The organism is Microcoleus sp. POL10_C6 (genome assembly GCF_036701585.1).
In the GTDB taxonomy this organism is placed as follows: Bacteria; Cyanobacteriota; Cyanobacteriia; order Cyanobacteriales; family Microcoleaceae; genus Microcoleus.
Map to the genome: position 1 here is coordinate 57,672 of NZ_JAUBRB010000006.1, position 57,671 is coordinate 115,342.

At 46.5% G+C, this 57,671-nt stretch carries 43 protein-coding genes (1 of these 43 only partly in view); 19 read left to right on the forward strand and 24 right to left on the reverse strand.

What is annotated here, in order from left to right:
- Both QUA34_RS05235 and QUA34_RS05240 read right to left on the reverse strand, forming a co-directional pair.
- A protein-coding gene (locus QUA34_RS05235) for a tryptophan-rich sensory protein (protein ID WP_333384588.1) crosses the window boundary here: on the reverse strand, positions 1-241 show its beginning. The gene continues 266 nt to the left of window position 1, outside the view; 241 of the gene's 507 nt are visible here — the first part of the coding sequence; it begins with the start codon at positions 239-241; its stop codon lies beyond the left edge, outside the window.
- 79 nt (positions 242-320) lie between these two features.
- Entirely contained in the window at positions 321-1,166 is an 846-nt protein-coding gene (locus tag QUA34_RS05240) for a M48 family metallopeptidase (protein ID WP_333325050.1), read from the reverse strand.
- A 406-nt stretch (positions 1,167-1,572) separates the two neighbouring features.
- Here QUA34_RS05240 and QUA34_RS05245 point away from each other — a divergent pair, with 406 nt between their 5' ends.
- Together QUA34_RS05245 and QUA34_RS05250 are read left to right on the forward strand one after the other, a co-directional pair.
- A complete protein-coding gene (locus QUA34_RS05245; RefSeq protein WP_333384723.1) occupies positions 1,573-2,937 on the forward strand; it encodes an ATP-binding protein in 1,365 nt (454 codons plus the stop codon).
- A 182-nt stretch (positions 2,938-3,119) separates the two neighbouring features.
- On the forward strand, positions 3,120-3,698 hold the full coding sequence (locus QUA34_RS05250) for a hypothetical protein (protein ID WP_333384592.1): 579 nt from the start codon (positions 3,120-3,122) through the stop codon (positions 3,696-3,698).
- A gap of 342 nt (positions 3,699-4,040) precedes the next feature.
- On the opposite strand, the gene QUA34_RS05255 is transcribed toward QUA34_RS05250, so the two are convergent.
- Both QUA34_RS05255 and QUA34_RS05260 read right to left on the reverse strand, forming a co-directional pair.
- Entirely contained in the window at positions 4,041-5,237 is a 1,197-nt protein-coding gene (locus QUA34_RS05255) for a GNAT family N-acetyltransferase (RefSeq protein ID WP_333325054.1), read from the reverse strand.
- Between the two features lie 173 nt (positions 5,238-5,410).
- Positions 5,411-6,142: a RibD family protein gene (locus QUA34_RS05260; protein ID WP_333325056.1), complete on the reverse strand. Its 732-nt coding sequence runs from the start codon at positions 6,140-6,142 to the stop codon at positions 5,411-5,413.
- Between the two features lie 287 nt (positions 6,143-6,429).
- Here QUA34_RS05260 and QUA34_RS05265 point away from each other — a divergent pair, with 287 nt between their 5' ends.
- The 6 genes from QUA34_RS05265 (at position 6,430) to QUA34_RS05290 (ending at position 15,009) form a co-directional block, all read left to right on the forward strand.
- Positions 6,430-6,810: a photosystem I reaction center subunit IV gene (locus tag QUA34_RS05265; protein WP_333384596.1), complete on the forward strand. Its 381-nt coding sequence runs from the start codon at positions 6,430-6,432 to the stop codon at positions 6,808-6,810.
- Between the two features lie 2 nt (positions 6,811-6,812).
- Positions 6,813-7,745: a DNA-formamidopyrimidine glycosylase gene (locus QUA34_RS05270; RefSeq protein WP_333325060.1), complete on the forward strand. Its 933-nt coding sequence runs from the start codon at positions 6,813-6,815 to the stop codon at positions 7,743-7,745.
- Between the two features lie 187 nt (positions 7,746-7,932).
- Positions 7,933-8,148, forward strand: coding sequence for an NAD(P)H-quinone oxidoreductase subunit O (locus QUA34_RS05275; RefSeq protein WP_015178120.1), 216 nt, complete (start codon positions 7,933-7,935; stop codon positions 8,146-8,148).
- Between the two features lie 123 nt (positions 8,149-8,271).
- Entirely contained in the window at positions 8,272-9,225 is a 954-nt protein-coding gene (gene mdh, locus QUA34_RS05280) for a malate dehydrogenase (protein WP_333384599.1), read from the forward strand.
- Positions 9,226-9,249: 24 nt separating this feature from the next.
- On the forward strand, positions 9,250-9,420 hold the full coding sequence (locus QUA34_RS05285; protein WP_333325064.1) for a hypothetical protein: 171 nt from the start codon (positions 9,250-9,252) through the stop codon (positions 9,418-9,420).
- 1,029 nt (positions 9,421-10,449) lie between these two features.
- Positions 10,450-15,009: a PAS domain S-box protein gene (locus QUA34_RS05290; RefSeq protein WP_333384602.1), complete on the forward strand. Its 4,560-nt coding sequence runs from the start codon at positions 10,450-10,452 to the stop codon at positions 15,007-15,009.
- Positions 15,010-15,524: 515 nt separating this feature from the next.
- Here QUA34_RS05290 and QUA34_RS05295 read toward each other — a convergent pair.
- Complete coding sequence (locus QUA34_RS05295) at positions 15,525-19,655, reverse strand: EAL domain-containing protein (protein WP_333384606.1); 4,131 nt, start codon at positions 19,653-19,655, stop codon at positions 15,525-15,527.
- Between the two features lie 463 nt (positions 19,656-20,118).
- On the opposite strand from QUA34_RS05295, the gene acnB reads away from it, so the two are divergent.
- The 4 genes from acnB to QUA34_RS05315 all read left to right on the forward strand — a co-directional run bounded on the left by acnB (position 20,119) and on the right by QUA34_RS05315 (position 24,380).
- Positions 20,119-22,734 (forward strand): bifunctional aconitate hydratase 2/2-methylisocitrate dehydratase, encoded by a 2,616-nt coding sequence (gene acnB, locus QUA34_RS05300; RefSeq protein ID WP_333325073.1) that lies wholly within the window; start codon positions 20,119-20,121, stop codon positions 22,732-22,734.
- Positions 22,735-22,990: 256 nt separating this feature from the next.
- Positions 22,991-23,449, forward strand: a complete 459-nt coding sequence (locus QUA34_RS05305; RefSeq protein ID WP_333325076.1) for a hypothetical protein — start codon at positions 22,991-22,993, stop codon at positions 23,447-23,449.
- Positions 23,450-23,458: 9 nt separating this feature from the next.
- The gene (locus tag QUA34_RS05310) at positions 23,459-23,914 is read left to right on the forward strand and encodes a nucleic acid-binding protein (protein WP_333325079.1); all 456 of its coding nucleotides are present in this window, start codon (positions 23,459-23,461) and stop codon (positions 23,912-23,914) included.
- 85 nt (positions 23,915-23,999) lie between these two features.
- Entirely contained in the window at positions 24,000-24,380 is a 381-nt protein-coding gene (locus QUA34_RS05315) for a cupin domain-containing protein (protein ID WP_445242800.1), read from the forward strand.
- Between the two features lie 197 nt (positions 24,381-24,577).
- Here the strand turns inward: QUA34_RS05315 and QUA34_RS05320 are convergent, their stop codons facing one another.
- The 8 genes from QUA34_RS05320 to QUA34_RS05355 all read right to left on the reverse strand — a co-directional run bounded on the left by QUA34_RS05320 (position 24,578) and on the right by QUA34_RS05355 (position 37,123).
- A complete protein-coding gene (locus QUA34_RS05320) occupies positions 24,578-25,237 on the reverse strand; it encodes a pentapeptide repeat-containing protein (RefSeq protein WP_333384609.1) in 660 nt (219 codons plus the stop codon).
- Between the two features lie 161 nt (positions 25,238-25,398).
- Entirely contained in the window at positions 25,399-27,048 is a 1,650-nt protein-coding gene (locus tag QUA34_RS05325) for an ABC transporter substrate-binding protein (RefSeq protein WP_333384726.1), read from the reverse strand.
- Positions 27,049-27,212: 164 nt separating this feature from the next.
- On the reverse strand, positions 27,213-32,051 hold the full coding sequence (locus QUA34_RS05330; RefSeq protein ID WP_333384612.1) for a PAS domain S-box protein: 4,839 nt from the start codon (positions 32,049-32,051) through the stop codon (positions 27,213-27,215).
- Between the two features lie 98 nt (positions 32,052-32,149).
- A complete protein-coding gene (locus QUA34_RS05335) occupies positions 32,150-32,284 on the reverse strand; it encodes a helix-turn-helix transcriptional regulator (RefSeq protein ID WP_333384729.1) in 135 nt (44 codons plus the stop codon).
- Positions 32,285-32,556: 272 nt separating this feature from the next.
- Entirely contained in the window at positions 32,557-34,032 is a 1,476-nt protein-coding gene (locus tag QUA34_RS05340) for an adenylate/guanylate cyclase domain-containing protein (protein WP_333384613.1), read from the reverse strand.
- 70 nt (positions 34,033-34,102) lie between these two features.
- Positions 34,103-34,447 carry a slr1659 superfamily regulator gene (locus tag QUA34_RS05345; RefSeq protein WP_333384732.1) on the reverse strand — a complete coding sequence of 115 codons (345 nt, stop codon included), beginning with the start codon at positions 34,445-34,447 and terminating at the stop codon, positions 34,103-34,105.
- A gap of 46 nt (positions 34,448-34,493) precedes the next feature.
- Positions 34,494-35,072, reverse strand: a complete 579-nt coding sequence (locus QUA34_RS05350; RefSeq protein ID WP_333384616.1) for a DUF6272 family protein — start codon at positions 35,070-35,072, stop codon at positions 34,494-34,496.
- Between the two features lie 77 nt (positions 35,073-35,149).
- Entirely contained in the window at positions 35,150-37,123 is a 1,974-nt protein-coding gene (locus tag QUA34_RS05355; RefSeq protein ID WP_333384619.1) for a PP2C family protein-serine/threonine phosphatase, read from the reverse strand.
- A 535-nt stretch (positions 37,124-37,658) separates the two neighbouring features.
- Between QUA34_RS05355 and QUA34_RS05360 the strand changes: the two genes are divergently transcribed.
- Positions 37,659-38,243: a hypothetical protein gene (locus tag QUA34_RS05360; protein WP_333384624.1), complete on the forward strand. Its 585-nt coding sequence runs from the start codon at positions 37,659-37,661 to the stop codon at positions 38,241-38,243.
- A gap of 523 nt (positions 38,244-38,766) precedes the next feature.
- Here the strand turns inward: QUA34_RS05360 and mnmA are convergent.
- A complete protein-coding gene (gene mnmA / locus QUA34_RS05365) occupies positions 38,767-39,849 on the reverse strand; it encodes a tRNA 2-thiouridine(34) synthase MnmA (protein WP_333384627.1) in 1,083 nt (360 codons plus the stop codon).
- Positions 39,850-39,963: 114 nt separating this feature from the next.
- Between mnmA and QUA34_RS05370 the strand changes: the two genes are divergently transcribed.
- Positions 39,964-41,616 carry an NAD(P)H-hydrate dehydratase gene (locus tag QUA34_RS05370; RefSeq protein ID WP_333384630.1) on the forward strand — a complete coding sequence of 551 codons (1,653 nt, stop codon included), beginning with the start codon at positions 39,964-39,966 and terminating at the stop codon, positions 41,614-41,616.
- A 268-nt stretch (positions 41,617-41,884) separates the two neighbouring features.
- A complete protein-coding gene (locus QUA34_RS05375) occupies positions 41,885-42,415 on the forward strand; it encodes a peptidoglycan-binding protein (protein WP_333384633.1) in 531 nt (176 codons plus the stop codon).
- Positions 42,416-43,062: 647 nt separating this feature from the next.
- Here QUA34_RS05375 and QUA34_RS05380 read toward each other — a convergent pair.
- The 4 genes from QUA34_RS05380 to QUA34_RS05395 form a co-directional block, all read right to left on the reverse strand.
- The gene (locus tag QUA34_RS05380) at positions 43,063-43,536 is read right to left on the reverse strand and encodes a TerB family tellurite resistance protein (RefSeq protein WP_333384636.1); all 474 of its coding nucleotides are present in this window, start codon (positions 43,534-43,536) and stop codon (positions 43,063-43,065) included.
- A gap of 107 nt (positions 43,537-43,643) precedes the next feature.
- Positions 43,644-45,545, reverse strand: a complete 1,902-nt coding sequence (locus tag QUA34_RS05385) for a M61 family metallopeptidase (RefSeq protein ID WP_333384639.1) — start codon at positions 45,543-45,545, stop codon at positions 43,644-43,646.
- The gene (locus QUA34_RS05390) at positions 45,542-46,222 is read right to left on the reverse strand and encodes a Crp/Fnr family transcriptional regulator (protein WP_333165702.1); all 681 of its coding nucleotides are present in this window, start codon (positions 46,220-46,222) and stop codon (positions 45,542-45,544) included. The genes QUA34_RS05385 and QUA34_RS05390 overlap by 4 nt, the downstream gene beginning before the upstream one ends.
- Before the next feature lie 160 nt (positions 46,223-46,382).
- Positions 46,383-47,243 (reverse strand): inositol monophosphatase family protein, encoded by an 861-nt coding sequence (locus tag QUA34_RS05395; protein WP_333384642.1) that lies wholly within the window; start codon positions 47,241-47,243, stop codon positions 46,383-46,385.
- Between the two features lie 216 nt (positions 47,244-47,459).
- Between QUA34_RS05395 and QUA34_RS05400 the strand changes: the two genes are divergently transcribed.
- Positions 47,460-47,837 (forward strand): glycosyltransferase, encoded by a 378-nt coding sequence (locus tag QUA34_RS05400; protein ID WP_333325109.1) that lies wholly within the window; start codon positions 47,460-47,462, stop codon positions 47,835-47,837.
- 254 nt (positions 47,838-48,091) lie between these two features.
- Here QUA34_RS05400 and QUA34_RS05405 read toward each other — a convergent pair whose 3' ends face one another.
- The 5 genes from QUA34_RS05405 to QUA34_RS05425 form a co-directional block, all read right to left on the reverse strand.
- Positions 48,092-50,020 (reverse strand): alpha-amylase family glycosyl hydrolase, encoded by a 1,929-nt coding sequence (locus QUA34_RS05405; RefSeq protein ID WP_333083074.1) that lies wholly within the window; start codon positions 50,018-50,020, stop codon positions 48,092-48,094.
- A 287-nt stretch (positions 50,021-50,307) separates the two neighbouring features.
- Positions 50,308-50,769: an Rpn family recombination-promoting nuclease/putative transposase gene (locus tag QUA34_RS05410; protein ID WP_333325111.1), complete on the reverse strand. Its 462-nt coding sequence runs from the start codon at positions 50,767-50,769 to the stop codon at positions 50,308-50,310.
- A gap of 267 nt (positions 50,770-51,036) precedes the next feature.
- Entirely contained in the window at positions 51,037-51,900 is an 864-nt protein-coding gene (locus tag QUA34_RS05415; protein WP_333083075.1) for an Npun_R2479 family HD domain-containing metalloprotein, read from the reverse strand.
- Between the two features lie 240 nt (positions 51,901-52,140).
- Complete coding sequence (locus QUA34_RS05420; RefSeq protein WP_445242801.1) at positions 52,141-52,239, reverse strand: Mo-dependent nitrogenase C-terminal domain-containing protein; 99 nt, start codon at positions 52,237-52,239, stop codon at positions 52,141-52,143.
- A complete protein-coding gene (locus QUA34_RS05425) occupies positions 52,206-52,448 on the reverse strand; it encodes a hypothetical protein (protein ID WP_333384645.1) in 243 nt (80 codons plus the stop codon). The genes QUA34_RS05420 and QUA34_RS05425 overlap by 34 nt, the downstream gene beginning before the upstream one ends.
- 324 nt (positions 52,449-52,772) lie before the next feature.
- Between QUA34_RS05425 and QUA34_RS05430 the strand changes: the two genes are divergently transcribed.
- Positions 52,773-53,588: a cobyrinic acid a,c-diamide synthase gene (locus QUA34_RS05430; protein ID WP_333210173.1), complete on the forward strand. Its 816-nt coding sequence runs from the start codon at positions 52,773-52,775 to the stop codon at positions 53,586-53,588.
- A 156-nt stretch (positions 53,589-53,744) separates the two neighbouring features.
- Here QUA34_RS05430 and QUA34_RS05435 read toward each other — a convergent pair whose 3' ends face one another.
- Positions 53,745-54,788, reverse strand: a complete 1,044-nt coding sequence (locus tag QUA34_RS05435; RefSeq protein ID WP_333083079.1) for an AI-2E family transporter — start codon at positions 54,786-54,788, stop codon at positions 53,745-53,747.
- Between the two features lie 416 nt (positions 54,789-55,204).
- Between QUA34_RS05435 and gshA the strand changes: the two genes are divergently transcribed.
- Positions 55,205-56,356, forward strand: a complete 1,152-nt coding sequence (gshA, locus tag QUA34_RS05440) for a glutamate--cysteine ligase (protein ID WP_333210167.1) — start codon at positions 55,205-55,207, stop codon at positions 56,354-56,356.
- 372 nt (positions 56,357-56,728) lie between these two features.
- Positions 56,729-57,190 (forward strand): tRNA (cytidine(34)-2'-O)-methyltransferase, encoded by a 462-nt coding sequence (locus tag QUA34_RS05445; protein WP_333293458.1) that lies wholly within the window; start codon positions 56,729-56,731, stop codon positions 57,188-57,190.
- Positions 57,191-57,671: the final 481 nt, after the last annotated feature.

Sequence of the window (57,671 nt, forward strand, 5' to 3'; positions counted from 1 at the left end):
TCCCTGGCTCCTGTTCCCACACGACAGCAGCGCTGCCGGCCCCGCAAGCAAAAATCGCCGTCCAAATTAACGGAATAGCAGGCTCAAAAAACATCCAATCCGGTCTTTGAAGTTTGACGGCCCAATTAATATCGCGCAGTTTAAAAAACAGAGTACCGAAGGCGACTAAGAAAGTCACGCCGCCGATAATCATCCAAGATTCAATCATGGTTTTCAACTTTCCAATTGCTCGATCGCTCATTAAGTTGATCGTCCCAACTTACAGCCGAACTTCCATCCGCCTTTAGCAATAACTTTTGTAAAGCCCGATGCAATTATTGCTAACCGCCCGACACATTTTTAGCAAACTCATCGCGTCCAGACACCAAATTAGCTGGAACGCCGTTAGGGTAATTTTGTGCGATTAAAGCTTGCAACTTTTGCACTCGGTTTTCAGGGTTGGGGTGAGAACTCAAAAACTCCGGCGGCGCTTCGCCCTTCCTAGCAGCACCGAGAATTTGCATCACCTCAACAATACCTCTAGGATCGTAACCAGCTTCGGTCATAAACCGAAAACCGAGCTGATCGCTCTCAAGTTCATCCGATCTACCGTACCGCAAACCGACAACTTGATTGACAGCTTGAGCAATTAATGCTGCCTGCTGACCACCCCCGCGATCGTCGCTAGTAGCCACCCCAACCGCCGTTACCAAAGACCTGCCGAACTGCTGTTTTGCCAAGTGTTCTGCACCGTGGCGCGCCACAACGTGACCGGCTTCGTGCCCCAGTATAGCGGCCAACTGAGCCTCCGAATTTAGCCGCCGCAGCAGCCCCGCAGTAATGAAAACTTGTCCCCCCGGTAAAGCAAAAGCATTGACAGTTTGGGGGTCTCGCAGCAGGTGGAATTGAAACGGATAACCCGCTTGTTTCGCCGCCGAACCGTTGACTATTCGTTCGCCGACTCGATCGACATACTGCTGAATACTCTCGCTGGGATAAAGCCCCCCGTGCTGAGCAGCCATTTTATCTCGCGCCTGCAATCCCAAAACTATCTCTTGGCGGGGAGAAAGCTGCACCCGCTGTCTCTCTCCTGTTACCGGATTTTGTACGTCGTTTGTAAAATAGGTAATTGCCCCAAAAAATGCCATTAATAGCCCGATCGCGGCTCGAAATAAAAATTTATTCACAGGCTTTATACCTAAAAAGTTTCGCGATTAGAATACTATGGTGACAGATCTCTCGACATCTGTCTGAAGTATCAAGAAGGGAAAGTTGTTTGAGTTTTTTTGGATGATTGGCGAACAAGGCTTTTTTTAAACGAACCGCGAAGGCGCGTTAGCGAAGCGGCGCGTTAGCGCTAGGACACGAAGGAAGAGAAGAAGAGAAGAAGAAGGTTATAGTTATTAAATTGGTTAAACTGAGATGTTGCACCATTATCAGCAACAGGCTTTTCGGCCTGTTCCACAAAGAATAGATTTTCTTGTGGAACAGGCCGAAAAGCCTGTTCCGAAAAGGCTAATTGAGAATGGTGGAACCTATGAGTTAAATCAGTTGAATCCTTTACAAAATCAGTTGCCGAACTTCCTTCGCAATATGTTTCAAGCTACCCGCCGCCGCCTCGCTATTTGGTACACTGCCGTTACTGCTGTATTGTTACTTGTATTCGCCACAGGTTTCTATTTTTACGTCCGCACTACTTTGATCGATCGCATTGATGACACCCTCCATCACGTTGTCGAAGTAATAGAGCGAACTCTCGTTATCGAACCGCTAACTTTCCCTAGTACCACAGATAAAAATAAATTGCAAGTTAATATTCAAGCGAGTTTTCGAGATAGCACTGATGCAGTAGAAGACGACCACATTGATTTAGAATGGTTCAGTCCTACGGGCGAATTGCTGTGGTCTACTTTATCGGAACCGCTGAATATTCCCATTCACGCTAACCGTACTGGCGAAACAGTTTGGATAATTAATAATAAGTTACAGTCCGATCAAAACTATTCCCTCAGACAAGTAACGCAGCGAGTACAAAGTGGCCGCCAAGTTCTGGGATATTTGCGAGTCAGCCATCCTTGGTTTGAAGTGACAAAACCCATCCGCCAATTAATTCTTGATTTGATTTTGGGCGCGAGTTTAACTCTAATTTGCGTTGCAGCTATTGGCTGGCTGCTGTCGGGATTGGCTATGAAACCTGTGCGGGAGTCTTACGGGCGTCTCAAACAGTTTACTGCTGATGCTTCTCACGAACTCAGAAATCCGATCGCCACTATTCAAACTAACGTCCAAGTAGCTTTGGCGGAACCGGATATCGAACCGCAGCAGCATCAACAGCTACAAGTTATCGAACGCCTTACCCGCCGTTTGGGGCGCTTGGTTGACGATTTGCTGTTTTTAGCCAGACAAGATAGCGGTATCGTGCAGCAGCAGTGGATTGAAGTTCCCCTCGATGCTTTGCTGATGGAGGTAATTGAAGAACAACAGGCGATCGCCACTACCCAAAATCTCTCTCTTTCTTTGGAAATTGTCGATCTGCCCAACGCTGACGACAACTTTACACTGTTGGGAGACTGGGATCAACTAGCCCGACTTTTTACCAATATCGTCAGCAACGCCGTGCAGTACACGCCCTCTGGAGGTCAAATTCAAGTAGAGTTGGATGTGGCAGCTAAAAACAAAAGAAATTCGCCGATGTTAAATCCAGCGCTGCAAATAAAAGTAACAGACACCGGCATCGGAATTTCCACAGAAGCCCTGCCACATTTATTCGATCGATTCTACCGCGCAGATCCCGCCCGCACCCACCGCAGCGCCGCCGGTTCCGGTTTAGGATTAGCCATCGCCAAAGCAATTGTCGAAAATCACCGCGGCCAAATCCGCATAGACAGCCAAGTCGATCGAGGTACCGCCGTTACCGTCACCCTCCCCGCCCACCAATCAGAACAATTCCGCCTTTAAAACTTCCCGTCTTCCTCTCTTCCTCTGCGCCCTCTGGGCCCTCTGCGGTTTAAAAAAAATCTACCCCTCAAACCCTTATTCTTCCTACCTCGCGCCCAAACCCAGCTATTAAAATTCATTTACGCCATAGATTAACATAAACGTTGTTGGAAAACCTCGATCGAACTTGTGAGGAGTTATTTATGTTTCGCCACAATCTACCGTTTAAAAAAATCAGCTTGCTAGTAGCCACCTGCGGAGGTTTACTCGTTAGTCTCGCAACACTTTCCCAAGCCGGCGGCCCCCCGCCCCAACAAGGAAAACCCGTTTCCCAACCCGCAGAGACTCCCTCAGAGACTCCCGCAGCCACTGAAGAACCCGTCAGTGAACCAACTCCGGCTGCGAGTCCGAGCCCCAGCGGGATGCCATCTACACCCACAGACGCGCCTCCCCGCTTCCCACTGCCCAGTGCGCGAGTTACGCCTGCCGAAGGCGGGATAGTAATTAAACTGGTGAATACCACCAATGCTGTCATCAATTATCAAATCGTAGGCGTTACCCAGCCGCGCACTCTCGGCGAACAATCGGAAATTTTGCTTCAAACCCTCCCAGTACCAATAACCCTCACTTACCAGCGCCCAGACGGCGGATTGGTGCTGGTTCGCCCCCAAGCAACCGCGATGCCGGGAATGTTGCAAGTCAGTTTCGGCGCGACAACTGAGGTTGCCGCTGATACAAAATCTCTGGAAATTCAGGAAGATGGGAGGGTATTTTTGAATTAGGTTAATTGGTTAATTGGTTGACGGTTGACTGTTGACGGTTGACGGTTGACTGTTACCATTCGTGTCAACTTAAGACTAAAATCCCTAATAAATATCGTTTATCGTTGAGTTTCGATGCCCCCTAATCCCCTTATTAAGGGGGGGATAAGAGTATTCTTACTTCCCCTCTAACTCCCATTAATAAAGCGGGAAGAGCATTCAAAATCCCCTTTCTTAAGGGGGATTTAGGAGCGTCGAAACTTCGATACAAACGAGATATTATACACAGGGTTTTAGTATTATGTTGACACCGATGGGCTGTTACTAATTCCCAATTTCCAATTCCAAATTCCCAGTTAACCGTCAATCGCCGAGTAACAAAGGAGGTAACTTAGTAAAAGGTAAATCCTCGTTGACGGCATCAATTTCTTCTTGTTCTCTTTCGTTGATTTGACCGATATAAGACTTAAGAATTTGCGCCAGACGGTTGTTATAAAATCGGTGCAAACTATAATTGGGCGTAGCTGGAAAGCCGCGCCGTTTTTTGTGCCGCCCGCCCGCACCGGGATCGAAGCTTTGGATGCCCCGATCGATCGCCCATTCGATCGGCGTATAGTAACAAGCATCGAAGTGCAAGCAGTCTATTTCCTGCAAACTGCCCCAATAACGCCCGTACAGCCGATCGCCCTTATACAAACAAAAAGACATACCCACCGGCTGTCTCTCATCTTCCTTGTCGTAGGCGGCTACAAATAAAACTCGATCGCGATAATTGTGGTGCAACTGTTCAAAAAATCGCTTAGTCAAATACTTGCTTCCCCACCAACCAAATTTGTCGCAAGTATTCTCATAAAAAGTATACATTTGAGCAAACATGGCTTGGGGAATTTCATCACCTGTCAGCGTTTTTATCAACAAACCAGCTTGATCGACTGCTTTGCGTTCGCGTTTGATATTGCGGCGCTGGTTGGCATTAAATGCGCCTAAATAATTGTCAAAATTTTGATAGCCTTGATTTTGCCAAATATAGCTGTGGTGCAGCCAACTGCTGAAACCGTGGCGTTCCATTCTTTCGCGCCATTCTGGATCGACATAAAGGAAATTGCAACCGGAGATATTGTGGCGATCGCAAAAATGGTCGATCGCGCTTACCATTACTCCAGTTAACTCGTCTTCATCTTCTCCCTCGGCAATCAAAAACCGATAGCCTTCAGCCGGAGTAAACGGCGTCATTCCCATCAATTTGGGATAATATTGAACACCCAAACGTTGAGCTAAATCCGCCCACTGATTATCGAATACAAATTCGCCGTAACTGTGACTTTTGACATAAAGTGGCGCGCAAGCAATCAACTGTTTGTCTCGCCAGACTGTTAAGTGATGCGGTAGCCAACCGGTTTTACCTGTCGCACTGCCCGATACTTCGAGATTGTTAAGCCAATCCCATTCCAGAAATGGAGTTTTTAGTGGCATCGCCAAGGTATCCCACGACACTTGCGGGATTTCGCCTATTTTGCTAATCCAGGCTACAGAATATTCAGGTTTTGGCTGTTTCAGCATAGGGAGATTTGTGCGTAGAGCGATCGAACTTCATTTAAGTTAATACAATCTCCCCTGCTTGTGTAATTACTCGCCACAGGCAAGATGCCTGTGCCACACAAGTGTTGTGGGGTGGGTTTCTAGCCCGCCACAGGCAAGATGCCTGTGCCACACAAGTGTTGTGGGGTGGGCTTCTAGCCCGCCCCGAATCTATAATGCAAAAACACCTCTTGTCCCACCTGTTTAACCGCCAAAAGCTCCAATTTCGGGGCTAAATCCGCCAAAAAACCCTCTCCCTCCACAGGTGTCGGTGCATCCGCCCCGCCCAAAATTAACGGGCACACCGTCAGCCAAAGTTCGTCTACCAAGCCTGCAGCTAGCACAGAGGCTACCAGTTTTCCCCCGCCCAGAATCGCCAAGCGTTTGATACCGAAGCTTGCTAGCTGTTGAAACCCATCAATCCAATCAATCTCTCCACCTGCGGTTTTTGCATAGATGATTCGATCGAACATCGAAGGAAGAAGGAAGAAGGAAGAAGGAAGAGGGAAGAGGGAAGAAGGAAGAGGAGACGGCAATGCCGTTTCCCTACTGTCTTGCCCTGTCAGCAGCCAGCGAGGCACCGGTTGCTGGAAAAACCGCAAGTTTGGTTCAAATTGAGACGATCGCGAACATACAATTTGCACCGGTTGTGGGGGCTTCCCTTGCAGTTCCCTCTGTTTGACCAATTCCGGCGAAATCACTCTCATCGTCGTCCCATAAGCCTGTAAAGTGCCGTTGCCGAACAAAACCGCGTCACTTGCTGCTACTTGCTGTTCGAGGTGGGCTTTGTCGTTGGCAGAACCGAATCTCGCGGGCGATCGCACTGCATCTGCAATTTTACCGTCGGCACTAATCGCGAGTATTACTGTGGCGTGAGGTTCAGTCATGACTTATCAGAATTTCCCAGAACATTTAACTGTAGCAATTCACAACTATTTGTAAAGTTTGTTTTCAACTCGCTCCCACGGGTTTTATTTGACGGATAATGTGGGTTTATTTATTTTGCAACCCCAGCGATCGCCCTAGCAAAGTATTTACTTTTCTTTACAAACAGCAGATCAAAAAACGGCGCGACAGGTAAAAATTTCGTTGCAGACTTCAAATGCGTCGCGCGATCGACTAGAGTAAAAAAAATGGCTTTATCCGTTTATTCATCGCAAAGGAAACAAAGCTCATGGTTCAACGCGGTTCTACAGTTCGGATTCTCCGCAAAGAATCCTTCTGGTATCAAGAAGTGGGCACCGTTGCTACGGTAGACCAAAGCGGCATTAAATACCCAGTTATCGTTCGCTTTGACAAAGTAAATTATGCCGGCGTCAACACCAACAACTTCGCCCAAAGCGAATTAGTGGAAGTAGCAGCACCCAAAGCAAAAGCGAAAACAGGGACTCCAGTAGCTTCCGGCGGCAAACAAACCACGCTGGACGAGAAAACGCGGAAAACCGGCAGCGGTGGCGCCCCCCAGCAGCCGAAAACTTCAACCGACAGCAAACCCGGTGCCGAAGTGGCCGGCAGCGTCGAAGGTTCGCCAAATCAAGGAACAGAACAACGCTAATTGTGCCAGAACTGCCAGAAGTTGAAACTATTTGCCGGGGTTTGAATCAAGCAACCCTCGATCGAGAAATGTTGGGCGGCGACGTGTTGTTAAACAGCACGATCGCCCGCTCAATCTCTGCGACCGATTTTTTGACGAAACTCAAAGGAAAGTCGATCGCCCGCTGGTACAGACGCGGCAAATACCTCCTGGCAGAACTATCTCAATTCCCAGAAGGAGAAAGGGAAAAAGGGAAAGGGGGAGAATTTAGGGCTCAAACTCCAAGTTCTTCCACTCTTCCTTCTTCCTTCCTCGTTCCTTCAAAAGCCGGCTGGTTGGGCGTGCACCTGCGGATGACAGGACAACTGCTGTGGGTGAACCGATCCGAACCCCTGCAAAAACACGCGCGAGTACGGCTATTTTTTGAAGGAAACCAAGAATTGCGGTTTGTAGACCAGCGCACCTTCGGGCAAATGTGGTACGTGCCGGCAGAAACCGAGGTTTCGAGCACTGTCGTCGGTCTGAAACTCTTAGGCCCCGAACCATTTTCAGACGAGTTTACAACAGAATATTTGGCCCGCAAGCTGCACCGGCGGGCGCGACCCATTAAAACAGCTTTGCTAGACCAGTCACTGATAGCTGGTTTGGGCAATATTTACGCAGACGAAACTTTGTTTTTGTCGGGAGTGATGCCCACAACTCTGTGCGCGGATTTGACCGCAGAGCAAATTGGGCGCATCCATACAGCTATTATTCAAGTTTTACAGAAGGCGATCGCATCCGGTGGCACCACTTTTAGCAATTTTCTCAACGTCCAAGGTGTCAACGGCAACTACGGCGGCGTCGCTTGGGTGTACAATCGCGCCGGTCAACCCTGCCGCACTTGCTCCACAACCATCGAACGTATAAAATTAGCAGGGCGATCGACTCATTTTTGCCCCATTTGTCAGACATAGGAAGCAGTCAATGGATTTTAGGCTTTAGATTTTAGATTTTAGATGTACCCCACGAATCGCACTCCTTTATTCCTTAGTCAGCTTGGAGTGACTTCGTTTGTTTAGTAGCGATTTCAATCGCAGAGTGACTTTCCAGCCAAATCTAGATTAAAATTTGTATAGTTTTTTAAACTAAACAAAGCAAGTTATGGCAATCAAGAAAGGCAGCATAGTTCGCGCTGTACGCGAAAAATTGGAAAACAGTCTAGAAGCCAAAGCCAGCGACCAGCGCTTTTCCTCGTATATATTTGAAACAAAGGGCGAAGTGATGGATGTTCGTGGCGACTATGCCTTCGTCAAATTTGGCAAAGTTCCCACCCCCAATATTTGGCTGCGGGTAGACCAACTCGAAGATTTTAAGTAACTCACGAAAACTAAACATCACTGTTCTTGATGTAGCGAAGGGTGCACACCGCGCACCTTTCCCCAATTAAGTTGATTGCTAAAATCTAAAATCTAAAATCTAAAATCTAAAACCTAAAACCCAATGAATTCTCCATCAAACCGCGTATCAATTATTGGTGCAGGCAAAGTCGGCAGTACGTTAGCCCAACGAATTGCTGAGAAAAATCTGGCAGATGTAGTATTGCTAGATATTGTGGAGGGTTGGCCGCAGGGCGTTGCTTTGGATTTGATGGAAGCTAGGGGAGTGGAACGCCACGATCGCCAAATTGTCGGTACAAATGATTATACAGATACGGCAAACTCAAATATCATAGTAATTGCGGCCGGAGTGCCGCGCAAACCCGGTATCAATCGGGAAGATTTAATTAAAATCAATGCTCGAATTGTCACCGAAGCCACAAAACAGGCGATCGAGCATTCTCCCGAAGCAATCTTAATCACAGTCACAAATCCCCTAGATATCATGACTTATTTAGCTTGGGAAGCTGCGGATTTGCCAAAACACCGAGTCATGGGGATGGGAGGAGTTCTCGACTCCGCCCGCTTTCAAACTTTTATTGCTATGGAATTGGGCGTTTCAAATGCTGAAGTCAATGCAACTGTCATCGGTTCTCATGGCGATTTGATGGTTCCTTTGCCCCGCTATTCTACTGTCAACGGTATTCCCATCAATCAACTTATGGATGCTGGGGCGATCGATCGAATCGTACAGCGGACTCGCCACGGCGGCGCAGAAATTGTAGAATTGATGAAGACTGGTAGTGCTTATTTTGCACCCGCATCTGCTGTCTGCTTGATGGTAGAATCTATTTTATTTAATCAGTCGCGACTCTTGCCTTGCTGCGTTTATTTGCACGGCGAATACGGCGTGCAAGATATCTTTTTAGGAGTGCCCTGCCGCCTGGGATATCAGGGAGTCGAACAAATAGTGGAACTCGAACTCAGCGATACTGAAAGAACAGCCTTTATCGAGTCGGGCAAATTAGTTGCCCAAAATATTGAGGAAGCGAAGGCAATACTGAAAACTGCTTCTTAAGCTGTCGAGTATTTAAATTACATATTGTCTGTTCCCCGTTTCCCGTTTCCTGTTCCCTTTCACCAAATTCTCACACCCTATTTAAATGCACAACAGCTTAAGCTTGTAGCAATTCGTCGATCGCAGCAGCCGATCGCTCGTCGCTTCAATATAATAATTTATACTGAGTATGACAGTGTGATCGCTCTTTCGTAAGTTGGCTTCGAGGATTTAAACCTCGCTTTGATAAATATTTTAATCATGCTTGTTATTCTGTATTTAACAAGCAGAAAATGGGTAGCAAAAAACTGATAGATAAACACAACATTGTACTATCAAAAATGTGGTAAGAGAGCAAAAAATTGCAAAAGCAATTAATTTTTTTTCGCGACAATGGCATCGAAATTTCTCTAAAAATTTCAGCAATAATCTTCCATTTTTTCTTTACTAAACCAACCAGCAGTTGGTTTTGGGTGATCTCTCACTCGCCATAGTATAGCCTTTCTCAGTAACATGAGGTGCACGCTTGATAAGCGGACATAGGGCATAGGCCTCCGTCGGCATAGGCATCCGTCGGCATAGGGTATACCTCACCAAGATTGAGAACTGCTATATGCCAGAACCACACGGTTGCACTTTAGAGGTAGAAAGCGAAATGCGAGTTTATACGAAATTTATTCTTTTGGCGGTAATAATAAAAAGGTGACAATCGCAACCGAAGGCGAGCCAAAAAAATGTCAAAATTAGTCAGAGACACTGGGAGCATCTCATATTTGTAAAAACACTTCTTCTGGCTTCTTCCTTCTTCCTCTTTCCCCGCAGCAAGAGAGCCTCAAAACTCCAATTTCTACCTTGCCTGCTTTCATTGAGATGCTCCCGATACGCTCCTCCCGATCGCGCAATGGAACCGGGTTTCTTGTTTCCACTTTCGGAGTTTCCCTGAGTTAATTACGTTAATAAACCGGGTTTATGTGTAAGTTTTGTTAGCATTATTATCAATAATTGACAATTAATCAAGTAGCAAATTATGCCACTTTTTCAGTAAATATACGGGAGCTAAGATGGTCGATTGACCTCCAAATCTCGAAAAAATACGGAAATGCAGTGTGAGTAGCTGCTAAGTGCTAGCAGAAGGAGGAGAATAGGTTCTTTGCCTTTTTGAGTTACCAGGCTCAACTTGCAGAGCGCTATTGAGATGCCATCAACCTCGATACCAAAACGCAAAATAACTAAATAAAAAGCATTATGTTTCATGAATACCTGTATCACGAAGTCTGCAACCTGCGCGAGAAACTAGCTCACCTAGAAAGAGAAACGCAGTCTCAAACCTGGTTCAAAAAGCTGCAAGCGCTGATGGGAGTTATTAGCAAAATTCGTGAATCCCTAGACTTAGAAACAATATTCAAAATCACAGCCACCGAAGTTCGGCAACTCCTAAATGCCGATCGAGTCGCCGTCTACCGCTTTCTTCCCGAATCCGAATGGAATGAAGGCGAAGTAGTGTCCGAAGACGTACTGCCCCAATACAGCCCATCTTTGGGAGCAAGAGTCCGCGACTACTGTTTCGGCGAACAATTTGCCGCCAACTATGCCAAAGGATACGTTCAAGCAGTCACGGACATTTACAAAGCCCGGTTGAGTCCTTGTCACCTCAAAATCCTCAAGCGATTTCAAATCCGAGCCAACTTAGTCGTACCCCTACTGCAAGGGCAACACCTGTGGGGATTGCTGTGCATTCACTCCTGCGGTCAACCCCGCCAGTGGCAAGAAGACGAAATCGAATTTGCCAGACAAGTAGGCGACCATTTAGCAGTTGCCATCCACCAAGCCGAACTGCACTTGCAAACCCAGAGGCAAATAGCACAAATCGAAGCGGCACAGCAGAAACTCCGCGACAGCGAGCAAAAATATCACCAAATTCTCGATTCGATCGCCGATATGGTATTAGTCAAAGGCCCCAAATCCAAAATTGTTTGGGCAAATCAAGCATTCCGCGACTATTACGGCATGACTCAAGAGGAGCTTCAAGACATCGTAGACGCACCTTTCGCCGATACCGACAATACTCTCCAGTACATCAAAGATGACGCCTTCGTCTTTGAAACCGGACAGACTCTGCAAATTTCCGAAGAACCGGTGACGCGCTACGACGGAGAAGTGCGGCTGTTCAGCACTGTCAAAACACCCATCCGCAACGCAGACGGCCAAATCGTCATGACTGTCGGCGTCTCCCGCGATATGACGGAACGCAAAAAAGCAGAAGAAGCCGTCCAAGCCAGCGAAAGCAAATACCGCAGCCTGGTAGAAACCTCCCAAGACATGATTTGGTCGGTCGATGCCATCGGGCGCTACACCTTCGTCAACCCAGCAGTTAAGTACATCTACGGTTACGAACCAGAAGAAATGATCGGTCGGCCGTTCTCCGACTTTGTGACACCAGAACAAAGCCAGAAAGATTTAGAAGTTTTCGCCCGGTTGTTTGCCGGAGAATCACTTTTCCAGTACGAAACCACCCAAATCGCCAAAGACGGCAGCATGAAACATTTAATGTTTAACGCCCTTGCCCTCTACGACGAAACCGGAAACTTCCTCGGCACCACCGGTACAGCCACCGACATTACCGATCGCAAGCGCGCAGAAGCAGCCTTACAACACGCCAACGCAGAACTAGAGCGCAGAGTAGAAGCACGCACGGCCGAACTGCGCCAGACTTTTGCCGCCCTCACGGCCAGCGAAACCAAGTTTCGGACGATCGCGGCCACCATGCCCGGAGCTCTGTTCCAATTTTGCAACCGTGACGGAGTTTGGCGCATTGACTACATGAGCGATCGCATCGAATATATCAGTGGCGTCACAGCAGCAGAAATGATGCGAGACATGAATACATTCATTTCCCGCGTCCACCCTGAAGACTTGGAAAGCTACATCGCCTCCGTCAACGAAGCCGTAGAAAACCTCTCCCTGTGGCACTACGAAGGGCGGTTAGTCAAGCCCGACGGTGAGATTCGCTGGTGGCAGGGCGACTCCATGCCCACCCGCAGCGAGAACGGCGAAATCGTATTTTGCGGGGTATTATTCGACATTACCGATCGCAAAGTTGCCGAAACCGCCATCCGCAATAGCCAGCGGCAGCTACAAGAAGCCCAGAGACTCGCCCACGTCGGCAATTGGGAACTCGACGCAGCCACCGAAACCCTCACTTGGTCGGAAGAACTTTTTCGCATCTTCGGACTCGAACCGGCCCCCATCGCGCCCAACCTAGCCGAACAGGTCGCTCTGATTCATCCAGAAGATTTGGAATTGTGGCAAACTCAAGTGCAGCGGGGACTCGCAACAGGCATCCCTTTTGATTTTGACTTTCGCCTTTACCGTCCCGACGGCATCTTGCGACACGTGAACGCCGTGGGCCAAGCGGAAACCGATGTGAACGGCAAGGTGGTAAAACTGTTCGGTACGGTGATCGATATTACCGATCGCAAAGCCGCCGAAGCAGCACTGCGGCAAGCAGCAGTCGAGTTAGAAGACAGAGTGAGCGAGCGCACGGCCGAACTTTCCCAAGCAGTCACCCAATTAGAACAAGAAATTGGCGATCGCAAACAGGCAGAAGCAGCGCTGCAAGTTTCCGAGCAAAACCTGCGAACCATATTTAACAATGTCTACGATGCTATCTTCATTCACGATTTAGAAGGAAATATTCTCGATGTCAATAATCGAATGTTAGAAATGTACGGAGTGAGCCAGGAACAAGCAACAAAATTATCAACTAAAAATGACTATTCAAGTGGCGACAATCCCATTGAACAAATGGAAGAACTTTGGGAAAGAGTATTAGCCGGCGAAACAGGTCGCGTGGAATGGAAAGCAAGGCGTCCCAACGACGGTTCAACTTTTGATGCAGAAATTGCCCTGTCCCGAATTCATCTCAACGGCAATCTCAGGGTCATTGCCAACGTCCGAGATATTAGCGATCGCAAACAGGCAGAAGCAGAACTGCAACAGGCTCAACAGTTTATGGAATCTGTGCTCAACACCATACCCGTAGGAGTATTTGCCAAAGAAGCAGAAGACTTGCGATTTGTACTGTGGAACCCGGCGGCCCAAGAGTTGCTCGGTTTCAGTGAAGCAGAAGTTAGGGGCAAAAATGATTACGACTTTTTCCCCAGAGAACAAGCCGAGTTTTTCACCGCCAAAGACCGGGAAGCCCTCGCCAGCGGGCAAATTGTAGACATTCCCGAAGAACTGATTCAAACAAGAGAAGGCGATACTCGCATATTTCATACGAAGAAAACCGCAATACTCGATGCTGATGGCAAACCGCAATATCTATTAGCTGTCACCGAAGACATTACCGATCGCAAGCGGGGAGAAATTGCCTTGAGGCGATCGGAAGCCCGACTCAGACAGCAGGCCGATCGAGAAAAATTGCTCAACAGTCTCACCGCTCAAATTCGCAATTCCCTCGATTTCGACAGCATCATTGCTGTCGCCGTCCAAGAAATTCGCGCTTTCCTGCAGATCGATCGCTGCAATTTTGCCTGGTATCGTGGCGACGGGGAGGATGCTTTCTGGGAAATTATTAAAGAATCTCGCCTCCCCGAACTTCCCGATTTAATAGGTTGCTATCAAGCTTCCGACTTAGGTTCTATGGGAGAAAAACTCTTGCATATGGAAATGCTGCTGGTGGATGATGTCGAAACAGTGCCAGATCATGTTTGGAGAAAGTCTCTTAACTCTCTGGGCTACCGATCTGTGTTGGCAATTCCGATACAGGCACTTTCGGGAGTAGTGAGCGTTGTTACCTGCGCCCACTCCGCTGCTGTGCGACCCTGGAGTGAGGGCGAAGTAGAATTATTGCAAGCAGTTACAGTTCAATTGGCGATCGCTCTCAACCAAGCCGATCTTTACGCCCAAACTCGCAATAAAGCTCGCGAATTAGAGAAAACTTTGCAGAAATTAACCAGCACTCAATCGCAGTTAATTCAAAATGAAAAAATGTCAAGTCTCGGTCAACTTGTGGCAGGAGTCGCCCACGAAATCAACAACCCAGTTAACTTTATTTACGGCAATCTCAGCCACGCCAACGACTATACCCAAGACTTGCTACACCTGATCGAACTTTACCAAAACCACTATCCCGATCCAGTCCCGGAAATTCAAGAGGAAGTAGACAATATTGAACTCGACTTTCTGATGAAAGACTTGCCAAAGTTGCTTTCTTCAATGAAAGTCGGTGCAGACAGAATTCAACAAATTGTTGCTTCTCTCCGCACATTTTCCCGCATGGACGAAGCCGAAATGAAAGCCGTCAACATCCACGAGGGCATAGATAGCACCCTGATGATTTTGCAGCACCGGCTCAAAGCTAAACACAATCATCCCGAAATTGAGGTGATTAAAGAATACGCTCAACTGCCCTTAGTAGAATGTTATGCCGGACAGTTAAATCAAGTATTTATGAACATCTTGAGCAATGCTTTGGATGCTTTGGAAGAACGGGATCTGCGCCGTTCTGCTGAGGAAATGCGGCAAAAGCCCAGCAACATCCGCATCCGCACTGAAATATCGCCAGCGGGCAAAGTAATCATTCGGATTGCTGACAACGGGCCGGGAATACCGGAGACTGTCGGCACTCGGCTTTTTGACCCGTTTTTTACCACTAAACCTGTCGGTAAAGGCACTGGGATGGGCTTGTCAATTAGCTATCAAATTGTTACAGACAGACACAACGGGTCGCTGAAATGCACTTCTTCGCCGGGACAGGGTACAGAATTGGCGATCGAGATTCCCCTCAAAGCTAATTGTTAATAGGGAATTGGTAAGTTGTAATTGGCAATTGGCAATTGCGAAAGCGTTACTGTGCGTCAGTTGTGTAATTTTAAACCAGATAAAATCCGGTAGCATAGTCGGGCGTAAAATCCACTCAATACTCAACAATCACGGACGCTACAAGCGGAATTGAACTCATACCAATTTACTATAAAGCTGCATTTAATATAACGCTAAGGATATAGTTCCAACCAAAAAGACATCAGCCTCATTTAGTGTATCTTCATAGTGAATTGGCATCACTCATCTGCGTTAATCTGTGTTAATCTGCCCTCATCTGCGGTTTAAAAAAGAGAATGTATTAACCGCCGATGACAAGGGATTAAGGCGGATTCACACAGAGGAAGAATTCCGATCCTAACAGATGTGATATCATCACCTAAAATCTAATTTGGATGCACCATTTATTCCCTGGTGCATCAGTTTTGAGATTAGGAGTTTGTAGCAAAAATGTCTTCACGGGGTGAGGCACCCTTTACCAATCTGTACCTCAATCAGTCCATAATTGCTATATTACCCAGATTTATCAAGATTTCTGTCACGGCAGAACTTTCCAAAGGTTTAGAAAACCAATATCCCTGAGCTAATTCGCAGTCGAGTTCTCGAAGCTGTGCTAACTGTTCGGCTGTCTCTACACCTTCGGCGATCGCATTTAATCCCAAATTGTGAGCCAAAGTTACGATCGCCCGCACAATCTGCAAAGGCTGACCCCCGTGGTCACCGTTTTCGACAGCCCCCAAGCGGCTCACAAAAGATCGATCGATCTTCAGTGTATCCAGCGGAAAACGGTGCAAGTAACTCAAAGACGAATAGCCAGTACCGAAATCGTCGATCGACAATCGAATATTTCTACCTTTTAATTCGGCTAGCACAATATTGGCTTTCTTGACATTTTCCACGATCGCACTTTCAGTAATCTCCAATTTTAAACAGCTCGGATCGCAGCCAGTTTCTGCTAAAATCTCATCGATTTCCTCGATTAAATTCGGCATACCTAACTGTTTAGGAGAGAGATTGACGCTCATTGTTAATTGCGAAGGAGCAATAATTGGTAATTTAAAATTTGGAATTGGTACCTGGGAAGTTGTACTGAACGTAGCCGAAGAGTTGGTAATTGGGAATTGGGAATTGGTAATAGATGAGTGGAAATCGCTAATCGGGAATTGGTAACTGGGAATTGGTAATTTTTTACTGATTCTTTCTTCCCTGTGACCGATACTGGGGGTACGGTCAGTAAAAGTTCCGTGTTCCTCATGCCCTGTATCTGTTACATCACTAAACTCCCCTACATTGCCCGTTGCCATCTTCCCTGTTGTTACCCTGAGCGAAATCGAAGCGCCTTCTTCCTTCTTGTTACCCTCAGCGACTTGCCCTGAGTGCAGCCGAAGCGAGTCGAAGGGCATTGTTCCAACTTCCATTTGACTTCTTCCCTGTTGCTCGGTTAACATTTCTTGCCAAATCCGCAATTGCTGACAAGCTTCCCGCAACACCCAGGCTCCCAGAGGCACGATCAAACCTGTTTCTTCAGCTACAGGGATAAAAGTAGACGGCGGAACTAGACCCCGAACTGGGTGGTGCCAGCGCACCAAGGCTTCAAAACCTTCGAGCGCACCGCTGGCGAGCGAAACAATCGGTTGGTAGTGCACAATAAAGTGCGAACATTGATCCTTGCTCTCTCCTAATTCCTCCTTGCCCAAAATAGCCAACCGCAAGTCAGTTTCTAACTGCAACAGCGACATAGTTTGGTCGTGCATCGCCAAATTAAACACTTCGTGGCGGGCCTTACCCAAAGCTTTAGCGCGGTACATAGCGATGTCAGCATCGCGTAGGAATTCTTCCGGGTGAGTGTACGAATTCGATTCGCCACTGGCGGTGGCTTCGCCTCGACTGAAAACAATGCCAATGCTAGCGGTGGTAAATACTTCGTGCCCTTCGAGATGAAACGGCTTCGTCAGTTCTTTTTGGATCTTTTTAGCTGCGAGGGTGGCGTCGCTGAGGCTCTGAATGTGATCTAGCAGGATGGTGAATTCGTCTCCCCCCAGTCGGGCGACGGTATCAGAAACCCGGACGCAGGTTTGCAGTCGCTGGGCGAGGGCGATTAGCAGTTTGTCTCCTAAAACGTGTCCTAAAGAATCATTCACTACTTTGAAGCGGTCTAAATCTAGGAAAAGTAAACCAAATTTGTAATCGGGGGACTGATTGGATCGGCGGATGGCTTGTCCTAGCCTGTCGATGAACAAAACCCGGTTGGGCAAACCCGTCAGCGCATCGTGAAAAGCGCCGTGCAGGAGTTGCCGTTCTACTCGCTTGCGCTCGGTGACATCTCGGATAATAATCTGGCCGGCCGTCGAGCCTTGATAAATAGCGGGGATGCCGGCCATTTCAACGTCTATTATTTGTCCGTCGAGCCGCATCAGTTTTTGTTCGGCAAGGTCGAGTGGCTGATTTTCTATCTCGACTAGCCGAATGCGTTCTGTGGCTATTTGCACATAGTTTGGATGGACGAAATGCAATATGGGAAAGCCAATCAGCGCTTCGGGAGAACTCGCACCGAGGAGTTTCGCGCCGGCAGCATTGATGTAGGCGATTTTCCCTTGACTGTGAACGGCGATGGCTTCGGGAGATAGTTCTACTAAACGGCGATAGCGTTCTTCACTTTCTTTGAGAGATACTATCAATTCGCATCGCTCTTTTTCAGCTTGCTGGCGTTCGACTTCCATTTGGTGAACCGCCAGAATTTTACCAATACTTTGAGCCATCAATTCTATAATTTCTATTTCCTCGTACTTGAACTTTCTTTTTTTTATTTCTGGCGAACTAAAACTTAACGTACCGTAAGTTTGATTGTTAACAAATATCGGCGTTCCGATGTAAGATTCCGCCTTGCAGTTCTGATAAGCAGGATGTTCGCGCATCTCAATATCTGCTCCTATATGAGAATACGCAACTGTTTTGTTAAGTTTAATGACGGCCGCGCAGTAGGTATCGCCGAGGTTCAATTCTAAGCCTCGCACGAAGTATTCTAAATCGCTTTTCGCTGCTCGAACAATAAAAGTCTCGTTTTCAACTTCAGCCATGATGCCCATAGAAAGTCCAAACATCAAACAGCCTGCTGTTAGATAATCGTCAACCCGTTCTTCAAAGTTTTGATAATGATAAGTTGTAATCCGGTGCAAGTGTTTCAGATTAGCGCTAAAAGCTGCTAAAGCTTGAGAATTTAAAAATAATTCTTCTTCTGAGCGCTGGCGGTCGGTAATGTCTGTTTGTACTCCAATAAAGTGGGTTAAGTGTCGCCGCGAGTTGTAAACCGGAGCGATCGACAGTTCGTGCCAAAAAGGCGTGCCGTCTTTCCGAAAGTTGCGTAATATAACTTGAGATTCTCTGCCTTCTTCAATCGCAGTTCGCAATTGTTTGGCAGCGGGGCTGTCAGTGTCTGTACCCTGCAAAAATCGGCAATTCTTCCCCATTAACTCGTCTCTGCGATAACCCGTAATCCGCTCAAAACTGGGATTGACATAAATAATCGGATTATCTGCAACGGTTGCGTCGGTGATTGCAATGCCGTTGCTGCAACTTTCGATCGCCCGTTCCATCATTTGTAAGCGCTCTTGCGATATAATGCGCTCGATCGCCGCAGCTAACACATTGGCGATCGCTTCTACAAAATAAACGTCATCTTGACTGAAAACCCGCCCTTGGCTGGTATGAACTCCCAAAATGCCCCAGGCCTGCGAGGAGGAACTGTTCGTTGGTTCTGTTTGTCCCCAGTTGCTCCCCACTCCTCGATTGCCGGGAATAATTACAGTAACACCGCTGACAGCCCGGTGGTTATGCAGTAGCGGCAACTCGCTAAAGCGCGTTTCCACCCGCAAATCTTCGACGATTGTCGGTTCGCCCACTAGCAATGTGTAACCTGCTTGCGATCGGGCAGAAGCGGCAACAGTAGCGCTGCCGACGAGGCCCGGCTGCCAGCCAACCCCCGCTCGCAGCATAAAAGCATGACCAGAGGGCAACAGTTCTAACACCTGGCAATAATCAACGTCCAGGGTTTGAGCAATTAAAACCGCAGCTTTATCCATCAGTGCGGACAAATCTGTTTCGGCCAGGGCCTGCTGCCCCAAGTAAGCGACGGCCGCTTGCTGGCGGGCTCGCGAGTGGATTGACGTGAGCAATTCCTGCTCCTTGGCGGCCACTCGCTTCCGATCCGTAATGTCGGTGAACACCGACAGAACAGCTTTCCCCGACACCAAGGTCAGATACCGCATCGATACACTCGCCCAAAACAGGGTGCCGTCAGCTTTTTTAAGCCGGACTTCTGTCTCGCGGACGTGTCCGTTGCGGGCGAGCCGCAACAGCAATTCCTGGCGCTCTGCCGGTTTGTGGTAGAGCATTTCAGCTTTGTGGCGGTCGATCGACTTGAATCCTGTGAACCCGAAAGCCTGACGACATAAATCGTTACTATAAAGAATTGTGCCGTCCGCCAGACTGCTCACGACCAGGGGTATTGGCATCGAGTTGGCGATCGTCAGCAGTAATTCTTTGGTTCCTTGCAGCTCTTTGTACAAGTCTGGCTTGGAGGCCCAGGCGTGACAGTTTTCAGAGTTTTCAGGGATAAAACTTTCCATTGTTTAATCGATCCATTAGCAGGACAACTTTTTTAAACTTGTGGTCAATCAATACTGCAGACGGTTTTTAATTAGCAGTCGTAGAATAAAAGTTTCAAGGCGATTCGCCCATCGAGCTACCAACGGAAAATCAAGGGTTTCAAACTACGAACTAAAAACAGTCCAGATTATTGGTAAATGACGATTTCAGATGCAGAGGACGATCTACAGTAGCCCACAACACATTAATCTTAACCAGAACTATGCAACTGAAGGCCCCTAAACTGCTCGGCTGAAGTTTGATACCCTGCTCTCCCCTTAAAGACCACATCTGTCTTTGGTATGACAATCTACTGTTTTTAAAGTTGCGTTAAGTTTTGATAAGAGCGAGGTACTTTACCCAATGTGCAGCGGAAGCTCCTAATCTAAAAAGTAAAGTCACCTACTTGCCAACCACCGAATACTATCCGAGGAGAGAGGAGAAATGCTTGAATCATACCGCCGTACCATTGCCGAACGGGCCGCTTTGGGAATTCCACCGCTGCCGCTAGACGCCCAGCAAACGTCGGAACTGTGTGAACTGCTGAAAAATCCGCCGGCTGGAGAAGAAGAAACCTTAATAGAATTATTGCGCGATCGCGTCCCGCCCGGAGTAGACAGCGCCGCCTACGTCAAAGCTGGTTTTTTAACTGGCATTGCTAAAGGCGAAATCCACAGCCCCCTAATTGCTCCCAAATGGGCAGTTTACCTGCTGGGGACAATGATGGGCGGTTACAACGTCCAATCTTTAATCGATTTGCTCAACCCCACTGCCGAAATCGCCATTCCCGCCACCGCCGCCCGGGCACTGAGCAAAACGTTGTTAGTATTCGACGCTTTCCACGACGTTATAGCTTTGTCTGATACCAATCCCTACGCCAAGCAGGTAGTCGATTCTTGGGCGGATGCCGAGTGGTTTACAGGCCGTCCTGTATTGCCAGAAGCGATTACCGTTACAGTCTTCAAAGTTCCTGGAGAAACCAATACTGACGACTTGTCGCCTGCACCTCATGCTACCACGCGGCCGGACATTCCCCTACACGCTTTGGCGATGCTGGAAAGTAAGATGCCTGGGGCTTTACAAACCATTGCAGAATTGAAGCAAAAAGGTCATCCCGTAGCCTATGTTGGTGATGTTGTCGGTACGGGTTCGTCACGGAAATCGGCGATTAATTCCGTGCTCTGGCACATTGGCAATGATATTCCGTTTGTGCCGAACAAACGCAGTGGCGGTTATATTTTAGGAGGTGCGATCGCCCCGATATTCTTCAATACCGCTGAAGATTCCGGTGCATTGCCGATCGAATGCGATGTCTCCAAAATGGAAACAGGAATGGTAATTACCATCCATCCCTACAAAGGCGAAATCACCAACGAAGCCGGAGAAATTATCTCCACATTCACCCTCAAACCTGACACAATTCTAGACGAAGTTCGCGCAGGTGGCCGAATTCCGCTATTAATTGGACGCACTTTAACCGACAAAACCCGCGCAGCTTTAGGACTAGCACCTAGCACTATTTTTACCCGTCCTACAATCCCAGTAGATACGGGCAAAGGCTTCACTTTAGCACAAAAAATGGTAGGCAAAGCTTGCGGTTTGTCAGGCGTTCGTCCCGGTACATCTTGCGAACCAGTAATGACAACAGTCGGCTCGCAAGATACCACCGGACCAATGACTCGGGACGAATTGAAAGAACTTGCTTGTTTGGGATTTAGCGCTGATTTGGTTATTCAAAGTTTCTGCCACACCGCCGCTTATCCAAAACCAGTTGATGTCAAAACTCACCATGAATTGCCCGATTTCATGGCAGAGCGCGCCGGCATAGCTTTGCGGCCGGGAGACGGCATTATTCACTCTTGGCTGAACCGAATGTTATTGCCAGATACAGTGGGAACGGGCGGCGATTCTCACACTCGTTTTCCCCTGGGAATTTCCTTTCCTGCAGGTTCGGGATTGGTGGCATTTGCTGCTGCCTTGGGCGTCATGCCTTTGGATATGCCGGAATCGGTATTAGTGCGGTTTAAAGGCGAATTGCAGCCGGGAGTAACGCTGCGGGATGTTGTGAATGCAATTCCCTATGTGGCAATTCAAAAAGGTTTGCTGACAGTCTCGAAACAGAACAAGAAAAACATCTTTTCTGGACGGATTATGGAGATTGAAGGTTTGCCCGATTTGAAGGTAGAGCAGGCTTTTGAATTGACCGATGCGTCGGCCGAGCGTTCTTGCGCCGGATGCACGATTAAATTGAGCGTGGAGACTGTTTCCGAGTACATTCGCTCCAATGTCGCGCTGCTGAAAAATATGGTGGCGCGGGGCTATCAAGATGCGCGGACGATGATGCGCCGGGTGGCGAAGATGGAGGAATGGCTGGCTAATCCGGTGCTGATGGAGGCGGATGCTGATGCGGAATACGTTGAAATCATCGAAATCGATCTGAACGAGATTAAAGAGCCAATTGTGGCTGCTCCGAATGACCCGGATAATGTTAAGTTGTTGAGTGACGTTGCGGGCGATCGGGTTGACGAAGTATTTGTCGGTTCCTGCATGACAAATATTGGTCACTACCGCGCCACAGCGAAGGTATTGGAAGGTGCAGGGGAAGTGAAAACTCGCCTGTGGATTTGTCCGCCAACTCGCATGGACGAACAGCAACTCAAAGAAGAAGGTTATTACAGCATTTTTGGGGCCGCTGGAGCGCGCACAGAAATGCCCGGTTGCAGTCTTTGTATGGGGAATCAAGCGCGGGTTAAAGATGCGACAACGGTTTTTTCAACTTCTACTCGTAACTTTAACAACCGCATGGGCAAAGATGCACAAGTATATCTCGGTTCGGCGGAATTGGCGGCCGTTTGTTCGCTGTTAGGTCGCATTCCTACAGTCCAAGAATACAATGACATTGTGTCGAAGAGAATCGATCCTTTTGCTGGTGATTTGTATCGCTATTTGAATTTCGATCAAATTGCTGGTTTTGAGGATGAAGGGCGAGTGATTGCTTTGGAAGATATGCCTCGAATTGAGGATATTTTGGGGATTCCTGATGGTGTGTTGAGCAAGTAATATCATCGAAGCTGACTCAGATGGTTATTTTGAACCGCAGATAAACGCAGATGTACGCAGATGAATTAATTTTATCTGCGTACATTTCTGTTCATCCGCTGAGATCTGCGGTTCAAGAATTGTCCATAATCTGGATGAATCATCCCCGTCTTTTGTTTACAATATAAGTAGAGTCGAGCTCTATCGCCAATCTCTAATTCCCATCCAGGATATCGACCTGCCAATTCCTATAAATCCGATTGAGGAGAAAAAAAGTATGTCTGAACGAGATTTAATCACTGAAAACCCAGAGACACCAACTTCAGCGCCAGCAATTCGCATTGGTAATGAAATGGTAGAGTTTCTCAGTGTAATTCAGCAAACTCCGAGAGAATATTGGCCTAATTTGCTTAAAATGATGAGGTTATTTCTGGAAACTGTGACAGTTAAGCCAGGATTGTCGAAACCCGCCGAGACACCTGAAAATGTAGATTTTACTAAAGTGTCGAAGGAGGGAAGTATCAACAGAAATCAAGCTATGACCAGAGCAATGCGAGCGGGGCTAAAGGAAGGAAATGAGGATAACGAAAAACCAGAAATTATCGATCCTTTACAGCAGCACGAAGCTCTGAGCAAGCTGTTACAGTCTTGGGTAGATGATGGAGATGAACAGGAGCAAACAGAAACCGCTGAAGTTCTCCGCAAGGCACTAGAAGAAAGCCCCGTGCATATATAAGAGCATTCCATGAGCAGAATAGTGTTGTTAGATTCGGGGCCATTAGGAATTGTTACAAATCCAAAAGCCGACTCTCCTTTATATCAAGAGGGCCAACTTTGGCTGCAATCTTTGCCACTGAAAGGTTACATTGTCATGCTTCCTGAAATTGCTGACTATGAGGTGAGGCGCGAATTAATTCGTGCAGGTAAAACGGCAGGTATTAGACGACTCGATCAACTTAAATCGCAAATCCCCTACCGTCCTTTGACTACCGAGGTAATGCTTTTAGCGGCTCAGTTGTGGGCACAAGCGAGAATGAGAGGAAGACCAACCGCAGAAGCCAATGCACTTGACGGTGATGTGATTTTGGCGGCGCAAGCAATATTGGAGGCAAGTGAAGGCCATGAGGTGGTAATTGCTACAACAAATGTGGGGCATTTGTCGCAATTTGTTGATGCTCGCGAGTGGCGGCTAATTGAGTAATCTTTAAATCCATCGCACTTAGCCAATCCCTGCTATACTTTGAACTACAGATATTTTTACAGACACCGTTGGCGAGATAAACAGGATGGTGGAAACAGTGGAGACAAGCGAAAAAATTGACGATCGCACACAAACCCGCTACTGGGGTCAAGTTACAGTCATAGACGCGGGCGATCGTTATAAGATCAATCGCATTGAAGTCAAGCCGGGGCATCACATCAGCACCCAAATGCACTATCACCGCAGCGAGCACTGGGTTGTCGTCTCTGGTACCGCTAAAGTTATCTGCGACGACAAAGAGACGATTCTCATGCAGAAACAGTCAACCTACGTTCCCATGAATACTGCTCACCGCGTAGAAAATCCCGGCGTTATTCCCCTGGTGATGATTGAAATCCAAAATGGTGAATACCTCGGCGATGATGACATTATCCGCTTCGCCCAAGATGCTCACGAGGCAGATTGATCGTAGATACAAATATGAAGCAATCGCAGACGCCAGGGAAAAGCTTCCGCACACCGAAGAATGACCTACGCTACGCAGCGACCGGAAACAAGATAAATCCTACAATTAAAAATTTAGGGGCAATTCTGAAATTGCCCCTACCTTATTATATTAACTTTGTTAAGCACCAGAATTTGATATAGCAAGTGGCGATCGTCCTACGGCAAAGAAGCGTTTTTCAAATCTACATTTGCCATATTGGCATTCTTTAAATTAGCACCTGTCAAGTCCGAACCGTTCAAATTTGCACCGTTCAAATTTGCATTGGTCAAATTTGCATCCCGCAAGTTGACTCCCTGTACGTCTATTCCCGCCAAACTTCCCCCTCTGAGGCTGACATTAGCTAAATTCGCTAGAGACTGGCGAGCATTTCTCAGGTTCGCACCCGCCAAATTGGCGCTTTCTAAATTAGCGCCGATTAAATTAGCGCTGGTGAGGTTGGTATTTTTCAAAGTGGCAATCACTAAACCCGCCAGACTCAGATTAGCGCGGCTCAAATCAGCACCCTCCAAATTAGCCCCGTGCATTTTAGCCCCAATTAAACTCGCACCTTGCAATTTAGCTTGTGTCAGATTTGCTTCGTTCAGCTTGGCTTCGTCCAAATTTGCACCGTTCAAATTTGCACCTCTGAGATTCGCACCGCTCAAATCTGCCCCGCTCAGATCAATACCAGCAAGCTGCGCTCCTGTCAAGTCACATTGGCTACATTTTTTAGTTTCTAATAGTTGCTTGACGTGGGATACGTTTTCTGCCTTTACTCCCGATGCCAAACCCATCGCAATCAGCAGCCCTGTTGTTGTTAAAATTCCAAGTTTCATATACCCACCCTCAGCAATATCTCTCTTTTAATAATATCCCACATCATTAAAGAGGTTAGGGTGATCAGTCTCTTTGATAAACTGTGACAATCATCACCCTATTGTGCACAAACTATGCAATAATTATTGACGTTTCAACTCCTAGAAATTCTTGTAAAGAATTATTGCTTTTTCAGGAACCAAAAAGGAAAAGATTGCGTCGGTTCGAGACGGACGCCGGTAATGCTGTTCTGAGCAAAAGTATAGTCCTTATCTTGCCAAAGAGGGATGAAAGGTACATCTTGACCCAGTATGTCTTGAATTTCGCCAAATAGGGCTTTGCGGGTTTCAGGGTTTGTTTCTTTGCGCTCCTTGTCGATCAGTTGATTTACCCGATCGCTATAATAAAACGAACCCTGACTTTGACTTTGACCCTTGGAGCAGCCCCCCGCCTCGGAACCTGTCGCACAATCTAAAAACGGGTGGATGTAATTGTCAGCGTCAAAAAAGTCGGCGGACCAATCCACTAAAACCGCAGGATAAATTCCCTTCTCTATGTTTTGGAACAAAGTCGGAGATTCCACGCTGTTAATTTCTACCTTCATTATCCCGTCCATTTTGAGTTTAGCTTGCGCCTCCATCATGCTCACCACTAAAGCTCGTTTTGTGGAAGCCGAAGCATACCAAATTGGCAGAACGAAAGGATTGGTGGCCGAGTATCCCGCTTTCGTTAAAAGTTCCTTAGCCTTTGTAGTGTTGGCATCACCGTAGAGTTCTTTAAAAACTGGTTTTTGAACGTCGAAGTTTGTGGGAATCAGACTGTAAAGCGGTTGTGCTTGTCCCCGCAGTACGCGCTCGTTAATCACCGGGCGATCCATCACTGCTGCGATAGCCTGTCTGACTTCTAACTTGTCCAGCGGTTTAGACTTGGTATTCAGCGTTATGTAATTAACCGTACTGCTTTCCCCCGCGATTTCCTGCCATTTCCCTTTTTTTGCTCCCTCGTCCAAGCTTTGAACTTGGTCTGCATCCAGAGACAAATAAGCCACATCAACGGCACCAGTCTGAAAAGTATTGAACAAATTTGACGAACTAGAAAGCAGCAAAATGTCAATTCCTTGATTAACCGGCTTTTCCCCCCAATACTTTTCAAACACGTCAAACTTGAGAGAATCGCTGCCGTACTTGGCCAGCTTGTAACGTCCAGTTCCCACGAACGTATCGGGTTTAAATTTACCCTGTCCAATCTCGTATGCTTTCGGAGAAACAGCACACATACCGGAAAATGTCAACAGGGAAGGAAAAGCAGAAAAAGGCTTTTTGAGTTGAAACGTTAATTCGTATTCGCCCGTGGCTTTTACCGATTCTACTGCATCGCTCAACAACATAGCCGGACTGCCACCATTTTTGATAAACCGCTGCAAGGAAAATTCCATTGCAGCGGCGTTAAACGGTGTGTCGTCGTGAAAAATAACTCCTTGACGCAAGGGGATTGTATATGTCAATCCGTCTTGGCTAACTTTTGGCATTGCTGTCGCTAAATGCGGGATTAACTTTGTAGTTCCAGACTCGTAGGTGTAGAGAGTGTCGCCCAAATTTCGCAGCAATTGTCCTGATAAGGTTTCGTAACCGTCCGCAGGATCGATCGTCCGCAATTTCAAAGTTGTGCCAATAGTAACGCGGTTATTGGCATTTTCGCCGCTCGCAGTGGCCGATGGACGTGTTCTTTGTCCACAACTTGCAGTTAACAAGCAGCACAGAAAGAACAGAGCTATCGCTTTAATCACTGAAGGTTTTATATGTATTCTAGGCTGGTGCTTGTTAATTCCCATCGTTTTTTTTGACACTCCAAATTATTGATTATATTATCAGGACTTACGCGCTTTTAAACTAGAAACCGGATTTATTGATAGATTCTCCTGTAATACAAATATCGCTGCCTAACCAGAGCAAGTTAAAAGCTTAGTGATGTTTGATCGGTTTGAGATCCTTCGGATCAATCTTTATCGCTTGCTGGGTCATGAGTGTTCTGGCTAAGAAGTGCGGCGATCGTCTTAATTAATTTATCCGGTTCGATCGGCTTTGCCAGATGTCGGTGAAATCCAGCTTGCAAAGCTTGCTGTTGATTAAACTCACCCGCATAGGCAGTCAGGGCGATCGCGGGAATCTGCCCACCCCGTTCTGGCGGCAGGGCTCGCACTTGCCGCAACAGCATATAGCCATCCATCCCCGGCATTCCAATGTCGCTCAAAAGGACATCTGGCTGGAAATTAGTCAACGCTGTGACGGCTTCTTGAGGGACAGCAACAGTCAGTACCTCTGCACCTGCATCTTCTAGCAAAAAGGAAATCAACTCTCGCATATCCGGCTCATCATCTACCACAAGTATCCGCATCCCGGATAACGGTTCATCCGCAGTCGATAGTTCCGAAAGTCTTGCAAGAGAGTTTTCTTGTCTTACCTTCCCTGATAGAGGCAGTCTTACGGTAAAGGTTGCCCCTAACCCTTCACCCTGGCTCTGGGCCCCAACGGTACCGCCGTGAAGTTCCACTAGATGCCGCACGATCGCCAGCCCCAATCCCAAGCCACCAAAGTTGCGGGTTGTAGCGCCATCTTTTTGCCGGAAGTAGTCAAACACGTAGGGTAAAAACTCCCGTGCGATGCCAATCCCTGTATCAGCCACAGTAATTTGAGCGTGATTGCCAACACGAGTCAAATTCACCTCAACGCGCCCCCCGGTTGAGGTGAATTTGACCGCATTGGAAACAAGATTCCAGACAATTTGCTGCAAACGGCCCGAATCCCCCAAAATCTGTCCAATCTGAGGATCTAACGCAGTCCGAATATCAATGGATTTAGCAACAGCAGCCAAATTAACAGTTTCGATCGCCGATTCCACAGTTAAAGCTAAATCGACTGGACGAATATTAAGACTGAGCTTGCCTTGGAGAATTTTCGAGACATCAAGTAAATCTTCAATCAATTCAGTTTGCAGCTTGGCATTGCGTTCGATCGTCGCTAACGCCTGTGCAGTTTTGGCCGCATCCAGCTTGCCAGTTTGCAGCAGCTTTGTCCACCCCAGGATGGGATTGAGGGGCGATCGCAATTCATGGGATAGTACCGCTAAAAACTCATCCTTGATCCGATTTGCCTGTCTTAGCTGTTCCGCTTGCTGCTGGAGTGAATCGTTCAGATTTGCCCGTTCCAGAGCGATCGCGATTTGGTCACAGGTCGATCGCAGCAGATCGATTTCAGCAGGCGTAAAGTCCGTCCGAGTCAAACTGCCAAATGAGAGCGTTCCTAATAACCGCCCTTGAGCGATTAACGGTTGACCCGCGTAAGCCGTGAGGCCCATTTCACAGACGGCTTTAGCATTCGGATGAGTGGAAAGTTGGGCTTGATTAAAGACAACTTGCTGCTGCGTTTGGGCAACCAGTCCACAGAGATATTCCCCTAATTCGATCCATGCCATCGCCTGCGCTGTTTCTTCAGAGATGCCATCGTAGTTTCTCAAATGCAGCATCGGGTGGTTGTCTTTTTCTTCCACCATGAAGTTGTAGTAACAGTGCAGATCGAGTTGCACTGCAAGTTTGCGGAATAGCGCGTGCATCAACGCCAGAGGCTGTTCTGTATTCAATAGATCGCGGGTAGTTTCATACAGCAATTGCAGTCGCTCACTTGCTTCCCGTTGTGCGGTCTTGTCCTGCATGATTTTGACAAATCCCTGCAAAGAATTCGCTTCATTAAGCAGGGGCATCATCAATCCACTCGCCCAAAAGTGATTCCCATCTTTGCGAACGTGCCAGCGTTCGTCTTCGGCCCGTCCTTGCAGTAGAGCCGTTTGCCTCTGGTACTCGGCTTGTCCTTGTTCGTTATCTGCAGGTGTGAAAATCATCCGACTGGAGCAACCAATTGCTTCTGTCTCGGTATAGCCCAACAGCCGTTCTGCCCCTGAGTTCCAACTGGCAATGATGCCGTTAAGGTCGAGGGTGAAGATGGCATAATCTTTGGCGCTTTCAAAGATCAGACGGAGGCGGGATTCACTCTCGCGCAGGGCTTCCTCAGTTTGTTTGTGGTCTTCAATATCAACACAGGAGCCGATGTAGCCCAAGAACTCACCTTCCAATCCGTAGCGAGGAACAGCTTCATCCATCACCCAACGGTATATGCCATCAAAGCGTTTCAAACGATATTCCATCTTGAACGGTTGACGGGCATCAAAGCTAGTCACATAGGTGTCTAAACACCGATCGAGGTCGTCGGGGTGGACTCCTTGTGCCCAACCATTGCCCCTTTCTTGCTCGATCGTCCGTCCCGTAAAGTTGAGCCACGGGAGGTTGAAGTAATAACAGAGTTTATCGGTGCCCGACATCCAAATCAGCACAGGGGCGGCATCTGCCATCAGCCGGAACCTTGCCTCACTCTCCCGTAGTGTGGCTTCGGCTTGTTTGCGATCGGTGATATCGTTGACCAGTGCTACAAACCCTTCAACTTTTCCCTGGCTATTGAAGCGGGGAACATAGGTCGCATTGACATAACGGGTTACACCATCTTTGTAGGGAATTTGGGTTTCAAAGGTCACTTCCTGTCCTGCCAAGACTTGCTCAACATAAGGACGAATCCCTTCATACCCAGTTTCGCCTAAAACCTCTTGAAGGTGCTTGCCATAGATTTGCGCTGCCGGATGTCCAAACCATTCTTCATATGCTCGATTGTTGAAGCGATAGCACTGACCTGAGTCTACAAAGGAAATCAAGGCAGGCACGGCATTGGTGACTAAACGAAGTTCTGCTTCTCGTTGTTGCAATACCTCCTCCGCCAGTTGTTGATCGGTGACATTTCGGAAATAAATGGTAATCCCCTTCGCGGCAGGGTAGGTGCGAACGTCATACCACCGATCGTGATCGGGATAAAACGCCGTGACTGACAAAGCCACGCGCTCGTTTGCCACGCGCCGATAAACCCGCTCAAACTCGCTGCCATTGAGTCCGGGGAATTCTTCCCACACATTCTTGCCAATCAGATCGCCTGCAGTGCGGTCTAGCAGAATTTCCGCTGACCGATTCACGTAAGTGAAATGCCAATTCTCATCAAGGGAAAAGAATCCATCATCAATGCTCTCTAGAATGTTCCGACTGTGCTCTTCGCTTTGACGCAACGCTTCTTCGGCTTGTTTACGATCGCTGATGTCGATTAATACGCCCCGCGTCGAAATTATGATGCCCTCAGCGTTGTAGGCGCAATCGCCCTTTGCCAAAATCCAACGAACGGTGCCATCTGCCCACAGCGTCCGATACTCAATTTCAGTATGCGCTTGATTCGTTTTTAGCTCAGTGAGGACGGTGTGAACGAATGGGCGATCGTCGTGATGCACGGCTTCTAAAAACACCTGCATCGACATTGCCGTATTGACGGGTAAACCAAACATCGCTTTGGCTATGTCCGTCAAACTCAGGGTGTCTGTTTCCATATCCCAATACCACAAACCCAAATTGCCGCCTTCGGAAGCCAGTCGGAGCTGTTCTTCGCTCTCACGCAACGCCTGGAATGATCGATCGCGCTCGAAGACGATGCTGGCAACTTGGGTGCCGAACTCCGCAAGTTTATGTTCCCAATCAGTCGGCATCCGCGCCTCGCTAAAGCACAGCATCAGCGACCCCATAGGTAGATTGTCGTGCCTGAACACGGGCTGAGAATGACAGGCTAGAATGCCATGAGCCACGCATAAATTTCGCCATGCTTGCGACCAGCGATCGTCCTTGGCAATGTCGGCGCAGGTCACTGGCTGACCGCTATACACTGCTTCGCCGCAGGTTCCAATGCACAAATCGTTAATCGGAGCATCTTGAAGTCCTTCAGCAAAAGATGGTGGAAAGTCTGGAGTAATGGATCTGTTAAAAGTTAACCGCTGAGCATCCGCTAGCAGGAAGCCCGCGCGGGTACCTGGATTCAGCCTGGATACTGAGTCACAAACGGCTGCCAGACAGTCGTCGAGTGGCTGTCCGAAGGCGATCGACTCCAGCAGTCGTTTCTGCTCGATTAGGAGGAGTTCTGCCTGTTTGCGATCGGTAATATCAGCAAGCAAAACGGTTAGTCCACTGGGCGAAGGGTAAATTCGATGGTCATGCCAACCTTTCAAAGGTGAGTAGAGATAATCAAACTGGAGTGGCATTTGTTCCCGCATTGCCCGATGAAACTGCACATAAGCATCGGTGTCAACGGCTGCCGGAAATAGCTCCCAAACGTTCTGACCCAGAATCGCTGACCGCGGCATTCCAACAATTTCACAGTAGCGATCGTTGGCATAGGTGTAGCGCCAATCGCGATCGAGGATGTAAAACCCATCATTGATGCTAGAAAGTACCGTTTCTAGCTGTTCTTTTGCCGCAGTCGCCGCAGTTTGTGCTACTTGGCCCCGAACCACGGCCTTTTGTTCTAGAGACCTTGCCTCCTGTAAAGTTTGCAAGGCGGCTTTCGCATTTTTTAGAGTCGTACGCCACGATAGATTGAGTGAAGCGCTCAATCCTGCGGCGATCGAAAACATACCCAGCCGAACAATTGTCTCTACATTAAATATCTGTAAGGAATAGAACGGCTCAATAAAAAAATAGTTGATTGCCAGCGTAGATAAAATTGTTGCCAGTAACCCAGCCCCAAAACTGCCATACCACGCACTCACCATTACCGCGATGAAAAACAGGGGCATCGTGGTTGGGTAGAGCCACGGTAAAAGCAATCGGGTTAGCGCCAGTGCCAAAGCCACGGAGAGGGTGGCCACACCATAGGGAAGTAGTCGAATATGTCTGAAAATGCTGTTGATTCCCTCTAAACTCACCCTTTGTACTCCTTATCAGAAAAATATCTTGCTGTCAGCGCCTTACTGCATTCGCGAAGCGTTGCATCTGGCGAATTACCTAACTCATCCAGCAATATCTAAATTTGCTTGAGTGCCAAGCGAGAAGTCGTAGCGTGTCCCTTTTTCCAACGATTAATCGTGGAAAAGGTCATCCCTAATTCATCCGCCAACTTTTTCTGAGACAGCTTCAGCGCTTGCCGCCGTTCTCGCACCAAATTACCGATCGCTGGTTGTTCCGCCCTCAGCCGTTCTATTTTGAGAAGCCTCAGAAGTAACAGCTATAAAGCTGTTTATATTTTACACCTTTGACAGATTCCAGAGGTCAGTCATCACTCTCAAGATATATATCAATCTTTACAGGAGTCGTAAATTTTTCACCCACCCCAACTCTCCCCGAACCTGCAGGGAGAAAGTAAGAAATTCACAAGTGATGCGAGGATTGCTATATGGAGTCAATCTCAAATCTCAAATAGACTAGCTTGCTTTAAATTCCTTTGAGGAGCGATCGCCAATCCCGACAGCGTTTCAGGTAAATGCGAGCTACATGATCGCTTGGATTTGTTCGTAAACACTCTTCAAATAATTTTCCCGCTTCTCGGAAGTCCTTGCGATCGCACAGTAACATAGCTTCATTATATACAGACAAATTTGCTAGCTTTGCCGACAAACTTTCCGGCGGATCTGCATCAAATACCTCATAAACTACCACATATTGAGATTTTCCTTTTACCTGTACTTTATCCACAATTCTAATAGCATAATCGGTGGGATTTCGCAACCGTTCCAAAGTCTGCTGAGAAATTAACAGAGGTACGCCGTAATCTTTGGTCAATCCTTCAATGCGAGATGCTAAATTAACAGCATCGCTAATCACAGTGCTGTCCATTCGGCTTGTACCCCCGACTGTCCCCAGCATCAAAGAACCCGAATTAATGCCAATTCCAATTTGAATCGGGATGTAGCCAACGCCTTGACGGTATTCGTTATAATTTTTCAGGATATTTAGCATTGCAATACCCGCTTTCACTGCATCATCTGCAAAGTCACTAAACAAAGCCATAATTGCATCGCCGATGTATTTGTCAATAAACCCGTTATTGCTAGTAATCGCAGGCTCCATCCGCGAAAGGTAAGCATTAATAAAATTAAAATTCTCTTGGGGATCCATAGTTTCTGAAAGCGTCGTGAAATCGCGAATATCGGAAAATAGCACCGACATTTCCTGCTGCACTTGATCGCCTAAATTGACATCTATAATACTTTCATATCCCAACAGATTTAGAAATTGGTGAGGCACAAATCGCCCATAGGCATCAGTTAAGTCTGATTCTGCATCCAGGGATTTTTCCAAATTTTGATTAAGATCAAATAGTTTCTTAATAAATAAATGGCGATCCGCTTCAGCTTCTTTGCGTTCCGTGACATCTTGAAAAACTGCGATCGCAAAAGCAACTTTGCCACTCTCGTCAAAAATTGGCGTTCCCCAAATCTCCAGGGGAACTTTCTGGTGGGATTGATGAATCTCCAGATTTTCAGCCGTCGCGTTTTCGCCCCTCAAAGCTCGAACGATTGGCAAATTCTCGAAAGGGTAAATAGTCTCAGTTCCCGCAATATAAATTTGATAACTTTCTGACAAATCCTCAACTGAATGTAAGGGCAAAACTCCTTGGCCGAGTAACTGCTCTCCGGCGTGATTTACGTAGTAAGGTCTGCCTTGAGCATCCAGCACGAGCACACCTATGGGAATCGCTTCGAGAAATTGAGCCAGCTTGATTTCGCCTTCGCGCACCGCCTCGAATGCGCGAGATCGCAACTCTGTTTCAACCGTATCGGAATGTTGAGCAGTAGTTTCCAGCAAGATTTCCAGATCCGCTTTTTCCTCCTTCAAGTCTTCCACTTGCTGGCGCAATCTTTCTATCTCTAAAAGTAGCTGTTCTCTAGATGGTTGTTCTTCCAGCATAAATCGAGAATTTGCGCCTTGACTAACAAAAAAGTGCTCAACATCTCGCACCCTAAAAGTAATCGTATTTCTAGAGAAATTCCAACTGTAAACTAGGCATCAGGCGCTGGAAATTTCTCAAAGATTTACCGTGCCAACCTATGTGTTGAGAGCCTTGTACCGCCATTTGCACCTTTGCTGTTTTGCGTACATGGATAATAAACTTCGATAGCATATTGATGCCAGAACTGTTCAAAAATTCTAACTGCTCCAAATTCAAGGTAATTTTTGTCGGTTCCACGTCGGCAACCTGAGTCAGCAACTGCGCTATCGGCGCGTACTCTGCAGGCCCGCTTAGCCTTAGAGAGCCAATAAAACTCACGGTTGCCGTTGCTGGATCGTAACAGATATGATAATCTTCTGTATAAATTTCCATAGCCACAAAAAAAAGTTCCTTCGATATTATCGATCGCTAGCGTTGCTTATACTGTTAATTGCACCATAGTTGTCACCGCAATTACTTCCGGGTCTTTGTGCACGGTCTGGAATTTCCAGCCAAGTTTGGCGGTATAATCGGTGAGCATGGTCAACAAACCCAATCCAGAATTGGTACAGTTGTCGTCAGCAGCATTTTTTTCCAACCGCTGAATGTAAAGTTCGCTTGGCTCGGAGGTCAGCAACTGGTGAATATAAGCCTGAAACTTATCCACCGCTTGGGGAGAGATGCTGTTAGCAACTGAGAAAATCACTCTGTCGCTCTCTAATTGCAGTTTAATAGCGATCGGGTACTCCGAGGTTTCATCATTAAACTTCATGGCATTTTCCAATAACTCGTTGGCAATGTAGCTAACAGCGCTTTTTATTTCAGCTTGTCTTTCTATTGTCGAGGGTTCATCTTGGTTGCCCGGAAAAAAAGTCGTCAGGTAGTCAGCCAGAAAATCCGCCGACAAACCGTTGTTCCGCCACCGCTGCTTGAGAGGAACCGAACTTGGAGAAAATCCAATTATTAAGTATTCTTGGCTAGCTGGCTGCTCGATGAAATCTCCGAAAATCTGAGTCATATCGATGTGAGAGCTAAAGTTTGAGAGGAGGGGGCTCGCTGAATATATTTTAAACTTTAGGAGGCATATCCAAATAGTTATTTTTGTTTCAGTACCAGCAATGTGATGTCGTCAAAAACTTTTTGTTCGCCGATGTGCCATCGCACGTCCTTAATTACAGCCTGCCTAATTTCGGCAGCCGAACGCTGCCAATTAATCTCTACTACCTCAATTAACCTCTTTAAACCATAAAGCACTTTATCCATATTTTTAGCTTCCGTAATCCCGTCCGTGTATAGTACAACCACATCTCCTGAACGCAAATGCACAATTTTCTCAGCAACAAATTCATCAATATCTACATCCAGCCCGATCGGGAAACCCAAATCGATTGTATCAAACCGCTCGACAGAACCGTTACACCGCACAACAATCATTTCTTCATGCTGGCCACTCAACTTCAGCATCCCCTCCTCATAGTCTAGCAAAGCAAGGGTGGCGTTTTTATCGGATTTCATGCGCTGCACATTATCGTAAATTACACTGTTAATAGCACTTAAAAATCTTACTGGGTCTGGTTCATTGTAAGCGAGCAAAGTTCGCACTGCCGTTTGAACCATAATCATTAAAACCCCGCTCTCCAATCCGTGTCCCGTCACATCTCCAATGCCAATTTTCACTCTACCTTTGTGTTGGAGTACATCGTAATAGTCGCCGCCTACTTCCTCAGCAGCTTCCATAAATCCCGCAATATCTAAGCCCACAACTTCATTGAGTTCTCGGTCTTTCGGCAGCAGCATCTGCTGAATCTTGCGAGTAACGTCTAGTTCGGCGCTCATTCGCATATTTTCAGCTTTTAGGCGATCATTGAGGACAGTAATTTTTTGATTGGCACCAACTAAGGCATCGGCAATCTTGTTAAACGCACCCACAACTTGCCCCAGTTCATCTCTGTTATCCAAAATAATTTTGTGGTCTAGATTGCCGCTTGCCATCTTTTTTGCAGCTTCGTTAAGGACAAATACAGTTTGCATAACGCTTCTGTAAAAACTTACAAATAAATAAATAACTAGAGCTAAGGTTATTAACACAACAATAGAAATTATGCGTTTTTTGGCAACAAAACTATCACTGCGTTTTTGCAGGAGAAAGTTTAATTCATTGAGAGTTTTGTCCCACAGTTCAAAACTAGAATTCAGAACTCGATCGCTGCCATCGATATAGGCATAATATTCCACTAAGGCTGTGGGATAAATCAGTTTATCTATTTGCCCAGTTAGCAGCTCTACTACGGAGTTAAATTTGGTCACATCGTCGCTTAATTTCTGTCGCAGATTCCTGTGAGGATTATTGCTATATCCTACCTCCATATTGATTGCTAAATCCTGATTAAGTTCTCTCAATTTGCCTGCCAAAGTAATCAGTTTCGCTCTTTCTTCAGGTGTGGCATAGGAACGCAAGCTATTTTTTTGAGAAACAAGCCTAATCTCTGACAAGATTTGTTGGATTTCTGGAATCTTCAGCAAGGTAGCATCCATCAAATAATAGGTATCAAGCTCGGGGTCTAAAATTAGATTAGAAGTATCGCCGACGTGAGCGCTCAGTCTATTAATGTCGGCAGCTAAACGTTGATATACCAAATCGTAAGTTTCTAAACTCCACTCATTGCGGCGAAGTTTGAAGTTTTGCCAATCTTGATAAATATTATTAAATTTTTCACTGGACATTAATATGTTTCCAAGCTGACGATCTGTATTAGCCAGGGATTGAAAGTTCGCGTCCATCTTAGCTTCTAAATCGGCTCTCGTATCTGGTAGGCTTAAATTTGTATTTAAAGGCTGATAATTTAAGAGTTGAAGTTGAGGTAGGTATTCCCTCAACTGGCGCAGTGGGCGCAGGTATTGATTACCGTAGATTTCTTTTTGGGAAAAATCAACCCTGCTGTTAATTTCGGAAATCAGCAGGTACATGACCAAGGTTAACGGTATTGCAAATAGAAAACCGATTAAGGTAAATTTTTGAGGATAGCTCAGCCGATTCATTAAATCGATAGCCAAGGATTTTCTGTTCATAATTGATACATTTAAATAAGATTATACTAAAAAAGTAGCGATCGCTACTAAAGTAGTTTCGGGGACGATCGCTCTAGAAAACCACAATGCTAAGACAATTAATCAGCTATCGCTGATTTAATTTCTAAGGCGTTTTCGTCCTCTTGCAACAAATTTTGTGGCATCCCTGTGATATCCTTGGCTCAGCTCGCCTCCCACAGTCTAAAACACGTTTAGCAGTTTTGGAACGAAGAATAGTAATTTGTACTGGGATTGGGGGGCAGGATTAGAGGCTTTTAAGAATATTTACTTAAGCATAAATTTTTCTTAATACCCTGAGACAAAAAGTAAAAATTAAGTAATAACTGGGTAGTGCAAGTTTCCTGAAGCACAACTGCCGGCAGCGAGTAGGAAATACTTGCGCCGCACCAGCAACCAGCAGTCAAGTGGGTTCTGCACAAAGGAACCAATAGCACCAGCAATAGTGTCTAAATAAGTATCTGCAGTTGAGTGTTCAGGAGCGATCGCGCATTGTGTAAAGTGAGGCAGAGGGCGTATGATGAAAAGAATCTCCAAAAATAAACTTCAAAAAAATAAACACCGAGACCAAAAGCAGCCCAATCCTGTAATCTTGGCTTTGGTGCTGACAGGAATTCTGGTATGGGAAATGTATCCGGCGCTAAGACACACCGCTGCGGCTAACGCGGGCGCCCTCAAAGATTCCCTTGCCCAGTTGGAAAGGCAACAGCAGCAAACCGCGCAGCAATTTTCCTCAGCCGCGGTGCCCCAAACAATCAGCTATTCGGTATTGGCACTTAATGCACTCACTTCCGAACCGGGGAATTTGGCCGAGGGTACGCGCAAAAATCCCCCGAAGCAATTGCCCGCAACCGTAGCAGAAGCAGTTCGCCGAGAGTTGTCGGACTCCACTGGCATTGCTGCTGACAAGTTGAAAGTAACTGAATCGAGCAGACAAAGTTGGCCGAATACTTGTTTAGGACTCACGACAGCGGATGAAATTTGCGGTCAAATGATTGTCGAAGGTTGGCGGGTTGTGGTTTCGGATGGTAGGCAAACTTGGGTTTACCGTACTAATGCTAGGGGGAATATCTTGCGTTTGGAAAAAAAGTTAGCTAGGTAAATTTGAGTCTGTGAAATCAAAGATAAACTTCCTTTTGGAACAGGCAAGATGCCTGTTCCAAAAAGTGTGAATTTTCTTGTGGGAAGTTTCTGGTGGGGAGTAGGGGTTGGGCTTCTAGCCCGCCCCTTGCCTTAATTTGGGAGTTGGTTTCTTTCGTTGACATCCTCACCGACCTAAAGGCGCGGTGATTCCCAAACCTCACGATTTAGGTTTCTGTTTCATAGCAACTGCCTCTACCCACAAGGAGTTTTATGGTCTTATGTTAGCTCCACAGACTAACTCCGCTAGCCCAGCGGTTTTTATGTATCGAAATTCCACAGAAGAATTTCTTTGTCGTTTTGATTCAAGGGATGCATATTTCATTGCCCCATCCTCTTTTCCCGGTCTACCGATTTTTCTTCCCCGTTGCGAAACATCGCAAACTTTGGTGTTAGGGTTTATGTCTCCATCGTCGCGGGTGGGTCATTGACCACTGAAATTATACTACGACACCGTGTAAAGCCGTCCTAGAAGGACGGGGTTTCTACCCAATTTTTTCGATGATGCCACCGCCCAACAGCACATCCCCGTCATACCAAACAGCCGCTTGTCCGGGGGTAATGCTCAACTGCGGTTCGTCAAAAATCAACTTAACTCTTGTACCGCCGACTTTTTCTTCTGCTTGGGATGGTTCCACAGGAATAATTGTAGCGGGGACAGGGTGCGATCGATATCGAATCTGTACCTGAGCCCGAATCGGAGCCATCGGCGCAGCCACAGAAACCCAATTCACTTTCTGGACTGTACATTCAGATTCTACTGCCAACTGTCGATCGCCCACAATTACCCGATTGCCAGCAGCATCAAGTTCAATCACGTATAGCGGTTCCGGTGCAGCAATCCCTAGTCCCTTCCGCTGGCCGATTGTGTAGTGATGCACGCCGTCATGCTGTCCGAGCACCCGCCCTGACTTGTCCACAATGTCACCCTTTTGTGGCGCAATGTACTTATCCAGAAAAGCCCGCATCGAACCGTTACTTTCCACCAAGCACAAATCCTGACTTTCCGGCTTATCAGCAGTTGTCAAGCCAAATTCCGCCGCAATTCTGCGAGTTTCTGTCTTGGTAATTTCCCCCAAAGGAAACTCCGTACCCGCCAACAAATCCTGTGTTAGATCGTACAGGAAATAAGACTGATCTTTCGCAGGGTCGATCGCCCGCAGCAACTGATATCGACCAGTAGCAGCATCGTAAGTAATCCGAGCGTAGTGGCCTGTAGCGATTTTTTCAATTCCAAGTTCTTCACGAGCATACTTGAGCATCGGCCCGAACTTCACAGTTTTATTGCACTGCGAACAAGGCAGAGGTGTAACTCCTGCGCTGTAACCCTCCACCAAATAATCGACAATACTTGCCTGAAAGACCTCGCGGCTGTCAACAATGTGGTGGGGAACGCCCAAATCTTCGCAAATTTTAGCGGCATCGACCATTCCCTCAGAGCAGCACTGGCCTTTGCCCTTCATCAACCACAGCGTTAAACCCACCACTTCATATCCCTGATGGTGTAAAATTGCGGCTGCTGCGGAACTATCGACCCCGCCGGAGAGGCCTACAACAATCTTGTTCATGGTTGGAGAGAAATTGCTATTTTACTGTTACTTTGTTCGATCGAGCTAATTTATTATACCACAAAGATACTACAACTTGCCACTGCTGCTGTTAGCTGAAATTTTAGCACTAATATGACTATTCAAAAATTTGTTGTCACCGCCGACCAAATGCGGCAAATAGAAACGAGAATCTTTGCTGCTGGAATGCCAGTCGCAGCTTTAATGGAAAAAGTCGCGGGACTGATTGCTAGACGCATTCAGCAGCTTTTGAAAGCGGAAGGAAGTTCGGCAACTAGAAGTGTACGGGATTTAACGGATAGAAGGAAAAGGCAAGAAGGAAAAAATCTTGTTAATTCTCTATTGCCAGTTATCGGCGTATTGGTTGGGCCGGGACACAACGGTGCTGATGCTTTGGTTGTTGCCCGCGAATTGCACTTTCAAGGGTTCCAAGTAGTTATTTACTGCCCGTTTTCTAAACTAAAAGAACTCACAAAAAATCACGCTGATTATGCAGGTTATTTAAATATTCCATTTATTGAGAAGATTGAAAATCTGAAAAACTGCGATTTGCTCGTGGATGGTTTATTTGGCTTTGGATTAGAACGAGAAATTACTAACGCCACTGCCACAGCTATTGACGAAATAAATAATTTAAATCTACCAATTTTAAGTATAGACATTCCATCAGGAATTCATACAGATACCGGAGAAGTTTTGGGGACGGCAATCAGGGCAAAACATACATTATGTTTGGGTTTGTGGAAAATGGCATTTCTCCAAGATAGAGCGTTAGAATATATCGGAAGTTCTGAATTAATTGATTTTGATATTCCCGCAGCAGATATTGCCGCAATATTAGGCGAAAAGCCAGCAATACAACGCATTACAACAGCATTCGCAACTCAGCATTTGCCGTTACCCCGATCGCCAATTTCGCACAAATACACCAACGGTCACTTACTAATTATTGCAGGTTCCCGCCGCTACAGCGGAGCAGCAATTTTGGCAGCATTGGGAGCAAGAGCCAGCGGCATCGGAATGCTGTCAATTGCTGTTCCTGAGTCGATTAAATCGATGTTGAGCAGCCAGTTGCCAGAGGCATTAGTTATAGGATGTCCCGAAACCCAAAGCGGTGCAATTAGCGAATTGCCAGTAGCAATTGATTTGGGTACCTATGATGCGATCGCCGCAGGGCCAGGTCTGACATTGGAAGCGGCAATAGCTGTAGAATCTGTACTGGAGAGCGATCGACCTCTGGTTTTAGATGCTGACGGTTTAAATATCCTCGCTCAACTCGGCACAGTCCCGATTTTGTCCGAACGCCCAGCACTGACAATTATCACGCCTCATCCGGGCGAATTCAAGCGTTTATTTCCCGAATTAGCCGACGAAACCGGCGATGATCGAATTGCCGCCACTCAAGCAGCAGCTCAGCTTTGCGGCGCAACGATATTGCTCAAAGGAGCCAGAGTGTGCATAAGTTGGAAGGATGAGGGCGATTCCCTACCGGATAGCTACGCTTCACGTACCATCACCTACCTCAATCCCGAAAGCACCCCAGCCCTCGCCAGAGGCGGCAGCGGCGACGTTCTCACAGGCTTGTTAGGGGGACTATTAGCAACTGCGATCGCCCGCAAATCCCCCCCCAAATCAGTTGCTGCAACAGCAGCTTGGTGGCACGCTCAAGCCGGAATCATGGCTGCTAAAGAACGGACGGAATTAGGAGTAGATGCCTTTACTTTGACACAGTATTTAATTCCAGCTTTGCGAGAATTTGCTGAGTAAACAATCAACATGAGTTGATAGAGTGCGTACCCCGCATCTTTGTATTGGGTAGGTGTCCACCGCGCACCTTACCCCTTGGTTTGTATTGACAACGGAAGTCATCATAAAAATATTACAACTTGCATTCCTTACGACAAACCAACGGGTAACTCAAACAAGTGACACTCACATAAGTGACACTCGAAAAAGTGACTGTGCATCCACAAATTCCACCAGTTATACCTGAAATATCAAACACCAAAACTTAAAGGTTGATAGGAATCAGATTATGTACACCGAAGAAAGAAGCTTGAACAATGAAACTATGGCTCTCGTCGCCGATACTACTGCTCAATCAACTCTGGCATTTGCTGAAACCGCTGGAGTAAACAAACCGACTTTGCAAAGGGGTTCAACAGGTCAAGCTGTCAAGGAACTACAACAGCTTCTATATCATTGGGGTTATTATTTTGGGGCGATTGACGGTATTTTCGGCGTCCAAGTTCAAAACGGGGTCAAAGGCTATCAACACCGCGTCTTTTTAAAAGAAGATGGGATTGTCGGCCCTATCACTTGGGAAGCACTATACTCTGGTGCACCTGTGAATATGCCGATCGTCATGAAGGGCAGTTCTGGTAATGCTGTTAAAATAGTTCAGAATGTCTTGAAAATCAATGGATACTATTTCGGCTTTATTGACGGATTATTCGGGCCGATGACAGATGTAGCAGTGCGACAATTGCAACTGAGCAAGGCTTTACCGCAAGATGGAATTGTCGGCTACAGAACTTGGCACGCCCTCAGCAAGTTACCGCACTAATGACTGGTTGGATTAATATAGCCTTTCGAGCGAAAGATGAGGTACTCATGGGCATAGGGCATAGGGCATAGGGCATAGGGCATAGGGCATAGGGCATACCTCACTTTTTTGAGAACCGCTATATCTATTTCGGTTGTACGAGCGAAATGATTGTTGACTGTTGACTGTCAGTCGAAAAACAGAATGGTTGAGTGTTGACTGTTGACTCGATTTTATTATTGTGATGCAACCAGAAACGATATCACTGTGAGTGATGGCAAAAAATCGGTAGCTCAATTAGGGATTTAGGCTTTGCCTAAGTCCCTAATTCTCGTTAAGGGGAAGACATCGCGCGGGAAGGGCGATTCCCTGCGGGATAGCTTCGCTTCACGCAAATTCTGTTACCGTTCCCGGCGATGAAAAATATTCTCGACTTTTGCGTGTTTATTTGTTAGTATATCGTAGGAAATTGGGAGTCACTATCCGGTTTATTTCCCTTCTGATTTAGTTTTAAATAGTTGCACTCAGAAAATTACTATGCCGATACTTACCTAACAAGACTTAGGCATGGAGGGCTTATTCCCGGTTTCTACGAAAAATTCCAGGTTTATTAACGAGAAATCTAGGAAGGAACCGGGTTTCTAAGCCAAGCGCGCACAAGTCCTAAATTAACCTTTGATGAACTTTTCTAATTTTCGAGCCATCTTCTCGACAATTCCCTCCGAAGTATCTCCCGCCGATGATTCAGCTTCAATACGCTTGACCACATCCTCTGAAAGATTCAGCAACTGCACTAATTTTTGATAAGCTGCGGCTTCTTCAGCGTTAATTTTTGGTTCGTCAGGAGTGCGAGAACTAGATGAAATCACTTCATAGCCGAGTTGCAGGACTAATTCCCTTTCATCTTGAGTTTCTAGTTGACCGATCAACTCGTCAAGGGGGATATTTTGCATGATGTAATCCCGCAGTTCTTGTTGCATTTGTTGTCCGTCGGTATCTGGGGCAAACAAACGACAAAAGCGATCGAGCATTAAATTAACTTCTTCTGTAGCCAGTTCGCCGTCAGCCCAGGCCATAGAAGCAACAATTCTCAGCAGATTCATCTGGCGGGGCGTAATTGATGGAGGAGGTGGGGTTTGCATAATCAAAATGGGTAATGGGGAATTGGGAATTGGGAATTGGGAATTGGGAATTGGGAATTGAGACTGATTCCTTCTTGTCTTTTCTTTCCCGTTCCCCTTCATTTATGTCACAATTTCGATAGAGGAACTCCCAGCCATCCAGTAAAGTTTTGTTTCTGAATAGCAGTCGGCTGTTCCACCGGCACGATCGAGTAACGCGTCGGTCGCGGCGGGGCGAGAGTAACAGGACAAGTCCGCAGTTCGTCTTGGTGAAAAACCGTCACCTCTATTGTGTCCCCCGGCTGATAATCTTTAAGCCTCTCACCCGCTTGTTCTACATTTACCCGAAAACCTTCGATCGCCAGCAACTCGTCTCCCGCATCAATTCCGGCTAATTGTGCCGGAGATCCTACTTCGACAAATTTAACCATTTCCCGCCCGTTTTCCGTTCCCAACGTCCAACCGATGCGAGGTGTTTCGCTAGTTTCACCTGCGGTGAGTTCAAGCCCGAAAGGTTCCAGATACTTGTTGTAAGGCAACTCTTCTGTACCGTCTATATAGCGCGCAAAAAAGTCGCTCAAATCAATGCCGGCGATCGACTCGATCGCACTTTGCAACTGTTCGGGAGTAAAGCCTATTTCTGCTGGCAGCGAAGGAGAATTCAACTGTCCGTTTGAGGTTAAATGCGCCGATTTGCCATCTGTTTCCGACTTCAGGTCAAAACCGCCGTTTCCAGCCGAATTAGCATTGCCAAACTGCTGCCACATCAAACGCATCACATCGTCGAGCGATCGCTCATTGCCGTGTCTTGCTCGAATCAACAAATCGAGCAAAAACGAAACAACTTCACCTTTCAAATAATAGGAAATCTGCGAGTTGTCGCTGTTAGCATCCCGGCGATAAAGTTTAATCCAAGCATCCCAGCTCGACTCGCTCAGAGGCTGCACGCTCCGCCCCGGAGTCGTCTGCAAGCGAGTAATTTCCTTAGCCATACCTTGGAAAAAACCTTTAACGCTGTAGAGACCAGAGCGAAAAGGAATCACCAAATCGTAATAACTGGTAGTGCCTTCAGAGAACCATAAAGAAGGAGTGTAATTTTCTTGTTCGTAGTCAAATACTTCGAGAGCTTTCGGTCGAATGCGCTTGACATTCCAGAGGTGGAAAAACTCGTGAGCTACCAACTGAATAAAGCGTTCATACTTTTCCTTAGCCCGAAAACCAAAACGCGGATAGTTGAGAGTGCAGCTCTCCTTGTGTTCCAAACCGCCAAAACCAGAGCCGGACAAATGCAGGAAAAACACATAGCGTTCGTAAGGCAAACCGCCGAACATTTTTGCCTCGACTTCGATTACTTTTTGGATATCTCGAATCGTGCGATCTGGTTCTAAATTGCCTTTTCCCCAAACAACGAGCTGGTGGGGTTTTCCCATCACTTCAAAATCGTATACTTCGTGACAGCCTATCTCAAAAGGACTGTCTACGAGAGTGTCAAAATCCGCTGCAGCGAAAGTAAGATTTTGGCCAGAAACAGGCGGCAAAGTAGTAACGGTGCGCCATTCGGGCTGCGGTGGCACAACTGTTACGGTGTAGCAGTGGCGCTCAAAACCAGACAAGAAAAAGCACAAAGCCGCCGGATTGAAATAACCGTGAGTCGAGTCTAGATGATTGGTTCGCACTGTCAGTTCGTTGGCAAAAATGCGGTAGAAAACCGTGACATCTGACACCGAATTTGTCTCGATTTGCCAGTGATTTTTGCTGAGCTTGCGCCAAGGTAAAGCTTGATCGTCCGCCTGGGAGCTAAAATCTTGCAGATGGCGGGCGTATTCTCGAACCAAGTAAGATCCCGGAGTCCAGACAGGCATTTTTAAATCCAGTACCGGCTTCGACCAACCTTGCACGCGCAAAGTTACTTCAAACAGGTGGGATTCAGGATTGGGCATCGCCACCGAATATTGAATTGTCGGTGCTGTTAGTTGCCCCTCACGGTTGTCTGCAGCGGACAAGGTATCCAAAGAAGTAACATCAGTCATTGACTTGCCAAATTAATCAAGTGCTTGAGGTTGATCAAATGGATAGTTTGGCGGTCTGGATCGATTTTGATCCAACCTTTACTATCGAGTTTTTCCATAATTTTGCTGGTTTCATCTAGGGTGATATCTGTGACATCAGCTAAGTCTTCATAAGGAATATTGAAGATCTCTTTGCCCTCAGCAGTTTTCTGACCGTAGTTTTCTGCCAGCTCGACTAAAGTATTTGCTAGTTTAACCGCTGGCTGGCGGTTTCGGAGTTGATAGCGGTGATTGGTTTGGCGGAGTCGCCGCACCATCAGTTGCAGCATCCGGTGGTGCAATTGCGGGTCTTTAAACAGGGTTTGGATAAATCGCTGAGCTGTGACGCTCAGAAGTCGCACTGGCGATAGAGCAAGTACGTCATTCGATCGGGGAGATTCGTCCAGAATAGCCATTTCGCCGAAGAAGGCACCCCGTCCTAAAATAGCCATTGATACAGCTCGATCGTTTGACAAGCGGCGGACTTTTACCCAGCCAGACACGACAAAGTAAATCGCGTTGCCCCAAGAATCCTCCATCACCACAGCTCGACCAGGGGGATACTCATGCTTGACGGCATTTGATAGCAGCCCTCCCAAGGTTTCTGGGTTAGCACCCTTAAATAGAGGAAATAGCTCACTGAAAGCTTCTGTCTTCATGCAAACTCGCGGAGGTGGGAAATATGATTAGGCGACACCCAACAGCTAGGGAACGATCGATGTTTGGGAACACAAACAATCCGTTGCTCCTTTAATTGATGATAAGGGTGCAGAGGCCCGGTTCACGTAAAATTGGCAGATTCTTTAATCTTAAACGCGTTTACAAGCCTGCCACTGCCTGTTGAACTTTGCCCAACAGAGGTTCTATGTATTCCGGCCAGCCGATCGCGATTGACTGTGTGTGGGTCAGAGTCTCCGGCTCGATCGCATCTTTAGTCCACCTCAGCGGTTGACCTTGCAAGTCGCAACAAACCAATCCGGCTGCTTTTGCTAGAGCCAGAGGGCCGGCGGTATCCCACACTTTAACTCTGCCGTTGAGATACAGGTACAAACCAGCTCGACCGAAGATAACTTCCATCACTTTTAAGCCAAAGCTGCCCAGCGAGTAAAATTCTGCTCCGGGGATGCTTTGGGCGATCGCTTGGGCGTAGTTTTTCTGGTCTTTGTCTCCGAGAATAATTTTACAATTTTCCGCTGTCAGAGCCGGGGGTTTGCACAGCGCGATCGGCTGCGGCGCTTGGGTTCCGACAGTTTGGAACAATCCCCAATCTTTGCCCCCAAAATACATTTGGTCAAAAGCCGGGGCGTAGAGCCAGCCTGCCACCGGTTCGTCCTCAAGCAGCAGCCCCACCATCGAAGCGTAGTGTAGTTTTCCCCGAATAAATTCTTCTGTCCCGTCCAGGGGATCGATGCACCAGAGGCGCTGGTAATTAGCCCCGTAAGCTGCTCTGGAGGCGCTGTTTTCCTCGGTGATCCTGCCATCTTCAGGAAACAAAGCGCTAAATGCTGCCGATAGTTGTCGGTCTAGGTATTGATCGATACTCGTCACGTAGTCGTTGGGCCCTTTCTCAGAAACTTCAAAAGGTTGGGCTGCTAGCTTGTAAGCTTCTTGACCGCACTCGCGCAGGGTGTAGCGGATTTTTTGGTCTTGCTCTGGAGAAATATACATGAGGTTAAACATAAATTTTTTAGCTAACTTCAGCATAAAAGCTTAAGTCCTTGGAATCGATGGAATCGATCGGCCTGTGTCACTGTTTTTGATTCGTACAGGATTTGCGTGCGGGTGTCGATCGACCCGGTTTCCTAAATATCAGCACCGTTTGCGGTAAAAATTAGCGGTTTTTCTAAAAATGCTAAGGCTTTATCGCAAGCTTTCCCCGATACTATGCCAGAAAATATGTCCCGCAAGTTCTACGAATGGCCGGATTTAGTGCAGCTTTACCGCCATGCAGACGTAATTGCAGTTTGTTTGGTAGACAATAAATATGCTGTTGGAGTGCAGGTTTTGCTGGAACCAATGGCCTGCAAGCGGCCGGTCGTCATTACTCGGACTCAAGGTATCGTCGATTATTTAGCGGCCCCGGATATTGCCAAAGTCGTAGATGTGGGAGATGCAGCAGGTTTGCGCGAGGCGATCGTCCATTTGCTAAAAAATCCTCAAGAAGCTGAATCTCAAGCGCAGCGGGGGTACGAAAGGGTTATGAACCAGCACAGCAGCGAACCTTATGTCAATGTTTTAGTCCAGAAGTTGCGGGTGCGCCTCGGCGCACCATAAATCACGTCCGCAGGATGCACAATGCACACCTTACTGATATAGATAAAAAGCCCAACTATTTATTACCTAAGTCATATTTAAAAAGTAATAAATTATGATTTGCAGTTCCTAATTAAATCTCACAGCAGTTACGTACCTAGTAAATAAAGCGGGTTTGAAAAAGATAATCGAAAGCCTTAAGGAAGTATTTTCGTTCATCAAACCCGGTTTCTGTGCCTAAAACAGTTTCACCCAAAACTCCGAAATCAAAACTATTAAGACTCCCGTCCACTCGCCCACTTGTCCCGCCATTTCACCGTCCCTTCCGAAACTAAAACCCAGCGGCGACAAACCAGATTTTCTCGCAGCGGCGACAGTCCTTCCCGTAGCAGCGCATACTTATAAGAAATCAACTTCCCGGCACTTTCATTAAAAGGAATTTCCCCAAACCAAGTATTAGTATTGATATACTCCAACGGGAAACCCTTACTAATATCCCAATTCCCCAGTTCAGGACAATCTCCAATCACCACAATTCTTTCCCCAGGCTGAGTTCTAACGCTGTTAAGCTGCGCCCGCACAATAGTTTTCGCCTTAACTCGCTCGCCGACGCGGCTAAAAATCATTACTTCCTGCGAACCCAACTCAAGGTTGTACAGCATCCCGTCTTTAACTTCAAACTTGCGGCGCGATAAAACCTCCGTATGCTCTCCATCAGGCAGCTCAGTATCAACCTCTTCAATTGTTGTAACAGAACTGCCACGATTCATCGCTACAAACACCACGGAATCGCGATAGCGGCGCACGTAACAATAAACATCAGGAGTTAGATATTTTTGCCACTGACTCCCCATCGAAATAGCTGGATTCAGTCGCCGCAATCCAGACAGCAACCGCACATCTCGGTAAATCGGCGCATCAGTATTCCACTTTTCCATCATGGGGCGGTTGTAGGGGTCATTTCCCCCATCTGTATCATCGTGCAGATACTGTTCAGTGCCGTAATAAATGCAGGGAATACCGCGAGTCGTCATAATTAAACATATCGCCAAATGCAGCATTTCTGGATCGGGATTCAACGACTGAAACCTCGGCATATCGTGGTTGTCAATAAAAGTAATCAACTCCGTCGCCCCGTAGTAGCGGTGATCCAAATTCAGGACATCTTGGACTAACTTAAATCCCGCCTCCGCACCCTTCCCCAATACTTCTCGAATTGCCACGCACAGACCAAAATCTAAAATAGTCATCCCCGACTCGTTGACAAATTCCACAGAACGATCATTTCTAGGGTCGCTGTAAATCCATTCGCCAAAAATGAAAACATCAGGTCTGTGTGTTAAAATGTCAGCATTAAATTCCTGCCAAAACCAAATAGGCATATGCTTGACTGTATCAACCCGCAAAGCATCAACACCTCTGTCCAGCCATTGTTTAATTGCTGACTTAATATAATTGCGGTATGCAATATTGTTTTCGTTGAAAGTTGCTAAACCCGACAGTTCGCAGTTTTGAACTTGCCATTCATCTTCCCAGTTTTTGACTTCGCCGTAGTGGTGATACCAGTTATCTTCATCGTCGTTAAAGTCAGCTATTTTTACGCCGTCGTCGTAGAGTTCCCCTTTTTTACCGCTAAAATCAGGGTTGCTGTGATTGCAGACAATATCGAGCACGAGTTTCATGTTTCGCTGGTGCAACTCATATACTAATTTGTCAAATACCGTATCTTTACTTTCTTGTGTTTGGTTAATAGAAGGATTGTCGCCTGTGGCAATAAAGCGGGGATTTAGTCGCTTGAAATCTTTAGTCCAGTAGCCGTGAATTGCTGCTTGTTCGACAAATAATGCTTCAACTTGCTCGAACAGTGGAGTCAGCCAAACTGCGGTAACTCCCATATCTTTTAAGTAATCGAGTTTGTCGATAACTCCCTGCAAGTCGCCGCCCCAATATTTGCCCCAATCTTTCCCTTCTGGATCGTAAAGTTCTGGGTTGGGGCCTTCGTTATTTGCGGGGTCGCCGTCGTAAAAGCGATCGACTACAATGAAATAAATTGTTTCTTGTCGGAATTCAATGTCTCTGGTGTAGAGGAATTCTAAATCGATTTCGCTTTCTGGCTTAACTTCTTCTAGCAGAGACTCAATTTTTTCTTCGGGTTCGCTAACTTCGTATTGAGAGGAAGTTTGATTGGGAGTGACTGATGTCATGAGATGTATTTTTTTATATTGTAAGATTGGTCAGTTATTCGGAGCTAGAGTCGGAGATAGCTTTCCCCTCTGACTGACTTTTACAGCATCATACGGAATTTCCTGGTTTAATGAAATCTTCCTTTAGAGAGAGGGCAGACTCATCCTTGAGTATTATGTGGATGAGAGTTAATATTTGGCTTCATTCTCAATCAAAGGGGCAGAGACTCAAAAACCTGTGCTACCAGGCTGATCCTAGTAGCGAGAAAATGTGTACTAATTGTGCGATCGTACTTTTTCCCTTCCTTTCATTCCTCCCGCAAGTTTTGGATATCTTCAACGCTCAAACCAGTAGTTTGACTAATGGTTTGATTGTCAAGGACATTGATAAGTTGCCTAGCAATTTCTAAAGCCTTTTCTCTCATTCCTAGCGCGATTCCTTTTTCTCTGTCTTCTGCGATGCCTTGTTCTCTGGCTTGTGCAATTCGTTTTTCAATTCCCCTGAGCAAGACACCCTGCTGATCGACAATAAACATTTCGCGTTCTTCTAAATCTGCCAACTCCTCTGGATTCAAATTAGTTTCATTAGCAATCGCAAAGGCTTGCTGTATTTCCGATACTGTTTCCATTGTTAACGGCACTATTTCCAAGCTGGGAGCATTTTTCCTAAAATAAATCCACTTGTCAGTCAAAGTTTCTAACTCATCCAATTGTTTATTGAATTTTGGCAACTCAATAAATACAGCAGATTCCATATTTATGAAGTACACCCGCCTCTAGTTAGCTCCTCGTAGGAAGACCGCAGTGCCGTGTCCCTACACTTCACAAACCTGGAATACGCTGTATTAGTTCAATCTCTGGCTCGACATCATCAAATAAACGCTTTTGTTCCTTAAACACAAAATTAGAGATTACTTCTTGGTCATTATCAAACATTTCAAGATCAGTAATTGTCAAAGCAATTACAGGTTTTAACTTAAAGTAACCTTGACCGCGAATCAGTTGAAAAGAACGATCGCGCTACATCCACCCCAACCCTAGCTAACTACAGCCACCGCAGACTCTGGAACCTGAGAATGCTCCACCCGAAAAACATTCGCGCTCAAATTAGCAACAATTTGTTTCCCCTGCTGCGTCAGTTCCAAATAGCCGATCGCATCCTTCACATACCGATAAACCACATTCCAATAAAACTTGGGATAACCATCCCGCAACTCCCCCGGATTTTGATAGCCCAAAACCCGATTTTGCCCAATTTCCTCAAACTCGTAAAACAGCGCCGCAATCTTTTGCAAATATCGCGGATCACTCAACTGACCAATTAAATCAGCAGCCCGAACTAAACCAGGATAATTTACAGTATCTTGATAATCTTCATTTGCAGGAACTGGAAAACGAGTCAGCTCAATATTATGCTTAACCAGCTCAGCATCAATCAGTTTGTGACCGCCAAAACGCTCGTCAATAAACATTTTTCCGCGATCGACATGATAAGGCATCAAACTAGCATCCGTCGCCCCCGGAGGCAGCGTTAATTTCAGGTCGCCTATTCCCGTCGCATACAGTCCCAAATCTCTTCTATCTTGTCGGCAAACACCTTTAACATACCCGATATCGTGACATAGCAAAGCAATGTGGAAGTGCAGCCAATCTTCGCAGGAAACACCCCCTTCGCGGATGTGCTTCCCACCCAGAATTGCTTGTCCCACCAAGGTCACTAAAATAGTGTGTTCGACATTATGGTAAAGAGCATCGCTATTAGCAATATTTTCTAAAGCCATACTCGCCACCCAAGCAATAATTTCGCCATAGTCAGATTTAAACCCGCCATAAGTGTGGCGGTAGCCTTCAATCAGGCGATTGACAAAAGCCTTAATCAGCAGTTCAGTTGCGTTAAACATATTCACTTCCCTGAGCCCATGTAGATTATTAAATTATTTTTATAGTTATTGTTTTTGCTGCTACAGTTAGATGTTATTTTTGGCTTAAGCGCCACGATGAATACCCACTCCTATCGACAGGCATCCATTGATATTATCAACAATTATGGCTTAAATTATGGCTCTCGCAACTACCAGAGCGACAGACCCCATAAATAATTGATATCAATGGGCGATCGAGGTATGACACCCCTCAATTAGCTACGGCGTTACATCTTCCCCGTATAGGTTAGGAAAAAACGAGGGCGATCGAAAACGCAGCCGCACTAATTCCTCATACACAGGATTAAGCTTGCACATAGGCGGTATGTGGAAAAGCTGGTGTCCCTATAACGGAATATCTCTCTCAAAAGGACACCGTGCGGGTATAAGTTGGCACACCACTGAGTTACTTGTGGCTCTCCCACGGCAATGCTATCAAGCCACTGTCGCACTTGTTGCACGAGGCGATCGCAAAAAGTTAAGTCTTGGCACTGATTTTCCGGGAAAATACTTGTAGTCAAGTTCATGATTGATCTCAGTAATCATTACTAACAAAAACTTATGAATCACCCGACTTAATCCTCAACGAAACCCACTGTTGATCCGGTGACATGAATAAGTTTTATGAGTGACACTCACAGTCGCAAAATGTGATGCAAAGAGCTAGCATTTGTGATTTAAAACTCGCTAAAGCGTGAGACAGATCACGCCCTCTGTTCCCTCCAGAATGTATATTTAGATAGATGGCAAGAAAATAAGACAGAATAACTGGCAGTCCTCCCTCGCAGCTCCCCTCTCCCATCATCTGCGATCTACGACTCTGTATACTTACTAATATAAGGTTTCAGGCAATGATTAAACAAAAACATAAATATGCCGACCTTGCTCAACTCCCCCACACAGATACCGTGCTCCAAAAACTCCCTGTAGAAGTTAAAGAATGGGCCCAAAGCTTGCCTTGGAACCAACGCCGCTATGTCTTGTCCCTCTGCTACATATTGTGTGCATCTACTCCCGACTTGCAAGCAGAATTTTTAGATAATTATACAGCCGACGGTTTAGTCTCAAAAATGTTTGAAGATGTAGATACTCTACACCGAGTCAAAGAGTATTTAATCAGATTTCGGGTCAAAAAACAATTAAACGAATCAGATTTAAGAAGCTACATCAAACAATTTTATATCCACTCAGCTCAACAATCGCTCCGAGAAACTGACCAATATTTAGAATCAGCACTCCGCTTCGTCTTGAGTACAGAAGAACGTAATAATGTTTTTAACTACATTTTGGGCTTTGAATTTATTAAAATTGTGTTTCAAATGAGCTGGTTGCAACACGAAAGATTAGCGAGACTGCAAAAAAATCAGTCGCAGTTTATTGAAACCTACATCAAGCCGATTCAACACGCCCACAGAATTAATGGCATAATTCTCCCGAAAGATGAGAGAATCTTTTTTGCCAGACGCACCTATTACGTTCAACTACCTAACATTTCCTACAGAAGGCTCATTGAGTTAGTGATGGCAACTTTTACTACAGAAATGGTGAGTAATTGCGGATTTTCTATCAGTCGCCACTCTCAAGCTCTGCGTTTTGACTGCGATTACATTTATGATCCAGAACCAGAAGAAGAAAGATTTCCTACTGACTTGCAATTTATTCATTAACTTGACCCAGTAAGGTGTACCCTAAGTTGCTTTTTTCTCTTTACTTTTAGTTGCGCTTTGGGCACAGGAGAGTTTTTAAAGCATGGGACTTCTAGTCGGCAAGTTAAAACTGAATTTTTCAGCCTGATTTTCTATAAAATAGGAGGGCAGTATCCATTAACTTTCCGCTTGCATTTCTTCAATGTCAAACCAGCTAACTATCACTCCCGCTAGCGGAATCGCCAGAAATATACCTAAAAGTCCTGCTGATCTTGCCCCAACTAACAGTGCAAAAAATACCACTACCGGATTGAGGTTAAGGGAATTTTGCATCAGTCTGGGATGAATAAGGTTGTCTTGAATTTGCTGCAAAACAATGCAAGCTGCCAATACCTTTAAAGATAGCCACACATTTTGAGACAATACAATAAAACACACTAAGCTAATTCCCAGCGTCGCTCCGATCCCCGGAACTAAATCAAACAATCCGATAATAAATGCTAAAATTAAAGGAAATCTCACATCTAACAGTAGGAAAATTCCAAAGCTAGCGGTTGTCAAAAATAACATTAACAGAATTTGTGCCTGAAAAAATCCTAAAAAGTTTCGCTCAATTGTTAAACTTAAACGCCTGTGCAGGTGTCGGGGTATAAATTTGAGAACTAACAGCCACAGCCTCTCTCCATCAAGTAACATGAAAGAAGCCACTACCATAATTAATATTAAATTCAATAAATTGGTTAAAAATACTTGTAAGAAAGCAATACTCCAAACAACTCCAGATAAAGCTTGATTTCGCAGTTGTTCCTCAATAACTCGCAGGTTAACTTGCAGGTTTCTCGCCCGCAGGAATGCTTCGATGCGCTCAGACAGAGGCGCCAGAGCATTCACAAATTCAGTCAGGCTGTCAATTAATTGCTGTCCTTGAGATAAAAGAGTGACCCCTACGGTGACGGTGAGACCGCCAAAAACTAAAAGGGTGAGCAGGACAACGAAGGCGACAGCTAAACTTCGCGGTAAAAATCTCTGGAGAGTTCGCACTGGATAGTTGAGCAAAAAAGCCACGAGTGCAGCAATGGTGAAAACCGCGACTGCTGTTTCAAAGTAAGCTAAAAGTTGCAGTCCAGCCCAACCAGAAGCAAATAAAAGCAAAAACCGGACTAAGGCTAAATTGCTTAGCATATTCCAAAAATTGGGAGGGGTTTTTTCTTGCTCTTTCACAGGGATTTTTAGGGGTTAATAGTATAGCTCAAAAATATTGCAGAGCCCTCTTTTAGAATCGCATCTAAGATCTATCTGTGGCTATCCCCCTCAAGACAGAAAACAGATGTCGAACTGAGGCAGGAGTGGGTTCTATTCACCATAAGTTCGATCGTCACGAATGCCGAATAAAACACGTCGGCGATCGAACAAACAGCATTTTTGACTCTAAAACGGCCTCGGAAACTCTTTGCCAGGGGAGTATTTGTCGTGGCAGGCCCCCAACTAGGAAACAAACGCCCAAACTAGCGGACGCCGAAAAATCCGGTTTCAGTGCCAGTGGCGAAAAATTTCAACTCTGCCCCGTGGAAGATAGTATGAACAGGTCAATTTTTGGGATACTAGAAACTAGCACTCAACTTAGCTGAGGAACAAACGTGCTGCTATCAAAAGGCTTTGAAGTAGAAATGTATACCGGCACTCCCGAAGGTGAGGTTGTCGGTCTATCCGATCGCATAGTTGCCGATCTAGAGGGATTTGTCCGGGAGCCTGATAGCCGCAATGTGGAGTACACGACCGCCCCGCTGTGCAGCTACGATCGCCTGTTGTGTGCCTTAGTCAAGCCACGAGTTCGGCTGCGCGAGTATTTAAAACAATTGGGCGACTATACCTTGCTGCCGGGAAGTACCTTGTCTCTCGGAGGGAGCGATCGATTTTACCGATCCGATCCCAACAACCCCTACCACACCTACATCGAGCAAACCTACGGCACCAAAGTCGTCACCGCCAGCATTCACATCAACATCGGCATCTCCCAACCAGAAATGCTGATGCGCGCCATCCGCCTCGCCCGCGTCGAAGCACCGCTATACCTTGCCTTGAGCGCCTCTTCCCCCTTCCTCGACGGCGAAGTGACGGGCTATCATTCGACTCGGTGGGGTTTGTTTCCCAAAACTCCCGCCATCGTTCCCCTGTTTGAAAGTCACAAGCATTACATTCAGTGGACTGAAGAACAGCTAGAACTCGGTACTATGCAAAACGTCCGCCATTTGTGGTCTGCAGTGCGACCAAATGGCGATCGTCGCCCCTACTGTCTCAATCGCCTCGAACTGAGAATTTGCGACCTCGAAGTCAATCCTCTGGCTTTGTTGGCCATTACTGCCTTACTAGAAGCTCGCATCTGGCAGATGATGGAAGACCCCAGCTTAGACCCTTTAGAGCTCAGCACCTTGCCTGCGGCCACCCGCAACGAAGACTTAGTTGCCCTCACAGACGCCAACGAAATTGCTGCATCCCGGCAAAGTTTGGATGCCGAACTCACTCACTGGCAAGACGGCAGAACTATTCTGGCACGAGATTGGATTGAGGAAATTTACCGCGAAGTGTGGCCTATAGCCAAAAAACGCGGCTTTAGTTGCTTTCTCTCGCCACTCAAAAAGATTCTCCGGGAAGGCAACACGGCCCAGCAGTGGTTGAAGCTACACGAGGGCGGTTCGGACACCCGCAGTATTATTCTGCAAGGGATTCAGGGGATGGCTCACCAAGAATGGGAGCTAGAAGACAACTTGTGCGCCCAGTTAGTTGCCTGAAGTACCCGCCGTTATGATAATGGGGGCTTTCACTAGCCCCCTGGCTATGCGTACTCAGCCAATAGAAATAGCCCGAACCTCCCGGTCAATCGATTTTAGATTTTAGATTTTAGATTTTAGATTGACCCCACGGATAAATTCGGGGGCTTGTGTATTGGATACAGGTTTTTTATTTCTGGACGGATGAATCCGGGGGCTTATATCCTGGATGCTTGATTGTCAAAAGTTGCAGATCGCCGCCCTTAAAACCAATCAGAATATTTAATCAATGGAGTTCGACAAAGGTTATAAATAAAAGCTATAAGGTATATCTACCTGTGGGTAGTTTTATAAATTTCCCAAGAGCTGTATTTTTCGCTTTTAATTAGCTTCATGCCCCAACTTGTCTTGATTCACCCGCAAATCCCCCCGAATACTGGCAATATCGCCCGCACTTGTGCTGCCACAGGCACGGAACTGCATTTAGTCGGCCCGCTGGGGTTTGAAATTAGCGATCGCTACCTAAAACGGGCCGGCTTAGATTACTGGCCCTACGTCAATCTCCAGTGCCACGAAGACTTAGCGGCTTTTCAGGCCTATCGGGAGCAGCGCGGGGGACGATCGATCGGATTCAGCACTGGCGGGCGATGCAATTACGCGCAATTCCAATTTCAGCCCAGCGACTGGCTGATGTTTGGCTCGGAAACTGTAGGCATTCCCCAATTCGTCTTGGATGCCTGCGACGCCACAGTTTTTATTCCGATGAGCCAGCCTGGAGTCAGGAGTTTGAACCTCTCCGTCAGCGCCGCTGTGGGTTTATTTGAGGCTAAACGACAGTTGGGGGAGCTGGGATAAATCATTATCAACACATAAATATATAGATATTTAATAGCTGCCGGAGGCTGCCAAAGCTGCATTTAAATATAAGAAATTTGTATCAAAGGGGTGAAAATCTAGATAGCCGACATTAATATATTTTATTCAGTCCAAAACAGATTGTTATCAGCAACACAAAATTACTCCCAAGATGATTCAGCAACAAAAACAGAGGATTTTAGGGATTTAGGGCGTGAGCGAGTACCAGCTTGGGTCTGAACACTATATCTAGTAAATATACGGTTGTAGGTTGTCCGGAAATTAGCCTAAAGTTTGATAATAGGTGAGAGTTCAGAGCCTTACCGGAACGAAGATTTTATGTATTCGTTCCAGCTATTACGGTGTAAGGCTTGTGGGGTTAATTGCAGCAGGTTTGACCGAGAATTTTAAAATTTCTGACGGTTTGAGCTTGTCTAAATTAAAAAAGCAAGGTAATCTGGCCTAAGCATGATAGCTGTCA

Coding starts and splice junctions, on each gene's coding strand:
- QUA34_RS05245 (WP_333384723.1), top strand. CDS start 1,573: ATGTTTCAAGCTACCCGCCGCCGCCTCGCTATTTGGTACACTGCCGTT.
- QUA34_RS05250 (WP_333384592.1), top strand. CDS start 3,120: ATGTTTCGCCACAATCTACCGTTTAAAAAAATCAGCTTGCTAGTAGCC.
- QUA34_RS05255 (WP_333325054.1), bottom strand. CDS start 5,237: ATGCTGAAACAGCCAAAACCTGAATATTCTGTAGCCTGGATTAGCAAA.
- QUA34_RS05260 (WP_333325056.1), bottom strand. CDS start 6,142: ATGACTGAACCTCACGCCACAGTAATACTCGCGATTAGTGCCGACGGT.
- QUA34_RS05265 (WP_333384596.1), top strand. CDS start 6,430: ATGGTTCAACGCGGTTCTACAGTTCGGATTCTCCGCAAAGAATCCTTC.
- QUA34_RS05275 (WP_015178120.1), top strand. CDS start 7,933: ATGGCAATCAAGAAAGGCAGCATAGTTCGCGCTGTACGCGAAAAATTG.
- mdh (WP_333384599.1), top strand. CDS start 8,272: ATGAATTCTCCATCAAACCGCGTATCAATTATTGGTGCAGGCAAAGTC.
- QUA34_RS05290 (WP_333384602.1), top strand. CDS start 10,450: ATGTTTCATGAATACCTGTATCACGAAGTCTGCAACCTGCGCGAGAAA.
- QUA34_RS05295 (WP_333384606.1), bottom strand. CDS start 19,655: ATGGAAAGTTTTATCCCTGAAAACTCTGAAAACTGTCACGCCTGGGCC.
- acnB (WP_333325073.1), top strand. CDS start 20,119: ATGCTTGAATCATACCGCCGTACCATTGCCGAACGGGCCGCTTTGGGA.
- QUA34_RS05305 (WP_333325076.1), top strand. CDS start 22,991: ATGTCTGAACGAGATTTAATCACTGAAAACCCAGAGACACCAACTTCA.
- QUA34_RS05310 (WP_333325079.1), top strand. CDS start 23,459: ATGAGCAGAATAGTGTTGTTAGATTCGGGGCCATTAGGAATTGTTACA.
- QUA34_RS05315 (WP_445242800.1), top strand. CDS start 24,000: ATGGTGGAAACAGTGGAGACAAGCGAAAAAATTGACGATCGCACACAA.
- QUA34_RS05320 (WP_333384609.1), bottom strand. CDS start 25,237: ATGAAACTTGGAATTTTAACAACAACAGGGCTGCTGATTGCGATGGGT.
- QUA34_RS05325 (WP_333384726.1), bottom strand. CDS start 27,048: ATGGGAATTAACAAGCACCAGCCTAGAATACATATAAAACCTTCAGTG.
- QUA34_RS05340 (WP_333384613.1), bottom strand. CDS start 34,032: ATGCTGGAAGAACAACCATCTAGAGAACAGCTACTTTTAGAGATAGAA.
- QUA34_RS05345 (WP_333384732.1), bottom strand. CDS start 34,447: ATGGAAATTTATACAGAAGATTATCATATCTGTTACGATCCAGCAACG.
- QUA34_RS05350 (WP_333384616.1), bottom strand. CDS start 35,072: ATGACTCAGATTTTCGGAGATTTCATCGAGCAGCCAGCTAGCCAAGAA.
- QUA34_RS05355 (WP_333384619.1), bottom strand. CDS start 37,123: ATGAACAGAAAATCCTTGGCTATCGATTTAATGAATCGGCTGAGCTAT.
- QUA34_RS05360 (WP_333384624.1), top strand. CDS start 37,659: ATGATGAAAAGAATCTCCAAAAATAAACTTCAAAAAAATAAACACCGA.
- mnmA (WP_333384627.1), bottom strand. CDS start 39,849: ATGAACAAGATTGTTGTAGGCCTCTCCGGCGGGGTCGATAGTTCCGCA.
- QUA34_RS05370 (WP_333384630.1), top strand. CDS start 39,964: ATGACTATTCAAAAATTTGTTGTCACCGCCGACCAAATGCGGCAAATA.
- QUA34_RS05375 (WP_333384633.1), top strand. CDS start 41,885: ATGTACACCGAAGAAAGAAGCTTGAACAATGAAACTATGGCTCTCGTC.
- QUA34_RS05380 (WP_333384636.1), bottom strand. CDS start 43,536: ATGCAAACCCCACCTCCTCCATCAATTACGCCCCGCCAGATGAATCTG.
- QUA34_RS05385 (WP_333384639.1), bottom strand. CDS start 45,545: ATGACTGATGTTACTTCTTTGGATACCTTGTCCGCTGCAGACAACCGT.
- QUA34_RS05390 (WP_333165702.1), bottom strand. CDS start 46,222: ATGAAGACAGAAGCTTTCAGTGAGCTATTTCCTCTATTTAAGGGTGCT.
- QUA34_RS05395 (WP_333384642.1), bottom strand. CDS start 47,243: ATGTTTAACCTCATGTATATTTCTCCAGAGCAAGACCAAAAAATCCGC.
- QUA34_RS05400 (WP_333325109.1), top strand. CDS start 47,460: ATGTCCCGCAAGTTCTACGAATGGCCGGATTTAGTGCAGCTTTACCGC.
- QUA34_RS05405 (WP_333083074.1), bottom strand. CDS start 50,020: ATGACATCAGTCACTCCCAATCAAACTTCCTCTCAATACGAAGTTAGC.
- QUA34_RS05415 (WP_333083075.1), bottom strand. CDS start 51,900: ATGTTTAACGCAACTGAACTGCTGATTAAGGCTTTTGTCAATCGCCTG.
- QUA34_RS05420 (WP_445242801.1), bottom strand. CDS start 52,239: ATGTGCAAGCTTAATCCTGTGTATGAGGAATTAGTGCGGCTGCGTTTT.
- QUA34_RS05425 (WP_333384645.1), bottom strand. CDS start 52,448: ATGAACTTGACTACAAGTATTTTCCCGGAAAATCAGTGCCAAGACTTA.
- QUA34_RS05430 (WP_333210173.1), top strand. CDS start 52,773: ATGATTAAACAAAAACATAAATATGCCGACCTTGCTCAACTCCCCCAC.
- QUA34_RS05445 (WP_333293458.1), top strand. CDS start 56,729: ATGCCCCAACTTGTCTTGATTCACCCGCAAATCCCCCCGAATACTGGC.